This window comes from Nonomuraea sp. NPDC050556 (assembly GCF_044457355.1).
Taxonomy (GTDB): domain Bacteria; phylum Actinomycetota; class Actinomycetes; order Streptosporangiales; family Streptosporangiaceae; genus Nonomuraea.
In genome coordinates this window covers 2596691-2652654 of the sequence record NZ_JBITGU010000001.1, presented here as the reverse complement: position 1 = coordinate 2652654, position 55964 = coordinate 2596691, and the positions used below count along the sequence as shown (strand labels likewise).

53 protein-coding genes (2 of these 53 running past the window's edge) are annotated in these 55964 nt (G+C 70.7%); 21 read left to right on the top strand and 32 right to left on the bottom strand.

Features of this window, described 5'->3' with window-relative positions:
- The 3 genes from mdlC to ACIBG8_RS12845 all read right to left on the bottom strand — a co-directional run.
- Positions 1 to 1162, bottom strand: the 5' portion of a protein-coding gene (mdlC, locus tag ACIBG8_RS12855; RefSeq protein ID WP_397342853.1) for a benzoylformate decarboxylase. It extends 356 nt beyond the left edge of the window; 1162 of the gene's 1518 nt are visible here — the first part of the coding sequence; it begins with the start codon at positions 1160 to 1162; its stop codon lies beyond the left edge, outside the window.
- Positions 1159 to 2826, bottom strand: a complete 1668-nt coding sequence (locus ACIBG8_RS12850) for a peroxidase family protein (RefSeq protein WP_397342852.1) — start codon at positions 2824 to 2826, stop codon at positions 1159 to 1161. Before ACIBG8_RS12850 ends, mdlC begins: the two co-directional genes overlap by 4 nt.
- A 166-nt stretch (positions 2827 to 2992) precedes the next feature.
- On the bottom strand, positions 2993 to 3766 hold the full coding sequence (locus ACIBG8_RS12845; RefSeq protein ID WP_397342851.1) for an IclR family transcriptional regulator: 774 nt from the start codon (positions 3764 to 3766) through the stop codon (positions 2993 to 2995).
- 184 nt (positions 3767 to 3950) lie between these two features.
- Here ACIBG8_RS12845 and ACIBG8_RS12840 point away from each other — a divergent pair, with 184 nt between their 5' ends.
- Positions 3951 to 5153, top strand: a complete 1203-nt coding sequence (locus tag ACIBG8_RS12840) for a sensor histidine kinase (RefSeq protein WP_397342850.1) — start codon at positions 3951 to 3953, stop codon at positions 5151 to 5153.
- On the opposite strand, the gene ACIBG8_RS12835 is transcribed toward ACIBG8_RS12840, so the two are convergent.
- Positions 5128 to 5754 (bottom strand): response regulator, encoded by a 627-nt coding sequence (locus ACIBG8_RS12835; protein WP_397342848.1) that lies wholly within the window; start codon positions 5752 to 5754, stop codon positions 5128 to 5130. The two genes, ACIBG8_RS12840 and ACIBG8_RS12835, sit on opposite strands and share 26 nt — an antisense overlap.
- Positions 5755 to 5864: 110 nt before the next feature.
- Between ACIBG8_RS12835 and ACIBG8_RS12830 the strand changes: the two genes are divergently transcribed.
- Genes ACIBG8_RS12830 through ACIBG8_RS12815 form a run of 4 tightly spaced genes read left to right on the top strand, consistent with a single transcriptional unit; the run spans position 5865 to position 12060 of the window.
- Complete coding sequence (locus tag ACIBG8_RS12830) at positions 5865 to 6053, top strand: DUF6229 family protein (protein ID WP_397342847.1); 189 nt, start codon at positions 5865 to 5867, stop codon at positions 6051 to 6053.
- Complete coding sequence (locus tag ACIBG8_RS12825) at positions 6008 to 8893, top strand: type 2 lanthipeptide synthetase LanM family protein (protein ID WP_397342846.1); 2886 nt, start codon at positions 6008 to 6010, stop codon at positions 8891 to 8893. The genes ACIBG8_RS12830 and ACIBG8_RS12825 overlap by 46 nt, the downstream gene beginning before the upstream one ends.
- 6 nt (positions 8894 to 8899) lie before the next feature.
- Positions 8900 to 10738: an ABC transporter ATP-binding protein gene (locus ACIBG8_RS12820; protein ID WP_397342845.1), complete on the top strand. Its 1839-nt coding sequence runs from the start codon at positions 8900 to 8902 to the stop codon at positions 10736 to 10738.
- Positions 10735 to 12060, top strand: a complete 1326-nt coding sequence (locus tag ACIBG8_RS12815; protein ID WP_397342844.1) for an FAD-binding oxidoreductase — start codon at positions 10735 to 10737, stop codon at positions 12058 to 12060. Before ACIBG8_RS12820 ends, ACIBG8_RS12815 begins: the two co-directional genes overlap by 4 nt.
- Before the next feature lie 87 nt (positions 12061 to 12147).
- Here the strand turns inward: ACIBG8_RS12815 and ACIBG8_RS12810 are convergent, their stop codons facing one another.
- The 5 genes from ACIBG8_RS12810 to zwf all read right to left on the bottom strand — a co-directional run bounded on the left by ACIBG8_RS12810 (position 12148) and on the right by zwf (position 20264).
- Positions 12148 to 15222, bottom strand: coding sequence for a S8 family serine peptidase (locus ACIBG8_RS12810; protein ID WP_397342843.1), 3075 nt, complete (start codon positions 15220 to 15222; stop codon positions 12148 to 12150).
- A gap of 101 nt (positions 15223 to 15323) precedes the next feature.
- The gene (eda, locus tag ACIBG8_RS12805) at positions 15324 to 15938 is read right to left on the bottom strand and encodes a bifunctional 4-hydroxy-2-oxoglutarate aldolase/2-dehydro-3-deoxy-phosphogluconate aldolase (protein ID WP_397342842.1); all 615 of its coding nucleotides are present in this window, start codon (positions 15936 to 15938) and stop codon (positions 15324 to 15326) included.
- On the bottom strand, positions 15935 to 16888 hold the full coding sequence (gene glk / locus ACIBG8_RS12800) for a glucokinase (RefSeq protein WP_397342841.1): 954 nt from the start codon (positions 16886 to 16888) through the stop codon (positions 15935 to 15937). The genes eda and glk overlap by 4 nt, the downstream gene beginning before the upstream one ends.
- Complete coding sequence (gene edd, locus ACIBG8_RS12795) at positions 16885 to 18786, bottom strand: phosphogluconate dehydratase (RefSeq protein WP_397342840.1); 1902 nt, start codon at positions 18784 to 18786, stop codon at positions 16885 to 16887. The genes glk and edd overlap by 4 nt, the downstream gene beginning before the upstream one ends.
- Positions 18783 to 20264 (bottom strand): glucose-6-phosphate dehydrogenase, encoded by a 1482-nt coding sequence (gene zwf / locus ACIBG8_RS12790; RefSeq protein WP_397342839.1) that lies wholly within the window; start codon positions 20262 to 20264, stop codon positions 18783 to 18785. The genes edd and zwf overlap by 4 nt, the downstream gene beginning before the upstream one ends.
- A 135-nt stretch (positions 20265 to 20399) precedes the next feature.
- Here zwf and ACIBG8_RS12785 point away from each other — a divergent pair, with 135 nt between their 5' ends.
- Positions 20400 to 21566, top strand: a complete 1167-nt coding sequence (locus ACIBG8_RS12785) for an ROK family transcriptional regulator (RefSeq protein WP_397342838.1) — start codon at positions 20400 to 20402, stop codon at positions 21564 to 21566.
- Here the strand turns inward: ACIBG8_RS12785 and ACIBG8_RS12780 are convergent.
- From ACIBG8_RS12780 to ACIBG8_RS12745, 8 genes are all read right to left on the bottom strand, one after another.
- A complete protein-coding gene (locus ACIBG8_RS12780) occupies positions 21537 to 21956 on the bottom strand; it encodes a S26 family signal peptidase (RefSeq protein ID WP_397342837.1) in 420 nt (139 codons plus the stop codon). The genes ACIBG8_RS12785 and ACIBG8_RS12780 overlap by 30 nt on opposite strands.
- On the bottom strand, positions 21953 to 23737 hold the full coding sequence (locus ACIBG8_RS12775) for an ABC transporter ATP-binding protein (protein ID WP_397342836.1): 1785 nt from the start codon (positions 23735 to 23737) through the stop codon (positions 21953 to 21955). Before ACIBG8_RS12775 ends, ACIBG8_RS12780 begins: the two co-directional genes overlap by 4 nt.
- Complete coding sequence (locus ACIBG8_RS12770; protein ID WP_397342835.1) at positions 23734 to 24270, bottom strand: TlpA family protein disulfide reductase; 537 nt, start codon at positions 24268 to 24270, stop codon at positions 23734 to 23736. The genes ACIBG8_RS12775 and ACIBG8_RS12770 overlap by 4 nt, the downstream gene beginning before the upstream one ends.
- A gap of 12 nt (positions 24271 to 24282) precedes the next feature.
- Positions 24283 to 24807 carry a MauE/DoxX family redox-associated membrane protein gene (locus tag ACIBG8_RS12765; RefSeq protein WP_397342834.1) on the bottom strand — a complete coding sequence of 175 codons (525 nt, stop codon included), beginning with the start codon at positions 24805 to 24807 and terminating at the stop codon, positions 24283 to 24285.
- A 310-nt stretch (positions 24808 to 25117) separates the two neighbouring features.
- Entirely contained in the window at positions 25118 to 25999 is an 882-nt protein-coding gene (locus ACIBG8_RS12760; protein WP_397342833.1) for an NAD-dependent epimerase/dehydratase family protein, read from the bottom strand.
- A gap of 8 nt (positions 26000 to 26007) precedes the next feature.
- On the bottom strand, positions 26008 to 26919 hold the full coding sequence (locus ACIBG8_RS12755) for a carbohydrate ABC transporter permease (RefSeq protein ID WP_397342832.1): 912 nt from the start codon (positions 26917 to 26919) through the stop codon (positions 26008 to 26010).
- On the bottom strand, positions 26916 to 27767 hold the full coding sequence (locus ACIBG8_RS12750; protein ID WP_397342831.1) for a carbohydrate ABC transporter permease: 852 nt from the start codon (positions 27765 to 27767) through the stop codon (positions 26916 to 26918). Before ACIBG8_RS12750 ends, ACIBG8_RS12755 begins: the two co-directional genes overlap by 4 nt.
- Positions 27764 to 28909 carry an ABC transporter substrate-binding protein gene (locus ACIBG8_RS12745; RefSeq protein WP_397342830.1) on the bottom strand — a complete coding sequence of 382 codons (1146 nt, stop codon included), beginning with the start codon at positions 28907 to 28909 and terminating at the stop codon, positions 27764 to 27766. Before ACIBG8_RS12745 ends, ACIBG8_RS12750 begins: the two co-directional genes overlap by 4 nt.
- A 252-nt stretch (positions 28910 to 29161) precedes the next feature.
- On the opposite strand from ACIBG8_RS12745, the gene ACIBG8_RS12740 reads away from it, so the two are divergent.
- Complete coding sequence (locus ACIBG8_RS12740) at positions 29162 to 29923, top strand: DeoR/GlpR family DNA-binding transcription regulator (protein ID WP_397342829.1); 762 nt, start codon at positions 29162 to 29164, stop codon at positions 29921 to 29923.
- Here ACIBG8_RS12740 and ACIBG8_RS12735 read toward each other — a convergent pair.
- From ACIBG8_RS12735 to ACIBG8_RS12715, 5 genes are read right to left on the bottom strand one after another with little or no spacing between them, the layout of a single operon-like run.
- Positions 29920 to 30999, bottom strand: coding sequence for a Dyp-type peroxidase (locus tag ACIBG8_RS12735; RefSeq protein WP_397342828.1), 1080 nt, complete (start codon positions 30997 to 30999; stop codon positions 29920 to 29922). The two genes, ACIBG8_RS12740 and ACIBG8_RS12735, sit on opposite strands and share 4 nt — an antisense overlap.
- A complete protein-coding gene (locus ACIBG8_RS12730; RefSeq protein ID WP_397342827.1) occupies positions 30992 to 31498 on the bottom strand; it encodes a copper chaperone PCu(A)C in 507 nt (168 codons plus the stop codon). Before ACIBG8_RS12730 ends, ACIBG8_RS12735 begins: the two co-directional genes overlap by 8 nt.
- A gap of 56 nt (positions 31499 to 31554) precedes the next feature.
- Entirely contained in the window at positions 31555 to 32097 is a 543-nt protein-coding gene (locus tag ACIBG8_RS12725; protein ID WP_397342825.1) for an MFS transporter, read from the bottom strand.
- Positions 32098 to 32126: 29 nt separating this feature from the next.
- On the bottom strand, positions 32127 to 32312 hold the full coding sequence (locus ACIBG8_RS12720) for a hypothetical protein (protein WP_397342824.1): 186 nt from the start codon (positions 32310 to 32312) through the stop codon (positions 32127 to 32129).
- Positions 32309 to 32791 carry a hypothetical protein gene (locus ACIBG8_RS12715; RefSeq protein WP_397342822.1) on the bottom strand — a complete coding sequence of 161 codons (483 nt, stop codon included), beginning with the start codon at positions 32789 to 32791 and terminating at the stop codon, positions 32309 to 32311. Before ACIBG8_RS12715 ends, ACIBG8_RS12720 begins: the two co-directional genes overlap by 4 nt.
- Before the next feature lie 146 nt (positions 32792 to 32937).
- On the opposite strand from ACIBG8_RS12715, the gene ACIBG8_RS12710 reads away from it, so the two are divergent.
- On the top strand, positions 32938 to 33882 hold the full coding sequence (locus ACIBG8_RS12710; RefSeq protein WP_397342821.1) for a rhomboid family intramembrane serine protease: 945 nt from the start codon (positions 32938 to 32940) through the stop codon (positions 33880 to 33882).
- A gap of 1 nt (position 33883) precedes the next feature.
- On the opposite strand, the gene ACIBG8_RS12705 is transcribed toward ACIBG8_RS12710, so the two are convergent.
- On the bottom strand, positions 33884 to 34519 hold the full coding sequence (locus ACIBG8_RS12705; protein WP_397342819.1) for a maleylpyruvate isomerase family mycothiol-dependent enzyme: 636 nt from the start codon (positions 34517 to 34519) through the stop codon (positions 33884 to 33886).
- Positions 34520 to 34579: 60 nt separating this feature from the next.
- On the opposite strand from ACIBG8_RS12705, the gene ACIBG8_RS12700 reads away from it, so the two are divergent.
- A complete protein-coding gene (locus ACIBG8_RS12700; protein WP_397342818.1) occupies positions 34580 to 35005 on the top strand; it encodes a MarR family winged helix-turn-helix transcriptional regulator in 426 nt (141 codons plus the stop codon).
- Here the strand turns inward: ACIBG8_RS12700 and ACIBG8_RS12695 are convergent.
- The gene (locus tag ACIBG8_RS12695) at positions 35002 to 37254 is read right to left on the bottom strand and encodes an alpha-L-fucosidase (protein ID WP_397342817.1); all 2253 of its coding nucleotides are present in this window, start codon (positions 37252 to 37254) and stop codon (positions 35002 to 35004) included. The genes ACIBG8_RS12700 and ACIBG8_RS12695 overlap by 4 nt on opposite strands.
- Positions 37255 to 37389: 135 nt before the next feature.
- On the opposite strand from ACIBG8_RS12695, the gene ACIBG8_RS12690 reads away from it, so the two are divergent.
- On the top strand, positions 37390 to 40461 hold the full coding sequence (locus tag ACIBG8_RS12690; protein WP_397342816.1) for a M14 family zinc carboxypeptidase: 3072 nt from the start codon (positions 37390 to 37392) through the stop codon (positions 40459 to 40461).
- Here ACIBG8_RS12690 and ACIBG8_RS12685 read toward each other — a convergent pair.
- Positions 40439 to 42013, bottom strand: coding sequence for a long-chain fatty acid--CoA ligase (locus tag ACIBG8_RS12685; protein ID WP_397342815.1), 1575 nt, complete (start codon positions 42011 to 42013; stop codon positions 40439 to 40441). The two genes, ACIBG8_RS12690 and ACIBG8_RS12685, sit on opposite strands and share 23 nt — an antisense overlap.
- 40 nt (positions 42014 to 42053) lie before the next feature.
- A complete protein-coding gene (locus tag ACIBG8_RS12680) occupies positions 42054 to 42767 on the bottom strand; it encodes a DUF2470 domain-containing protein (protein WP_397342814.1) in 714 nt (237 codons plus the stop codon).
- A gap of 65 nt (positions 42768 to 42832) precedes the next feature.
- On the opposite strand from ACIBG8_RS12680, the gene rpsD reads away from it, so the two are divergent.
- Both rpsD and ACIBG8_RS12670 read left to right on the top strand, forming a co-directional pair.
- Positions 42833 to 43447, top strand: coding sequence for a 30S ribosomal protein S4 (gene rpsD / locus ACIBG8_RS12675; protein ID WP_397343931.1), 615 nt, complete (start codon positions 42833 to 42835; stop codon positions 43445 to 43447).
- 2 nt (positions 43448 to 43449) lie between these two features.
- Positions 43450 to 44673: a low temperature requirement protein A gene (locus ACIBG8_RS12670; RefSeq protein WP_397342813.1), complete on the top strand. Its 1224-nt coding sequence runs from the start codon at positions 43450 to 43452 to the stop codon at positions 44671 to 44673.
- Here the strand turns inward: ACIBG8_RS12670 and ACIBG8_RS12665 are convergent.
- Positions 44657 to 45457: an ion transporter gene (locus ACIBG8_RS12665; RefSeq protein ID WP_397342812.1), complete on the bottom strand. Its 801-nt coding sequence runs from the start codon at positions 45455 to 45457 to the stop codon at positions 44657 to 44659. The genes ACIBG8_RS12670 and ACIBG8_RS12665 overlap by 17 nt on opposite strands.
- Before the next feature lie 253 nt (positions 45458 to 45710).
- Here ACIBG8_RS12665 and ACIBG8_RS12660 point away from each other — a divergent pair, with 253 nt between their 5' ends.
- Complete coding sequence (locus tag ACIBG8_RS12660; protein WP_397342811.1) at positions 45711 to 46061, top strand: response regulator transcription factor; 351 nt, start codon at positions 45711 to 45713, stop codon at positions 46059 to 46061.
- A gap of 54 nt (positions 46062 to 46115) precedes the next feature.
- On the opposite strand, the gene ACIBG8_RS12655 is transcribed toward ACIBG8_RS12660, so the two are convergent.
- Complete coding sequence (locus ACIBG8_RS12655) at positions 46116 to 46586, bottom strand: nitroreductase family deazaflavin-dependent oxidoreductase (protein ID WP_397343930.1); 471 nt, start codon at positions 46584 to 46586, stop codon at positions 46116 to 46118.
- A gap of 65 nt (positions 46587 to 46651) precedes the next feature.
- Between ACIBG8_RS12655 and ACIBG8_RS12650 the strand changes: the two genes are divergently transcribed.
- Together ACIBG8_RS12650 and ACIBG8_RS12645 are read left to right on the top strand one after the other, a co-directional pair.
- Complete coding sequence (locus ACIBG8_RS12650) at positions 46652 to 46960, top strand: DUF4190 domain-containing protein (RefSeq protein ID WP_397342810.1); 309 nt, start codon at positions 46652 to 46654, stop codon at positions 46958 to 46960.
- Between the two features lie 18 nt (positions 46961 to 46978).
- Positions 46979 to 47272, top strand: coding sequence for a DUF4190 domain-containing protein (locus ACIBG8_RS12645; protein ID WP_397342809.1), 294 nt, complete (start codon positions 46979 to 46981; stop codon positions 47270 to 47272).
- Here ACIBG8_RS12645 and ACIBG8_RS12640 read toward each other — a convergent pair.
- The gene (locus ACIBG8_RS12640) at positions 47256 to 47897 is read right to left on the bottom strand and encodes a TetR/AcrR family transcriptional regulator (protein ID WP_397342808.1); all 642 of its coding nucleotides are present in this window, start codon (positions 47895 to 47897) and stop codon (positions 47256 to 47258) included. The two genes, ACIBG8_RS12645 and ACIBG8_RS12640, sit on opposite strands and share 17 nt — an antisense overlap.
- Before the next feature lie 54 nt (positions 47898 to 47951).
- On the opposite strand from ACIBG8_RS12640, the gene ACIBG8_RS12635 reads away from it, so the two are divergent.
- Positions 47952 to 48662: an ABC transporter ATP-binding protein gene (locus ACIBG8_RS12635; RefSeq protein ID WP_397342807.1), complete on the top strand. Its 711-nt coding sequence runs from the start codon at positions 47952 to 47954 to the stop codon at positions 48660 to 48662.
- Positions 48659 to 49384 carry an ABC transporter permease gene (locus tag ACIBG8_RS12630; protein WP_397342806.1) on the top strand — a complete coding sequence of 242 codons (726 nt, stop codon included), beginning with the start codon at positions 48659 to 48661 and terminating at the stop codon, positions 49382 to 49384. The genes ACIBG8_RS12635 and ACIBG8_RS12630 overlap by 4 nt, the downstream gene beginning before the upstream one ends.
- Here the strand turns inward: ACIBG8_RS12630 and ACIBG8_RS12625 are convergent.
- Together ACIBG8_RS12625 and ACIBG8_RS12620 are read right to left on the bottom strand one after the other, a co-directional pair.
- Positions 49365 to 49580, bottom strand: a complete 216-nt coding sequence (locus ACIBG8_RS12625; protein WP_397342805.1) for a hypothetical protein — start codon at positions 49578 to 49580, stop codon at positions 49365 to 49367. The two genes, ACIBG8_RS12630 and ACIBG8_RS12625, sit on opposite strands and share 20 nt — an antisense overlap.
- A 392-nt stretch (positions 49581 to 49972) precedes the next feature.
- On the bottom strand, positions 49973 to 51331 hold the full coding sequence (locus tag ACIBG8_RS12620; protein WP_397342804.1) for a S8 family peptidase: 1359 nt from the start codon (positions 51329 to 51331) through the stop codon (positions 49973 to 49975).
- Positions 51332 to 51503: 172 nt separating this feature from the next.
- Between ACIBG8_RS12620 and ACIBG8_RS12615 the strand changes: the two genes are divergently transcribed.
- Positions 51504 to 53540: a spermidine synthase gene (locus tag ACIBG8_RS12615; protein WP_397342803.1), complete on the top strand. Its 2037-nt coding sequence runs from the start codon at positions 51504 to 51506 to the stop codon at positions 53538 to 53540.
- Here the strand turns inward: ACIBG8_RS12615 and ACIBG8_RS12610 are convergent.
- A complete protein-coding gene (locus ACIBG8_RS12610; RefSeq protein WP_397342802.1) occupies positions 53480 to 54643 on the bottom strand; it encodes an FAD-dependent oxidoreductase in 1164 nt (387 codons plus the stop codon). The genes ACIBG8_RS12615 and ACIBG8_RS12610 overlap by 61 nt on opposite strands.
- A 64-nt stretch (positions 54644 to 54707) precedes the next feature.
- Between ACIBG8_RS12610 and ACIBG8_RS12605 the strand changes: the two genes are divergently transcribed.
- The 3 genes in view from ACIBG8_RS12605 to ACIBG8_RS12595 are tightly spaced (at most 30 nt apart) and all read left to right on the top strand, a layout consistent with a single transcriptional unit that may run on beyond the window.
- The gene (locus ACIBG8_RS12605) at positions 54708 to 55292 is read left to right on the top strand and encodes a PadR family transcriptional regulator (RefSeq protein ID WP_397342801.1); all 585 of its coding nucleotides are present in this window, start codon (positions 54708 to 54710) and stop codon (positions 55290 to 55292) included.
- Positions 55293 to 55295: 3 nt separating this feature from the next.
- Positions 55296 to 55565, top strand: a complete 270-nt coding sequence (locus ACIBG8_RS12600; RefSeq protein ID WP_397342800.1) for a hypothetical protein — start codon at positions 55296 to 55298, stop codon at positions 55563 to 55565.
- A 30-nt stretch (positions 55566 to 55595) separates the two neighbouring features.
- Positions 55596 to 55964 carry the 5' portion of a maleylpyruvate isomerase family mycothiol-dependent enzyme gene (locus ACIBG8_RS12595; protein ID WP_397342799.1) on the top strand. Its footprint extends 330 nt past the window's final position, so only the first 369 of its 699 coding nucleotides appear in the window; its start codon is at positions 55596 to 55598; its stop codon lies beyond the right edge, outside the window.

The following is a 55964-nucleotide window of genomic DNA, read 5'->3' as shown; positions in this document are numbered from 1 at the left end:
GGCCGCCGCTGGCGGTGAAGGCGAAGGAGTCCGGGCGGCCGATCCTGATCTGGTCGTGGAACTCGGGACGGTTGGAGGGCGACTCGTTGACCCACACCGTGTCCGCAGGAGCTCCCTGGGCGAGCGCCGCCATCACCGACGCGGCGGCGCTCGCCGGGGCTGCGGGACCCGGCCGTGGTTCCGGAGGCAGCCTGGAGCTGACCTTGGTGCGCTCGGCCAGCTCACGCAGCGCCAGCCGTACGTCACCGATGATCGCGTCCCCGCAGGGGGCGCGCGCCGCCTCGGCCGGGTCGCAGGTCAGGTGCACGAGGCGGGCGCCGTCCGGCAGCAGCGGGCCCGGCAGGTAGGGGTAGTAGCGGAACACCGGCGCACCGGCCACGACGATGAGGTCGTGCCCGGCGAGTTGCGCCGAGATCGAGGACATGCCGGGGAAGAGCTGGCCGCGGAAGAGGGAGTGGTCGTGCGGGAAGGCGATCCTGCCCTCCAGCGGCGCCTCCCACACCGGCAGCGCGCACCGCTCGGCCAGCTCGACGGCCGCCTCCCAGCCCGCGTCCGCCCCGACCACCAGCACCGGATTCACCGCCGCGTCGAGCGCCTCAGCCAGGGTTTCCAAGCCCAGGGCAGCGGAAGAAGGGGTGACCTTTCTGAGGGGTACGGCTTCGCCTGGCTCGTCGAAGTCGTCCATCGGGAGCGAGACGAACACCGGACCCCGCGGAGCCGTACAGGCCACGTGGTAGGCCCGCTCCAGCGCGGCGGGCACGTCCTGCGGCCGGGGCGGCTCGAACGCCCACTTGACCGCGGGCTGCGGCAGCGCGGTCGCCGACACGTTGGTCAGCAGCGCCTCCATGGTCAGCATCGCCCTGGTCTGCTGGCCCGCCGTCACGATCAGCGGCGTGCGGTTGGCCGCCGCGTTGAGCAGCGCGCCCATCGCGTTGCCCACCCCGGGACCGGTGTGCAGGTTGACCAGGGCGGGCCTGCCCGACGCCCAGGCGTAGCCGTCCGCCATCCCGGCCACGACCGCCTCCTGCAGCCCCAGGACGTAGCGGAAGTCGGCGGGGAAGTCCTTGAGCATCGGCAGCTCCGTCGAGCCGGGATTGCCGAACACCGTGGTCAGCTCGCGCGCCCGCATCCACTCGACGACCACCTCGCGCACCGTCGTCATGCCAGCCTCCTCCAGGGTGAGAACGCGCCGTCCACCCCGGCCAGGGCGGGGGCGAGTTCGGGGTGGTGACGCAGCAGGACGCCGGTCATCGTGGCCTTCTCCACCCACCGCATCCCCTCGGGGGTGTAGATCTCCGGCGTGTACAGCTCGGTGAAGAACGGGTCGCTCTTCAGCCGCCGCGACGCCATGAGGATGAACAGGCGGAACGCCGTGTCGGAGAACGCGAACCCCTGCGGCGGCCGCTCGGCGTACATGCCGACCATCGCGTCCACCCGGTCCACGTCGCCGTCGTGGACCTCCTTCAGCTCGGCCGCCGTCTTCGGGTCGTCGGAGATGTCGGCGAAGTCGCGCACCGGCGAGCGGTGCAGCGCCGCCCGCAGCCGCGTGTAGCGCGGCACGCCCCGCTCGCGGTCGCGCAGCACGTCCACGGCGCCCAGGTCGAGGTGCTCGCCGAACATGCCGCGCAGGTTCCGCAGGGCGTTCGGGTGGTTGTGCAGGGTGATCGCGCCCGGGTGGGCGACGCCGAAGGAGTAGAGCAGGTCGCTCAGCCCGTACTCGTCCACGGCGGCCCGCGTCCCGTGCCCCTGCAGGGGCGTGAAGTCCGTGGTCGCGCGGAGCTCGCCCCGCTTGTGGGAGCGGATCTCCCAGTCGTCGGGGATCAGCGGGTGCATCCGGTAGCAGGTGACGAACTCCTCGGTGATCGAGTACGGCACGCCGTGGTGCTTCCTGCGCGAGCCGCGGATGCTCTTCCAGTTGATCCGCATCCCGATCCGCACCGCCGGGGTGTCCAGCAGCGCGGGCGTCCACTCCACGGTGTGGATCTTGGCCATGACCGCGGCGTTGACCAGCCTGGCCGTGTGGAACAGCCGCTCGTCGCCCCAGGCCGGGTACGCCCTGCGGAGCCGTGCGCAGATCGCGTTGTGCTCCTTGACGAACAGCGTGTGCAGCAGGCTCAGGCCGACCCAGTAGTTGTCGGAGAACCCGGTCAGGTCCAGCCCGCCGTCCGCGGGAAGGCGGCCCTGCTCGACGGTCATCCTGCCGCCCTCGCCGGTCCTGAGCCTCCGGCAGGTCTCCTCGTCGCTGCCGTAGATCTGCGAGCCGTCCCACCAGTGGGTGACCGTGTTCTCGAACGTCGGCGGCCTGGTCGAGTCGGTGTGCGAGACGGGGTCCGGCTTCGTCCTGCGGACCAGCATCGACCGCGACGGCCACGGGTCGCCGTCCTCGATCGGGATCTCCATCGGCTCGGCCGCCGGGTTCCTGCCGTGGCTGAACCAGTCGTGGTTCTGGAAGTGGATCCAGGCGGCCGCCAGGACGTTGAGGCTGGTCGCCGGCTTGAACGCGGTCCGCGCCAGGAGCCTGTTGCTCACCTCGCGCGGGCTCGGCTCCATCAGCTCGGCCTGGGTCTCGGGGAACGTCAGGTGCAGGGGGACGTTCCTGTCGAATCTGGTGTGCGCGGCGCCCATGTCCACGTCGTCCGGGTCGTAGCCGGTGCCGTCGTAGGACCTGAACACCATGCGGCGGTTGGAGGGACGCCGCGGGCGCTCGCCGCCGGCGCCGTAGGTGTCGTGCAGGTTGCTCGAACGCAGTTGCTCGCGCATCTCCACCAGCTTGAACAGTTGGAGGGGCACCGGGAGCCGGTGCCATTCGCGCAGTCGTCGCTTCACGTGATCGATGACAACGCTGCGTGATCGGGTGGGTCAATCAGGCGTCCCAGTCAGTGGAACGTTTCGGCTCATGTGGCGGGATCTGTTCCGCTGGCTGAGATCATCCGGACGCCGCTGACGGGTCGCTCCGCCCACCCCCGGAGGGCGGGGGTGGGCCTGGGAGTGCCTAGTCGGCCGCGGCGGCCAGGGCGGAGGTGATCGCCTGGGCGGCGCCGCGCACGGCGATGCCGACGCGGCCCAGCCGCAGCGACGAGGCGTCACCGGCCACGCCCACCGCCATGCACACCCCGCCCCCCGGGCCGAACACGGGAGCGGCGACGCACGCCAGCCCTGGTGCGTACTCCTCCTGGGAGTAGGCCAGGGCGTGCCTCCTGACCAGCCCGAGCTCGCGTTCGAGCGCGGCGACGCCGGTGATGGTGCGCCTGGTCATCCTGGGCATGCTGCCGCCCTCGATGAGCTGCTTGCGCAGGTCGTCGTCGAAGGCCAGCAGCACCTTGCCGGTCGCGGTGCAGTGCAGCGGCGCCCGGTCGAGCTCGTCGGAGGGCGACCTGACCCGGTCGCCGCCGTACAACCGCTCGACGTAAACGGCCTCCAGGGACGACGGGACGGCCAGGTTGACGGTCTGCCTGGTCGTTTCGTACAGGTACAGCAGGAAAGGGAGCACCGCCCGGCGGGTGCCCGGGATGCGCTCGCGGTTCATCCGGCTCAGGAGGTCGCCGAGCAGGTAGTCGGTGCCCGCACGCTTGGCCAGGCCGCGCGAGCACAGCACGCCGAGCAGGCGGTAGGCGGTGGATTTGGGCAGGCCCGTGTCGCGGCACAGTTGTGCCAGGCTGAGCGGGCGGGGGTCGGAACTCAGGCAGGTCAGTATGTCGATCCCCCTCTCCAGACTGCCCGGTCCCGATCCCTGTCGCTGGAGGATGGAGGAGCTGGTCCTCGGCATGTTCGTGTCACACCCTTGATCGCCGAGGAGAAGAAGGAGGGTCTTCCCCGAACTTCGTGTTGCCATTTCTTGACTACCCGTAATGGTGATCAGCGACACCCGCCTGCCGCATGATCATGTGATGGCTCGCCCTGAGGAGGGAATCCTCTGGGTACACCCGGTAGACCGAAGGGCGTCACCCCCCATGAAGGCACCTTTCGCGGCTTCGCCCGGCTGGCGCGATCCGCTGCTCCTGGCCTTCCGGCCCAGCGGCGAGCGGGTGCGGAGCTTCGTGGTGGCGTTGCTGATGTTGCAGCGGCTCAGCTATCTGTTGCCCGCGTGCGCGAGCCTGTTCGCCGGGGACGTGGTCTTCGCCGACCGTGGCCGCAACGCCGTGCTGCTCGCGCTGGCCCTGCTTTGGAACGTTACGTTGTTCCGCTGGGTAGCGCGGAGGGGGTGGTTCGTCACCTCGGCCGTGGCGATCGACACACTGGCCACCTGCGTCTTCATGGTCGGGGTTACCGACGCCTGCCTGCCCAGGTCGGAGGCGTGCGTGACCAACTGGTCCACCCACGCCCTCCTGGCGACCGGGGCGATGATCGGCGCGGTCAGCGTGCGGGCGATCCAGTTCAGCGCCCTGCTGGTGCCGATCGCCGTGTACGCGTACGCGCACGCCGGCGACCTCGGTCAGCGGCTCCCGCCCGCGCTGGAACTGGCCGTACGGGTCAACAGCTACGTCTGGTTCGCGATCATCGTCTTCTTCATCAGGTCCTATCTGGCCGCCCAGGCCAGGAGGCTGGACGCGCTTGCCGAGCAGCGGCTGGTGGCGGAGGCGGAGCGGGTGGTGGAGCAGACACGGCTGGCGCACTACCGCCAGTTGCACGACACGGTCCTCGCCACGCTGGTCGCGATCGCCAGGGGCGGGCTGGACCACCACACGGTGGAGGTGCGGCGCAGGTGCGCCGCGGACGCCGCCTACGTGCGCGCCCTGATCAGGCAGGACGCCGCGGGCCCGGCGACCGGGCTGAGCAACGGCCTGGCCCGCGCGGTGGCGGGCGCGGCCGGGCTCGGGTTGTGCGTGCGCTACGCGGCCGAGTCGTTGCCCGACGACCTGCCCGCCGATGTCGGCGTGGCGATGGCCGAGGCCAGTACGGAGGCGCTCAACAACGTGGCCAGGCACTCCGGGGAACGAGACGCCTGGCTCACCGCGTTCGCGGACGGCGGTGTGGTCACCGTACGCGTGGTCGACCGCGGCAGGGGGTTCGAACCCGCACGGACCGAGCCGGGACACGGGCTGCGCTCCTCGGTGGTCGGGCGCATGCGGGAGGTGGGCGGCAGCGTGGAGATCATCACCGCCGCCGGCGAGGGCGTGTGCGTGGAGCTCAGGTGGCCAGGCCGTCCTCCCTGACGCGGGTGGCCAGCTCCAGCTTGGTGTAGGCGGGGCGCCCGGCCTTGCGGTATTTGTCCTTGACCCGTTCCAGATAGTTCTTGGCGGTCCCCGGCTGCACGCCCACGCTGCGGGCCGCCGCGGTGAGCGTCATGCCGGAGGCGTAGGCGAGCAGCACCGCGCGCTCCTGCGGCGACAGGACGGGCCGGTCGGCGTCATGGTCGGCCAGCCAGCCGAGGGCCACTTCCGGGGAGATGACGACATCCTCCTTCGCGACCTCCCTGATCTTCGCCACCAGGGCCGCGAGGTCGTGGTCCTTGGTGAGGTAGCCGCCCGCGCCGGCGTCGACCATCTGCCTGGCCACGCCGCCCGAGGTCACCACGCTGACCACGAGCACCCGCCGGTGCAGCCGGCGCAGGGCGCGCACGTTCTCGACAGGCTCGGAGCGGTCGGCCAGCAGCAGATCGAGGAGTACCACGTCGGCGGGAGCAGGCTCCGTTCTGAGCAGTTCCGCCACGGTCGCGGCCGACGCGATCAGCCGCAGGTCGTCCACTCCGGCGAGGTAGGAAGCCAGCCCGTCGATGAGCATGCGGTCGTCGTCGACTACGGAAACTGTGATCACCACCTTCTTTCCCATATCCGGATATGTCGTGTCAAGTGAGCAGTTATGGCGGCTACCGGTCATGAGCTGGGCGACGCAGGATGGCGCCAAAGTCCGAGAAGGGAGCAAACATGACTGTCACCCTCGAGAGGGTCGAGGAGATCATCGCCGCCTGGAGGTCGGGCGACGAGCCGGACAGCCCGGTCGGCCCGCTGCTGCCCGGCATGTACGTGGAGTCCGAGATCACCATGACCGGTCCTGGCCAGTCCGGCAGATGCGGGACCGCCTGCTCGGGCTCCTACACCCGCTACTGCTGCTAGCGGGGTCGGAGCAGATGGCCGGTGAGTTCGACCCGCCGCTGGACCCACTGATCGGACCCGATCTGGCCGACTTGGAGGCCCGGCTGGGGTCCCTCACCGGCCTCACCCACGCCGAGCGCGGCGTCATCCTGGCCGCCTCTGCGCGGTCCGTCGAGGAGGAGGTCCGCCGCAAGATCACCAGGGTGCTCGTGCTGGAGCTGAACGCGGCGCGGATCTCCGGGCGCCTGACCGCGGCGGACCCCGCCGGGCGCTGGGAGCAGTGGCGCGACAGCGTGGCCGAGCCGGCGTTCTGGCAGGGCCTGGCCGGGCCGTACCCCGGCATGGCGGCGCGACTGGCGGCGGTGATCGGCAACCGGTGCGCGGCCTCCTACCGGTTCGCCGAGCGGTTCGCCCGCGACCGCGCGGCGCTGGCCGCCCTCCCCGGGGGACCGGTAGGCGTGCTGGAACGGGTCGAGTTCGGCGCGGGAGACAGCCATCGTGGCGGGCAGACCGTCGTCGTGCTGCACGGCGAGGACGGCCGGGTGGTCTACAAGCCGCGCTCGCTGGCCGTGGACGCGGCGCTCGCCGAGCTGCTCACGCATCTCGGCGTCTCCACGATGCGCGTGCCGGCCGTCATCACCCGAGGCGGGTACGGCTGGGCCGAGCACGTCGAGCACCGCTACTGCGCCGGCGCGGAGCAGCTGCGCGCCTTCTACCGGGGCATGGGCCACTGGCTGGCCCTCATGCGCCTGCTCGGCGGCAGCGACCTGCACGCGGAGAACCTCATCGCGGCAGGACCGCAGCCCGTGGTCGTCGACTGCGAGACGCTGTTCACCCCGCACGCCAAGGCCCGCCCCTCCGGGTACGGCGGCGCCGTCGACCTGGCCGTCGAGCTGATCGACACGTCGGTGATGCGCACCGGCCTGCTTCCGGGGCGAGGGGTCGCGCTGGGCTGGCGTGGGGTCGACGTGTCGGCGGCCGGCGCGCTGCCGGGCCAGCAGCCGATGATCGAGCTCCCCGTGGTGCTCGGCGCCGGCACCGACAGCCCGCGCATGGGCACCGAGCGGGTGGAGCTGCCGCCGTCGGCCAACCACCCCAGCGCCGAGCCGGTGCTCGGTGACCACTGGGACGCGATCATCGCCGGATTCGACGAGTTCGATGACCGGCTGGCCGAGCTGGACGCGTCGGGGAAGCTGGAGCCGCTGCTCGCCGGGTTCGCCGACTGCCCCGTCCGCGCTGTGCTGCGTTCCACCGAGTCCTACGCCGAGCTGGGCCGCATGCTCTGGCATCCGGCGGCCCTGCACGACGAGGCGCACGCCCGTGCCAAGGCGGCCGCGCTGCTGGCCAAGATGTCGGAGAACGTGCCCGGCGCGCCGGGATCGGCCGAGATCATCGCCGCAGAGGTGGACGAGCTGTGCCACGGCGACATCCCGATGTTCGACACCACGCCACGCACCGGCGTACTGCGCGGGCCGGCGGGCACCAGGTGCGGTCCGGAACTCGACCTGGTGGCCGACGCCGTGTCCCGGTGGCGTTCGCGCGACCACGACTTGGACCGCCGGGTGGCGCGGGCCGCGCTGGTGAGCGCGTACCTCAACGAGGGCTGGATGCCGGGGGAGAGCGCGCTCTCCCCCGGCCTGGTCCGCGCCGACGACCTGGACGCCCGCCGCCGCGCCGCGGCCGCCGGCATCGTGCGCGGCGTGCTCGACGGGGCGGTGCGCGGTGCCGACGGCACGGTCACGTGGATCACGCCCCTGCTCAGCCCCACCGGCTGGGCCGTCCAGCCCCTCTCCGCCGACCTGTACGGCGGCGCGCACGGCGTGGCGATCCTGCTCACCGCCTACCTGCGTGAGGTGGCGGACGGCAGGGCCGAGCCGGTGGAGGGGCTGCACGACCTCCTGCGATCGGTCATGCGCACCATCCGCCTCGCGGAGGAGCGCGACGCGGCCAAACGCCTGGAGGACATCCGGATGCGGCCCGAGCCCCCCGGCGCCTATCTGGGTACGGCCTCGCAGATCTGGGGGTGGCTGCTGCTGCGCTCGCTCGGCGCGGCCGGCGACGAGGCGCTGGTCCGGGCGTGCGCGCTCGCCGAGCTGCTGCCCGAGGCGATCGAGGCCGACGACGCCTACGACCTGCTGTCCGGGATGGCCGGGGCGATCGTCCCCCTGCTGCGGCTGAGCTCTTCCACGGGGGAGGAGCGGTGGGCCGGACTTGCCGGGTCGATCGGCGCGCGGCTGGCCGGGCTGGCGGAGCGGCGGGGCGCGGGCGTCTGCTGGCCCAGTACCCGGTTCCCGCAGGGGCTCGGCGGTCTCGCCCACGGCGCGACCGGCATCGGCTGGGCGTTGTCCCGGCTGGGCTCGCCCGAGTTCGACGGCCTGGCCGAGGCGGCGTTCCGCTACGAGGACACCCTCTACGACCCGGACCAGCGCGGCTGGGTGGACCTGCGCGGCGACGGCTTCACCGCCGCCGCGTGGTGTCACGGGGCGGGCGGCGTCGGCATCGTCGCCGCCGACCAGCTGGCCCGCTCGGGTGACCGTACGCTGTGGCTCGACCGGCTGCGGCGGGCCGCGGCCTCCTGCTGGGCGGACGGCACCGGCTGGAACCACACGCTCTGCCACGGCGACCTCGGTTCCTGGGAGGTGATCGAGCTGGCCCGCGCGTCCGGGGTCGCACCGGTGGACCGCGACCGGCTGAGCGCCCACATCCTCGGCAGTCTGGAGACCAACGGCCCGATCTCCGGTCTGGCCAGGGACGCCTTCGCGCCCGGCCTGTTGCCAGGGCTGGGCGGGGTGGCCTACCAGCTGCTGCGCATGCACCCTGACTGCGCGCTGCCTTCCGTCCTGCTTCCGGATCTGGAGTGAAAGCGCGTGGAGGATGAACTCGTCAGCCCCTACTGGCACCTGGACCGGACGGCAGGCGCCCGGCGCACGCTGCGCGAGCTGCCCGCGGTCACCGCACCGGTGCTGCGGCTCATCTGGGCCTGCGGCCGCGGGCCCGCGCTCACGATCGTCGTCCTGCAACTGGCCACCGGCGTAGCCACCGCGAGCGGGCTCCTGGCGACCGCGTCGGTGCTGGACGGTCTGGTGACCGCCCCCGACCGGCTGGCGGCCGCTCTGCCCGGCCTGGTGCTGGTGGCCGCGATCGTGGCGCTGCGCGGAGCGGCGGAAGCGGCCGTCGAGCTGGCCAGAGCGCGGCTGGAACCGGCGCTGCGGCGAGAGGCCGAGGAACGCCTGTTCGCCGCCGCGCTCGGGGTGCGGCTGGCCGACTTCGACGACGTCGAGTTCTATGACGGCCTGCACCGGGCCCGCGACCGCGGGCTGTTCCACCTCGACCGGGCCGTCTCCAACGCCATCGACCTGCTCGGCGCCGCCTGCGCGGTGAGCGCGGCGGCGGTCGGGCTGGCCGTCCTGCACCCGGTGCTGGTTCCGCTGATCGTGGTCAGCGTGCTCCCCGAGGCATGGGCCGTGCTGAGGTCTGCGCAGCTCGGCTACGCGGGCATGCGTGAGATGGTGACGCTGAACCGCCGCGTGGAGTTGCTCGCCGAGCTGGCCACCGAGCGCGAGGCGGCCGGAGAGGTGCGGGCCTGCCAGGCCCAGCCGTACGTGCTGGGGGAGTACCGCCAGGTGGCCGACGTCCTGATGGAGCGTGAGACGGCGGTCGGGCTGTCCATGGCGAGGGTGCGGGCCGCGGGCAGGGCGGCAGGCGGTCTCGCCATGGCCGGGGTGCTGGCCGTACTCGCCCTGATGCTGCAGTCCGGCTGGATCGCGCTGGCGGGGGCGGGCACCGCGGTGATCGCCGTCAGGATGGCGGCGACGGCGCTGAAGCAGCTCGCGCAGGCCGCCAACCAGCTCTTCGAGCAGTTCATGTACGTGGCCGACTACCACGACTTCCTCGCCGATGCCGCGGCGCGCCGCCCGCCCCCCGGCGGTACGGCGGCGCCGCGCTCACCCGAGCACATCACGCTGCGCGGCGTCGGTTTCACCTACCCGGGCAGCGACCGGCCGGCGCTGCGCGAGCTCGACCTGACCATTCACGCCGGCCAGACGGTGGCGCTCGTGGGCGAGAACGGCTCGGGCAAGACCACGCTGGCCAGGCTGCTGGCCGGGTTGTACACGCCGACCTGCGGCACCCTGCGATGGGACGGGCTCGACGTCCTGGAACTGGACCAGGACTCCATGGCCGACCGGGTCGTGCTGGTGCCGCAGCACCCGGTCCGCTGGCCACATGATGCCAGGACCAATGTCCGCATGGGACGCCACGACCGCCACGACCCGGGAGACCTCGCCCTGCGCGCCGCCGCCGAGCTCGCGGCGGCCGACGACATGGTCGCCGCCCTGCCCGCCGGCTGGGACACTCTGCTGTCCAAACACTTCCGCGGCGGACACGAGCTGTCGGCGGGCCAGTGGCAACGGCTTGCCGTGGCGCGCGGGCTGTTCCGCGACGGGCCGCTCCTGATCTGGGACGAGCCGACCGCGCCGCTCGACGCCAAGGCCGAGTACGCCGTCTACGAGACGCTCCGCGGGATCGCGGGTGAGCGCACCGTCCTGCTCATCACCCACCGGCTGACCAGCGTGCGGCACGCCGACCGTATCTACCTGCTGCACCAGGGACGCCTCGCCGAGGAAGGCACACACGACGAGCTGCTCGCACTGCGCGGACACTACGCGGAGCTGTACGCGCTGCAGACAGGAAAGGCGCGCCGGTGAGGCTGATCCAGCCGGGCGAGCCCGGCTACCAGTCCAGGCGCAAGGCCTTCCTCGGCACGCTGGACGAAGCCCTGCCCGCCGTCGTGGCCTGCTGCTCGTCAGAGGAGGACGTGCTGCGCGCGCTGGAGCTCGCCGACGCCCGCGGCCTGCCGTTCGCCGTTCGCGGGGGCGGCCACAGCTTCGCGGAACACTCCTCCACCACGGGGCTGCTCATCGACCTCGGCGGCATGAAGGCGACGGAGGCCGGCGCGGACACCGTCACGGTCGGTCCCGGCGTGCTGGTCGGCGAGCTGGCCGCCTTCCTGGCCGCGCGCGGGCGCCTGGTGCCCTGCGGCTGGTGCCCCACGGTCGGCGTCACCGGAGCGGTGCTCGGCGGCGGTTACGGCGTGTTCAGCCGCATGTACGGGCTCGGCGCCGACCACCTCCTCGCCGCCCGCGTGGTCCTGGGCGACGGGCGGATCGTCGAGGCGGACGAGGACCTGCTGTGGGCGCTTCGCGGGGCGGGCGGTGGCACCTTCGGCGTGGTCACGCGGCTGACCCTGCGCACCCGCCCCGCCGTACCGGCCACCGCCGTTCAGCTGGCCGTCGACTTCGCCGGGACGGCGGGCCTGGTCGACGACTGGCAACACTGGGCGCCCGGCGCGCCGGACGAGGTCAACCTGGAGATCGCTGTCATCGCCGGCGACGAGCCGGAGGAGCCGCCCTCCGCCGTGCTCTTCGGCGTCGTCGCTGGGCCGCCGGAGCAGGCGCGCAAGCTGATCGCCGACCTGGTGCCCGCCGGGCGCGCCCGGCTCGTCCCGCTCGACGCCGCCGGTGCCGCCTGCCACCACGCGTACGCCGACGGCTCGGGTGGGGCCGTCACCACCCTGCCGGACGGCGAGCGGCCCGGACTGCGGCTGAACAAGTCGGGCTTCTTTACCGGTCACCTGCCGCGCCAGGCCATCGAGGACCTGCTCGGACGGCTGGCCGCGGACCGGGTGTACGGGGAGATCAGGGACCTGGAGTTCGTCCCCTGGGCGGGCGCCATCGGGCGGGTCGCGCCCGGTGCGACCGCGTTCGCCCATCGGGGGCCGCGGTTCCTGCTCAAGCAGTCGGTGCAGGTGGGATTCCGGGCGTCGGAAGCGCGCCGGGCGGACGCGCACGGGTGGTTGTGCCGCTCGTGGGCGCACCTTGCCCCGCTGACGTCCGGCGTCTACCCCAACTACCCGGACGCGGACCTGGAGGACTGGGGGCGGGCGTACTACGGGGACAACCTCGCGCGGCTGCGGGGCCTCAAGGCGCTCTACGATCCGGGCGACCGGTTCCGCGCGGTGACGAGCTGACGGCGCGTCGTCTTCCATGGGCTCGCGAAAAACAGGAGGACGGCCGCGTGGGGGGTCGCGCGGCCGTCCTCGGTCGAAGGGAAAGAACTACGGCAGGCGGGGCAACGGGATCTCGTCGGCTTCGCGGCGTCCTGACTTGTTGTTCAGGGTCACCGCCAGCCACCCCTTCACCGGCGCGGCGGCCAGCCCCGCACGGCTGGCCGTCAGCGGCACCGTGGCGGAAGCCCCGGGAGCCACGACGGCCGACGCCCCGGTGGAGACGGCGGGAGTGAACGCGTCGAAGACCGCCGCGTCCGTGGTGTCCGAGATCTCGTCCGGGTTCCCGGTCTGCGCCAGCACCGTGTAGCTGAACTTCGGCGCAGCCGCGGTAACCCCGACCTCCGAGGCCAGCGCGGGCAGGAGCATGGTGCCGGAGTTCATCGGCGCCACAGCCGCCCGAGCCGCGACCACCGTCCCGTCGAGCTTCTCCACGAACACCGCGAAGCGCCCGTCCCGATCGCCCGTCGTCACCCGGCCGTAGTCGTCGGCCACCAGCACCGCGTCGAACGTCCCGTCGGCGTTGGCGTCGACGGCGACCTCGTACCGGTTGGCCGCCGCGTTCGACCACTTGCCGTACACGTTCAACGCGAACAGCAACGTACGGTCCGCGCCGGGCCCGGCCTCGGACTGCACTCCGACCGACCTGACGTCCACCTGGTCCTCGGCGCCGGACACGTCGTCGGCGTCGCTGATGCCCCAGGCGAACAGCTCGGCCGTCCCGGCGTGCGTCCCGGAGTTCTGTACGGTCACCGACGTGCTCAACGCGTCCTCAACCCCGGTGAACCGGGAAGCCCGCGACGCCGTCACCGACGACAGCGCGTCGGGCACCATGAGGAACGCGCTGCGCAGCGGATAGACGCCCTCGGAGACAGCCGTCGGCGTGGCGGTGACCGCGCCCTGGATGTGGGTCAGCGCCCCGAAGTTGGACTTCTCCGACTCGGGCAGCGCCGCCACCTTGTCCTTGGCGAGGCTCAGCGTGACGTCCACCTCGCGGCTGTCACCGGGCCAGATGGTCACCCGCGACGGCGACACCCGCACCTGCGCGCCGTACGCCTCGCCGTTGAACGACGCGGCCAGGTCGTAGACGACCTTCGACGACCCGGTGTTGCGCAGCACCAGCGTCTTGGTGCGCTCGTAGGCGCCGTCCAGCGCGCCGTACCCGAACGACAGGTTGCTCATCCCGACCACGGACGCGCTCACGGCCTGCCGCGCGGCGACCACGCCGGAGCCCGCGATGCGCGCCGTGTAGCCGACGATCTTGGTGGTCGCGTCGGCCGTACTGACGATGGCCGCCTTGACCAGGTTGGGCTTCCACTTGGGGTGCGCCTCGCGGACCAGGGCGGCCACACCGGCGACCATCGGGGTCGCCATCGAGGTGCCCGACTTGGTTGACGGGCCGGAACCCGTTCCCACGCCCGCCGAGACCACCGAGACGCCCGGCGCGGTCACGTCCGGCTTGAGCGCGCTGGTCACGTTGGCGGGACCGGCCGAGCTGGAGGAGGCCAGCTTGGCGTAGGACGGGTTGGGGATCTGCACCGGCGTCAGCGTCGTGCTCTGCCCGTCCAGGGCGGAGGCGGCGGCGCGGTCGGCGCCGTTGATGCCGAGGAACGGGATCGTCACGTTGACCGGCGCGCCCGTGTCGGGGTCTGCGGTGATCGGCCCCTCCAGCGGCGGGTAGGCGAGCGAGGTGTCGATCATCGCGACCGCCGCGGCGCCCGCCGCCTGGCCGACGATCGCCCGCTTGACCCTGGCGCAGGTGCCGCGCAGCGTGATGACGAGCTTGCCCGCCACCCCGCCTGGATAGGCGGCGTAGTCGGCGGGCGCGCAGCCCAGCGACAGCGGGCCCGACGGGTAGCTGGTGCGCAGCACGGCGACTGGCAGCGCCCCTGCGGGGATGGCCGGCTCGCCGTTCGAGACCTGCGCGTTGAGCGCGCCGATCTTCACCCCGGGGAGGACGGCCATGGCCGCGTCGACCGAGGCGACCGCGATCGCCTCGGGGGCGACGGCCGCCGCGCCGACGAGGTAGGCGCTGGCGCCTGAGTTGCCCGCCGAGTTGACGACGGACACGCCGGCCCTGGTCAGCGTGGAGACGGCCTGCACGGTCGGGTAGTCGGGACGGCCGAACGACGAGCCGAGCGACATGTTGACGACCTGCGCGCCGTCCTTCATCGCCTGGTCCAGCGCGGCGATGATGACCGAGGTGTCCGCTGAGCCCGCGCAGCCGAAGATGCGGTACGCCAGGATCGAGGCGTTCGGCGCCACACCGGGGCCGACCTTGAACGCCTGGTTGTGCGTCGTGGTGTCGTAGACGCCGCGGTAGGTGGTGCCGTCGGCGTTGACGCCGAACCCGGCGGCCGAGCCCGCCACGTGCGAGCCGTGCCCGTTGCAGTCGAGCGGGTCGGGGTCGGGCTGCGGCACCTCGTGCGCCGGGTTGCTCGCGTCGTAGGCGTCGCCCACGAAGTCGTACCCGGCGACGACCTTGGCCGTCGGGAAGGTGCCCGGCTCGATCACGGTGCCGTTGTTGGCGGTGTAGTCGGCGGGGTTGCCCGAGCCGCCGAAGGTGGAGTGGGTGTAGTCGACGCCCGTGTCCACCACCGCGACCTTGATGCCCTTGCCGGTGCGGCCCAGGTCCTGCCACGCCTGGGGCGCGCCGATGTACGGCACGGCCTTGGCGTTGTCCGGCTTGACCTGCTGCACCGCGTGGACCGCCACGACGCCCTGCGCCTTGGAGACGGTGTCCAGGTTCTTGGCGGGCAGCCGGGCCGCGATGCCGTTGAAGCTGTCGGTGTAGCTGTTGAGCACCGTGCCGCCGGCGTCCTTGACGGCCTGCTTCACCTGCGCCTGAGCGTCCTTGACCTCGGCGCGCACGTCGGTGGCGCTGACCGACTTGCCCTGCTCCTCCGCGGTCGCCCTGGCCTCGCCGACCGGGGCGCCGGCGACCTGGATGATCACCTTGACGGTACGGTCACCGTCCAGGATGGCGGGCTTTTCATGCGTGTAGTTAAACGCGTCGTCGAGCCGCGGGAAACGCGGAGACGGGTCGGCGGCCGCCGGGTGGGCGGCCGCCACGAGGGATGCGGCCACGCTCGTCGCGAGCGCGGCGCGGACTAACTGACGCCTCAACGTGTCACCTCATGAGTCGGGAGGTAAACCAGTGATCTGAGGCTCCAGGTTGGACATGTGGGGTTGAAACCGATTTGTTAACGAATGGGTCACATGATCTGTCAGGACCGCAGGCCGGCGGCGTCGGCCGCGAGCCGCTCGATCCGCGCCCAGTCGCCCGTGGCCAGGGCGTCGGCGGGGGTGAGCCAGCTGCCGCCGACGCAGCCGACGTTGGGCAGCGCGAGGTAGGCGGGCGCGGTGGCGGGCGTGATGCCGCCCGTGGGGCAGAACCGGATGTCGGGGATCGGCCCGGCCAGCGACTTCAGGTACGGCAGGCCGCCCGCCGCCTCGGCCGGGAAGAACTTCAGCTCCTTGATCCCGCGCTCGGCCAGCGCCATCACCTCGGACGCCGTGGCGGCGCCGGGCAGGAACGGCACGCCGCTGGCCAGAAGGGCGTCGACCAGCGAGGGGGTCGTCCCGGGCGAGACCAGGAAGGTGGCCCCCGCCTTCACCGATGCCGAAATATCGTCGGAAGTGCGGATCGTTCCGGCACCCACCACGGCTCCCGGCACCTCCGCCGCGATCGCCGCGATGGCCTCCAGCGCGCAGGCCGTGCGCAGGGTGACCTCGATGACCGGCAGGCCGCCCGCCACCAGGGCGCGCGCCATCGGCACCGCCGTGCCGACGTCCTCGATCACGACGACGGGGACGACGGGGGCCAGGTCGAGCAGGCTCATGAGGACAGCTCCTGAGTCGAGTGGATGTGCTGGGCGAGGTGGGCGGCCGCGCCGGTGAGCGCGGGCTGCTCCGCCACGATGAGCGTGGTCGAGATGGCGGCCAGGTAGTCGGCCATGCCCGGACTGGCCTCGAAGCGGGCGCGGAAGTCGCTGGCGCGCACCCGCCCCACGATACGGGGCAGCACCCCGCCGCCCAGATAGACCCCGCCACGCGCACCCAGGGTCAGGGCCACGTTGGAGGCGAAGCTGCCGAGCATCGCGCAGAACAGCTCGACCGTCTCGGCGCACAGCGAGTCGTCGACGCGCTCCACGATGTCGGCCGAGGTCAGGTCGGGCGCGGAGACGCCGTTGACCTGGGCGAGCGCGCGGTGCAGGCGGACGAGCCCGGGGCCGGACAGCAGGTCCTCGGCCTCGACCCTGGTCATGCCCTGGGCGCGCAGCGCCCGTACGACCTCCAGGTCGCGGTCGTCGAGGATCGGCACGGTCACGTGCCCGCCCTCGCCCGGCACCGGCACCCAGCCCTGGCCGGACGGCACGAGCCCGGCCACGCCGAGCCCGGTGCCTGGCCCCAGGACGGCCTTCACGCCGCGGCTGGGGGAGGGGCCGCCGAGCGAGACGAGGTCGTCGCCCGCCAGGTGCGGCAGCGAGGCGGCCAGCGCCTCGAAGTCGTTGATCAGGGCGGCGTACGGCACGCCGAGGTCGTGGATCGAGCCTGACCAGTGCGCGTTGGTCAGGTCGTAGCGGTCGCCGTCCACGGGCCCGGCGACCGCCACGCAGGCGGCCGTGGGCCGTGCCGCGCCGACCAGGTCGAGGTAGGCGGCGGCTGCGTCCCGCAGGCTCGCGTGCTCGGCGACCGGCAGGACGTGGATGTGCGACGGCTGGTTGCCCGGCGCGGTGACCAGGCCGAAGCGCGCGTTGGTGCCGCCGATGTCGGCGACGAGCCAGCTCACTGCACGGCCTCGGTGTGCGCCGTGCCCGCAGGGGCCGCGAAGCCGTGGCCGGGCCCGTGTGAGGGGGACTCGGCGCCGTTGACGCCGAACAGGCTGCCGCCGTGCTGGGCGTGGCCGGTCATCCTGCGGAAGGCGCTGAACAGCTCGCGCCCGGTCCCCACCCACTCCGCGTCGCTCTGCGCGCGCCCCTCGGGGGTACGCGCGGACAGGTCGGCCAGCACCTCCAGCGTCCCGGCCGACGAGTCGAGCCTGATGAGGTCGCCGTCGCGCACCAGCGCGATCGGCCCGCCGTCCGCCGCCTCCGGCGACAGGTGGATCGCCGCGGGAACCTTGCCCGACGCGCCCGACATCCGGCCGTCGGTGACGATCGCCACCCGCTGGCCCCTGTCGAGCAGCACCGCCATTGGCGGCGTCAGCTTGTGCAGCTCGGGCATGCCGTTCGCGGACGGCCCCTGGTAGCGGATGACCGCCACGAAGTCCTGCCCGTCCAGCTCGCCGCGCTCGAAGGCGGCGAGGAGTTCGAGCTGGTCGTCGAACACGCGGGCGGGCGCCTCGATGACGAGGTGCTCCGGCTTGACGGCCGACACCTTGCTGACCGCGCAGCCGAGGTTGCCGTCGAGCATGTGGATCCCGCCGTCCGCCGAGAACGGCGCGGACACCGGGCGCAGCACGTCGAGGTCGGTGGAGCCCTGGACGACCTCCTCCCACACCAGGCCCTCCTCCTTCAGCGAAGGGGCGGAGCGGTAGTGGTCGAGGCCGCGACCGGCCACGGTGAGCACGTCGCCGTGCAGCAGTCCGGCGTCGAGCAGGTCGCCGATGAGCACCTGCATGCCGCCCGCGTCGCGGAAGTGGTTCACGTCCGCCTGGCCGTTCGGGTACATCTTCGTCAGCGACGGCACGACCTTCGACAGGTCGGCCAGGTCATCCCAGGTCAGCACGATCCCGGCGGCCGCCGCGATGGCCACCAGGTGCAGCGTGTGGTTGGTGGAGCCGCCGGTGGCCAGCAGCGCGACGCAGGCGTTGACGATCGCCTTCTCGTCGACGACCTCGCCGATCGGCGTGTACTCCTGCCCGTGCACGGTGATCTCGGTGGCCCGCCTGCCCGCCGCCTCGGTGAGGGCGCGGCGCAGCTCGGTGTGCGGGTTGACGAACGTCGAGCCGGGCAGGTGCAGGCCCATGACCTCGACGAGCACCTGGTTGGAGTTGGCCGTGCCGTAGAAGGTGCAGGTGCCGGGGGAATGGTACGACTTCGACTCGGCGTCCAGCAGGTCGTCCTTGCCGACCTTGCCCTCGGCGAACAGCTGCCTGGTGCGCGCCTTGACCTTGTTGGGCAGGCCAGACGTCATCGGCCCGGCGGGCACGAACAGCGCGGGCAGGTGGCCGAAGTGCAACGCGCCGATCAGCAGGCCGGGCACGATCTTGTCGCAGACGCCGAGCAGCAGCGAGGAGTCGAACATGTCGTGCGACAGCGCGATCGCGGTCGCCATGGCGATGACGTCGCGGCTGTAGAGGGACAGCTCCATCCCGGCGCGCCCCTGCGTGATGCCGTCGCACATCGCGGGCACGCCGCCGGCGACCTGGGCGACGCCGCCCGCCTTGCGCACGGCCGCCTTCAGCTCCGGCGGGTACGTCTCGTACGGCTGGTGCGCGGAGAGCATGTCGTTGTAGCTGGTCACGATGGCGACGCCGGGCTTGGCCGTACCCCTCAGGGCCAGCTTGTCCTCGGCGGGCGCGGCCGCGAAGCCGTGCGCGAGGTTGGCGCACCCCAGGTGGGCGCGGGCCGGTCCCTTGGCACGCGCGGCGGCAGCCTCGGCGCGGATCCTGGACAGATAGACGGTACGGCTGGCGCTGCTGCGCTCGGCGATCCGAGCGGTCACCTGCTCGATGACGGGGTTCACGGCTGGTCCTCCTCGTGCCAGGTGCGACCGCTGCGGCCGACGAGTTCGTGTGCTCCCGCGGGACCGGTGGTCCCGGCGGGGTAGGGCTCGGGGAGTTCGGCCGACGCCTCCCAGGCGGCGAGGATCGGGTCGATCCACCGCCAGGCCGCCTCCACCTCGTCGCGGCGCATGAAGAGCGTTGGGTTGCCCGCGAGCACGTCGGTGAGCAGCCGCTCGTACGCCTCGGGCACCCGGGTGGTGAAGGTCTCGCCGAAGCTCAGGCGGAGCGGCACCGGCTTGAGCGTGACCTCGCCCGCGCCGGGCTCCTTGGCCATGATGTGCAGCTCGATGCCCTCCTCGGGCTGGAGCCGCAGCACCAGGCGGTTGGGCGTGCCGCCGGGGAAGATGGAGTGCGGGACGTCCTTGAACTGCACCACGATCTCGGACCTGCGGTACGGCAGGCGCTTGCCGGTGCGCAGGTAGAACGGCACGCCCGCCCAGCGCCAGTTCTTGATCTCGGCGCGGATCGCGGTGAACGTCTCCACCCGCTTGGACGCCTCGTTGGGCGGGGTCGAGGCGGGCTCGTCCAGGTAGGACGGCATGTCACCAGAGGCCGTGTACTGGCCGCGCACGGTGAAGCGGTCCACCTCGCTGGCCTCCACGATGGGGCGCAGCGACTGCAGCACCTTCACCTTCTCGTCGCGGATCGACTCGCGGTCGTTGCGCGCCGGGGGCTCCATGGCGACCAGGGTGAGGAGCTGCAGAAGGTGGTTCTGCACCATGTCGCGCAGCGCGCCGGCGTGGTCGTAGTAGCCGCGCCTGCCCGGCGTGCCGACGGTCTCGGCGGCGGTGATCTGCACGTGGTCGATCCAGAGGGAGTTCCAGATCGGCTCCAGGAAGGCGTTGGCGAAGCGCAGCACCAGGAGGTTCTGTACCGTCTCCTTACCCAGGTAGTGGTCGATGCGGAAGATCTGGTGCTCGTCGAAGTACAGGCCCACCTGCGCGTTGATGCCCTGCGAGCTGGCCAGGTCGCGGCCGAGCGGCTTCTCCAGCACCACGCGCGACTGCGGCGTGATCAGCCCTGCCTCGTGCAGCTCGGCGCAGAACGGGCCGAACGTCATCGGCGGGCTGGCCAGGTAGAAGATGCGGTCCCGCTGCTCGTGCCCGCCCAGCAGCTTGGTCAAGGCGCTCCAGCCGCTGCGGTCGTCGGAGCCCACGTCGAGCGAGACGTGGTGCAACCGGCCCAGGAAACGCTGCCACATCGCCGGGTCGTCGACCGGCACCTGCGCGCGTACCTCTGCGTCCACCTTGCCGCGGAAGTCGGCGTCGGTCAGCCCGCCACGGGACATCGCGATGACGCGCGTCTCGGGGGAGAGACGGCCGTCGCGGTCGGCGTGGTACAGCGCCGGGATGAGCTTGCGCATGGACAGGTCACCGGTGCCACCGAAGACGACGAGGTCGGCGGTGTGCGCGGTGGAGGGCGGCGAGAGGGGGGACACGGCTGCAAACTCCGATCAAGTGAGGACAGAACGGACAGTAGCGAGAGTTCGGTGTTGATTCAAGCGGAGTTTTGCTATCTGAGATGAGAAAGTCATGACTTTTCATTACCGAACCCCTTGTGGTTCACTTGGCCGATGCCCCGACGTACCGCAGCGACCCTCGCCACGACCGGCGAGGTGCTCCGCCTCATCCGCACGGGTGAGGCCGTCACGCGGGCCGACATCGGCCGGGTCACCGGCCTGTCGCGCCCCGCGGTGTCGCTGCGCGTCGGCGAGCTGCTGGAACGCGGCCTCGTCGTGGAACGCACCGACGCCCCCTCGACCGGCGGGCGGCCGCCGGTCCGTCTGGAGTTCAACGCCGGGGGCGGCGTGGTGCTGGTGGCGGCGCTCGGCGCCAGCCGTACCCGGGTGGCCGTCTGCGACCTGGCCGGGAACGAGCTGGACGGCAGGCGCTTCCACATCGACGTCGAGCAGGGGCCGGACGTCGTGCTGCCGCTGCTCATGGACACCTGGGACGAGCTGCTCGGCGACCGCCCGCGCTCGATGATCAGGGGCGTCGGGATGGGCGTGCCCGCGACCGTCGAGTTCGCCATGGGACGCACCGAGTCCGCGCGGGTCATGGCGTCGTGGACCGGCGTGGTGATCCCGCCGATCATCCGCGACCGGTTCCCTGTGCCCGTGCTTGTGGACAACGACGTGAACGTGCTGGCCATCGGCGAGCACCACGGCGTCTACCCCGAGCTGGACGACGTCATGTTCGTGAAGGTCTCCACCAGGATCGGCGCCGGTGTCATCGCCGGGGGCGAGATCCTGCGCGGGGCGCTCGGCGCGGCGGGCGAGATCGGGCACATCCCGGTGCGCGACGGCGGCGGGGTGCTGTGCAGGTGCGGCAACATCGACTGCGTCGACTCCGTGGCCAGCGGTACGGCGTTGCTGCGCGAGCTGCGGGGCGCCGGGAAGGACGTCAAGGACATCGCGGACATCACCGCGCTCGTGCGGGCGGGGGACGCCGAGACGATGGCCATGGTCCGCGAGGCGGGGCGGCACATCGGCGAGGTGATCGCGGGGGCGGTCAACATCCTCAACCCGGCGGTGGTGGTGCTGGGCGGCGACGTGGCGGAGGCGTTCGGGCCGCTGGTGTCGAGCATCAGGGAGGTCGTCTACCGGCGCTCCACGGCGCTGGCGACGCGGCGGCTGCGCATCGAGACGAGCCGGTTGGGCGCGGCGGCCGGTATTTCCGGGTGTGCGGTCATGGTGCTGGACCACGTGCTGTCACCCGAGGCCGTGGACAGCTCCCTTTAGCGTACGGACGACCGTGCCGAGGAAGTGCTCGGCGGTGACGTACCCGAAGACCCGCGAGTCCAGCGACCCCTCGGGGTTGTCGCCCAGCACGACCAGGCAACCCTCGGGAACGACGACGCCCTCGTGCGCGTCCCCGGCCACTGCCACGACCCGCTTGACCAGCAACCCGGAGCCGTCGGTCAAGGCGATGTGCGGGCCTGGTGCGAAGACCGCCACCTGCCTCCTCGCGACCCGGTCCACCCGCCCTCTGCGCACGAGCACCCGGTCTCCTGGCCGATATGCGGGCAGCATGCTGCTTCCAGCGACCGTCACCACGACGTAGGTCCGCCGCAACCACGCCACCACCCCCACGGCCCCGCCGACGGCTGCCAGCACCACCACAATGATCATCGGGACGCGTAACCCTCCGCCTGGAGGTGGAACATCCGGGCGTAGACCCCGTCCAGCGCGATGAGCTCGTCGTGCGCGCCGAGCTCCACCACCACCCCCTCCTCCAGCACCGCGATCACGTCCGCGTCGCGGATCGCGCCCAGCCGGTGCGACACCAGCACGCTCGTCCGCCCGCCCCTGAGCCGGCGCAACCCCGTGTGGATCCCGTGCTCCGACTCCGGGTCCAGCCCAGCGCTCGGCTCGTCGAGGATCATCAGGTCGCACCCCATCCGCAGAAACGCCCGCGCCAGCGCCAGCCGCTGCCACTGCCCACCCGACAGCACCACCCCCTGCGAATCACCCTCACCGACGAACATCCTGGTCAGCGGCGTCTCATACCCATGAGGAAGCGCCGTGACCACCGAGTGCACCCCCGCCTGCACAGCGGCGGCGGAGATCCTGGCGTGGTCGCCCACGGCCGTCAGATCCCCGACCGCGATGTTGTCGGCCGCCGTGAAGTCGTAGGACACGAAGTCCTGGAAGACCGCCCCCACCCGCGCCCGCAGCTCCGTGACGGACATCTCCCGCAGGTCCACCCCGTCCCACAGGATCGCCCCGCGAGCCGGGTCGTAGAACCGGCACAGCAGCTTGACCAGCGTGCTCTTGCCGCTCCCGTTGCGCCCGACGACCGCGACGGCCGCGCCGTACGGGATGGTCAGGTTGAGCCCGCGCAACACCCACGGATGCTCCTCCCCGTAGCGGAACCACACGTCGCGGAACTCCACGCAGCCACCCAGCGGCCCGACCGGCCGCGGCGACGACGGCTCGGGCAGGTCGGGGCCTGCCTCGACCACGGCCAGGTAGTGGCAGAAGAGCTGCACCTGCTGGCTCGCCGCGGAAGCGCCCTGGACGAGCCCGTCGGCCGCCCCGCGCACCCCGGCCACGGCCGCGACGAACATCGACACGTCACCCACCGACAGCGCGCCCCCGGCCGCGCTCGCGATCACCCACACCAGCCCCGCCCCGGCGATCACCGCGGACACCAGCAGCAGCGCCCCCTGGACGAGCAGCTCGCGCCGGTCCATGCTCCTGCGCGCCGCGTTCGAGACCCGCAGCTCGGCCAGCATCCTGCCGCGCAGGAACGGCCCCAGCCCGAAGAGCCTGATCTCCTTGGCCGCCTCCTGCCGGGTGAGCAGCTCCCCGTAGAACATCTCGCGCCGCTCCACCGGCGACAGCCGCCACGCCATGACCGCCCGCTGCCTGGCCAGCCGCAGCTCCAGCAGCAGCGCGGGCACGGCTGAGGCCAGCACGACGAGGTTGTAGGCGGGACTGATGACCGCCAGCGCCCCCACGAAGCCCACCAGCGTCACCGCGCTCTGCGCCAGCCCGGTCGCCGAGTCGACGAGCTGGGCCGGGGCGGAGGCGCTCTCCTGGGCCATGCGCAGCCGGTCGAGGAACGCCGGGTCCTCCAGCCTGGACAGTCCGGTGAACCGGTCGACGGCGCTGAACAGCTCGTCCTTGGCGCGCAGCCGTACCCGGCGGTCGAGCTCGGCCCGCAGGTAGCGGCCCGCCTGCGGGCCCAGCGACCCGGCCACCCCGGCGGCGGCGAGCCCGGCGGCCAGCCCGGCCACCACCCCGAGCGGGGACGGCACGACCAGGCGGTCGAGGGTGAGCTTGGTCAGCCAGGCGACGGCGACGGGCACCACGGCGCCGGACAGGCTCAGCGCGACGAACCCCGCCAGGTGGAACGGCGCGGCCGCCCACACCAGGCGGCCCACGTGCCAGGCGGTCCGCCGTATCACGCGACCGCTCTGAGCCTGCGCGGTTCCACCTCGCCCAGCACGATCCGCCCGTCAGCACCGACCACGCAGTAGGAGGGGAACGCCGACACCCCGAACGTGGCGCTGAGCGTGCCGACGTCCTTCTCCACGACGATCCTGGCCACCCCGCTGAGCCCGGCGACGAGCTCGTCGGTGTGCGGCCCGCCCCCGGCGAGTACGGCCAGCACCTGCTCGCGCGGCTGCCCGCCGGCCCACGCCACGAAGTCGGGCAGCTGGATCAGGCATTCCGTGCAGTCGGAGGTGAAGAAGGCCACCCCGGTCTCCCGGGTGAACGCCACCGGCTCGCCGTCCGTCGTGGTGAGCGCCGCCTTCGTCAGGACCGCGCCGGGCTGGGGGAGGGCGAAGGCGAGCGGGTCGGCGGTCGCCGCGGTGCGCAGCAGCTTCTCCAGCGTGGTGGTGTGCTCGCGCAGGCGGCGGATCACGCCGAACGTGAGCAGCAGGTCCACCAGGCACACCAGCCCCACCAGAACGACCGCTGCGACGAGGAAGGCCATGGGAGTTTCTCCTTACCTGACGGGTGCGAAGAGCGCGAGCAGATCGTCGAGCCTGGCCACCAGCACGGCGGCGACGGCCGCTGCCGCCGCGGTGATCACCCACCCGGCGGGCTCGATCGGCGCGCCCGTCCCCAGCGCGAGGCCGAGCGCCGAGACCAGGAACAGCAGGGTGTTGCGCACGACGTGCGCGCGGCCGAGCGGGGCCGACGACGCGCCGAAGCAGCGGCAACTGGCGCTGACCTTGCGCCGCAGCGCCGCCACGATGGCCACCGTGAAAGCGGCCAGCAAAAGGCACGCCACCGAGAAACCGAGCCTGACCGAGACGGGTACGGCGAGCAGAACGGGAACGGCGAGTTCCGCACCTGCCGCAGTGCCCGCCGCGATTCCCGTGGGAATACGCGGAGTAGCCAACAATTGACGGGTGGACACGGTGAATTCGAGAAAGGCCGCGCGGCTTCGCAGCTTGCTCAGCGCGGAAAGCAGAAACAGCAGCCCGATGAAACAGCGGAATGCCAGGGCGGCGTAATCCATGAACATCAGGCACAGCGTGGCACGCCGGAAAATCCACGTCAATGGGCCTTTTCGCCCGTGCGGCCGGGTGTTACGCTCCGGACGATCACCCGGCTTCAGGAGGCGCCTATGGTCCGCGTCGTCGAATCTCTGGCCGACAAATTACTGGCACGAATTGTGCCCGACAAGGTCGCCCAAGCGGCGTGCCTGTGGTGTAACACGCCCACTCCGTGCCGTTATCCGTGCTGTATGGCAGGAGCGAGGTACACCCGCTGGCAGTGTTGTTACGACTCGCTCAGAGACGTGTGCAACTGCTATCCGAAGTACGACTGCTGATTTACAGCAGCCGGCGTCCGTCGGCGCCGAGGTAGTCGCGCCACGACCGCTTCGGCGTCCAGCCGAGCAGCCGCCGCGCCTTGGCGCACGAGATGCCCGAGCAGTCCTGCCTGGGCAGCTCGCGCAGCTCGATCGCGTCCCCGTGCGCGGCGCGCACCATCGCCGCGAAGTCGTGCCCGCCCGCGTTGTCCGGCGCGGCGATGTAGAAGACCTCGTGTCCTGGCAGTTCGGACGCGCAGGCCAGGACGATCGCGTCGGCCAGGTCGTCCACGTCGACGTAGCTGCCCAGCCCCGCCCCCAGCTCCGCCGGGTCGCGCACCACGGGGCCGAGGTTGCGCTCGTAGTTGCCCTCGTGCTGGACCCACGACGGCCGGATCGAGATGCACCTGATCGCCGAGCGGCGCACCGCGGCGTCCATGAGCTGCTCGCCGAAGTGCTTGGCCAGCGCGTACGGGTCCTGCGGCGCGATCGGGTGCGCCTCGTCCACGGGGGCGTACGCGGGCAGGAACGGCCGCTCGGCGAAGAAGAACCCGGGCACCGTCTCGCTGGAGACGTTGACGAACCGCCGCACGCCCGCCGCGATGGCCGCCTCCAGCACGTTGAACACGCCCATGAGGTTGTTGCCGAAGACGACCTGCGGCGGGTTGGACACCGGGTCGGGGATCGCCGCCGCGTGCACGACCGCCTCGGCGTGCCGTACGGCGAAGAAGGCCTGGCCCGCGTCGGTGAGGTCGGCCTGCAGGTAGTCGGGGTCGCCGGGCAGCGGGCGCTCGTGGACCGGGGGCGTGAGGTCCACGGCCGTCACGTGGTGCCCCTCGCGCAGCAGAGCCCGTACGGTGGCCCGCCCGACCTTGCCGTGCGCCCCGGTGACGACCACCCGCATGCGACCCCCTACCCCTTCGTCGCGCCGAGGGTGAGCCCGGCCACGAACTGCTTGTGCAGCATCTGGAAGATGATCAGCGTGGGCAGCGCGACCAGCACCGACCCGGCGGCCAGCAGGTTGTAGTCGGTGAAGAACTGCCCGCGCAGGTTGTTCAGCGCGCTGGTGACCGGCAGCTTGTCGCCCGACGACATCAGCACCAGCGCCCACAGGAAGTCGTTGTACATCCAGGTGAACTGCAGCGTCGCCAGCGCCGCCAGCACCGGGCGGCACAGCGGCAGGATGAGCTGCCGGTAGCGCCGCCACGCCGAGGCCCCGTCGACCAGCGCCGCCTCGTCGATCTCCACGGGGATGGTCCCCATGAAGTTGGCCATCACGAACACGCAGAAACCGAACTGGAAGCCCACGTGGATGAGGATCAGCCCGAGGTAGGAGTCGTAGAGCGACTGCGAGTCTGAGATCCAGCCGGGCAGCTCGATCCAGGTGTACATCGTGTACAGGGGGGTGATGAGCACCTGCGGCGGCAGCAGGTTGCCCGCGGTGAAGACGATGAGCAGCACCTTGCGCCCTGGGATGCGCAGCCGGGAGATGCAGAACGCGACGAACGACGCCAGCAGCAGCGTGATGATCACGCCGGGGATCACCACGATCAGCGTGTTCAGGTAGTACTTCGGCAGCTCCGCCTGCGTCCACGCCTCGGTGTAGTAGTCGATCGTCAGGTGCTCGGGCAGCGAGAAGTAGCCGAGCCTGGCCGTCTCCTCGTACGGGCGCAGCGAGGCGTACACGGCCAGCGCGAGCGGCGCCAGCCAGCCGAGCCCGATCACGGTGAGGAAGGCGTAGAGCAGCCAGCGCAGCGGGTGGCGCGGCTTCTTGGCCGGTACGGCCTGCCGTACCTGTGCGGGTTTCTCCACGGCGAGGGTCATCGCTCCTCCCGGAAGAGCTGGGACAGGTACGTCACGATGAAGCCCAGCGAGATCACCAGCAGCACGGTCGCGATGGCCGAGCCGAACCCGATGCGGCTGGCCTCGCCGACGATGTTCTCGGTCACGAGCACCGACAGCAGTTCGAGCCCGTTGCGCCCCTTGTTGATGGCGTAGACGATGTCGAACGCGCGCAGCGCCTCGATCACCGTGATCACCAGCACGATGACGTTGACCGGGCGCAGCGCGGGGAACACGACGCGGAAGAAGGTCTGCGCCTCGTTGGCTCCGTCGATGGCGGCAGCCTCCTTGAGCGAGCCGTCCACGGCCTTGAGCCCGGCCAAGTAGATGATCATCACGTAGCCGACGTGCCGCCAGCCCGCCGCCACCATGACCACCCAGATGTTGAGCGACGGGTCGCCCAGCCAGTCCGCGCTGAGCCCGGTGACGGCGTTGAGCACGCCGTAGTCGGAGGAGTAGACGAGCTGCGCGATGAAGCCCACCACGGCCAGCGACAGCACGACCGGCGTGTAGAGGGCGCTCTGGTAGACGCGCGAGAAGCGCAGCTTGCGGTCCAGCAGCACCGCGCAGAACAGCCCGAACGGCGTCGCGATCAGGCCGAGGAACAGCAGCCAGAGCACGTTGTTGGTGACGGCCGACCAGAACGGCGGGTACTCGGCGGCGAGGTCGTGGTAGTTCTCGCCGCCGACCACGTTGATGGCCGAGATGCCGTCCCAGTCGGTGAGCGACAGGCCGACGGAGGCGAGCGTGGGCCCCCAGATGAGGGCGAGGTTGACCACGATGGCCAACCCCACCCCACCGAGGACGAGAATCCGGTCCCGTGTGGTCATGACTTGAAGATGTTCACCTTCTGCTGCTCGATGCTCTTGAGCAGGCTGTCGATCTCGTCCGGCTTGCCGACGAACGACTGCAGCGAGGGGATCATCACGGTCGAGGCGAAGTCGGGCCTGGTGTCGCGGTCGAGGAACTGGGCGATGTGCGTGGCCTGCGAGACCAGCTCGGCGCCGCGCTTCTGCAGCGCGCTGTAGCCGGAGGTGTCGGCCGTGGAGCTGGCCGCCAGGGTGCCCGGGTCCAGCTTGGTGGCGATGTTCTGCGACGAGGCCTGCGCGAAGTGCTTCAGCAGCTCCTTGGCCCCGGCCAGGTTCTTGGCCTTGGAGGAGATCATGTAGCCGTCGATCGGCGCGTCGATGGAGTCGGTGCCGAACTGCGGGTTGATCTCGGGGAAGGTGAAGAAGTCGATGTCGTCGCGGTCGGCCTCGGGGAACTGCTGCGCGACGAACATGCCCAGCAGGTACATGCCGGTCTTCTTCTGCGCGAGCGACTGGCCGGCCTCCTGCCAGGTACGGCCGAGCGCGGCAGGCTGGTGGTACTCCATGAGCCCGCGCCAGGTGTCGAAGACCTGCTTGACCTTCGGGTCGGTCCACGACTCCTTGCCCGCCATGAGCGAGATGTGGAAGTCGTAGCCGTTCGTGCGCATGTTGAGGATGTCGAACGTGCCCATCGCCGGCCAGCCGTCCTTGTCGGCGAACGCGATGGGGATCAGCCCGTCCGCCTTCATCTTCTTGGCCAGCGCGGTGAACTCGTCCAGCGTCTTGGGCGGCTGGTAGCGCTTCTCCTGCCACAGCGACTTGCGGTAGAAGACGGCCCACGGGTAGTAGGTGAACGGCACGAAGTACTGCTTGCCGTCGGCGCCGGTCGAGGCCGACTTGAAGGCCGGGGTGTAGTCGCCGCCGATCTCCGTCCAGATGTCGGAGATGTCGGCAGCCAGGCCCTGCGAGGCGAAGAACTGCATGCGGTAACCGGCGAACCAGGTGAACACGTCGTCGGGAGTGCCGCGCAGGTAGCGGTTGATGTTCTCCTGGAACGTGTTGTGATCGACCGTGTTGATTTTGATGTCCTGCGAGGTGAACGCCTTGGTCACCTCTTCGAGGGACTTTTTCGGGATTTCATCGGAGGCGTTGGAACCGATCACCACGGTGCCCCTCGCGGAGGCGGAGCCGGTGGCGGCAGGGGTGTTGTTACGCGTTGCGGGGTTTGAGCAGCCAGCGAGGAGTGCCGGGACCCCGAAGGCGGCGGCTGCGCCCAGGAGCATGTTGCGGCGCGAAATTTGACGATCCATCGGACCTCCAGCGAAAGGGTCCCCCCGATATCGCTCACGTTTCATCACATCGAAGAGTGAATATCACGCAATGTCAACATCTAGTCGCATCACAAATGTTGATTTATGGTGGCTCTCGTGAAGCTCGCCAGGCAACGCCAGGCGGCGATGCTCGACCTGATCAGGCACCGGCGTGCCGTACGGATAGGTGAGCTTGTCAACGAGTTCGGAGTCTCCGACCTCACCGTGCGGCGCGACCTGGCGGCTCTGGCCGGCCTCGGCCTGGTGGCCAAGGTGCACGGCGGGGCCACCGTGCCCGACTACGAGCCGGGATTCGCCGCCAAGGCCACCCGCAGGCAGGCAGAGAAGGAGGCCATCTGTGCTCTCGCCGCCACCCTGATCCGTCCGGGCGCCGCCGTCGCGCTGTCCGCGGGCAGCACCACGGCCGTGCTGGCCCAGCACCTGGCCGCCCTCCCCGGGCTGACCGTCGTGACCAACTCGCTGCCCGTGGCGGCCGCGCTGCAGTCGGCTGACCAGACGGTCATCCTCACCGGCGGCACCCGCACCCCGTCGGACGCGCTGGTCGGGCCGGTCGCGGTGGCCGCGATCGGGCAGCTCCACGTGGACCTGCTCTTCCTCGGCGTGCACGGCATGAGCGAGCGCACCGGGTTCACCACGCCCAACCTGCTGGAGGCAGACACCGACCGGGCGCTGATCCGCAGCGCCCGCCGCCTGGTCGTGCTGGCCGACCACACCAAGTGGGGCATGGTCGGCATCTCCACGATCGCCGAGCTGGCCGAGGCCGACCTGCTCATCACCGACGCGGGCCTGCCGGAGCAGGCCCGCAGGGTGCTGGTCTCCCAGGTGGGGGAGCTGCGCATCGTCTAGGTCAGCAGCGACTCCCCGATCCAGCCGCCCTCGGCGCACCCCGGCGGGATGGCGAAGACGGCCGAGCCGATCGGCCTGGTCCACTCGTTGAGCAGGTCCGCCTTGGCCAGGCGGCGCTGGACCGCGGTGAACTGGCGCTCCACGTCCGCGACGTAGGCGGCGAACAGCAGCCCCTCGTCGTAGTTGTAGACGCGCCTGAGCATCCGCAGGCCGGGGTCGGCGACGTGCGCCCGCCTGATGTGGGCGTACTCGGCGATCACCGGGAACCCGATCGGGTTGAGCTTGGCGAAGTCGGGCTCGCCCGGCCCGGTGAGCGGCGCGCCGTCGGACAGGCGGCGGCCCACGGTGAACTCCCTGGCCACCCGGTCGACCGCGTCCCAGGTGTCCATGAGGATCTCGATCCTGCGCAGGACCAGCATGGTGCCGCCCTTGAGCGGGCCGTCCTGGATCCAGACGGCCCGGTCGAGGTCGGCCGGGTTGACCGTGCCGTCGATCTGGCCCATCAGGTTGCGCTGGACGGTTCCCTCGGGCTGCCTGAACCCGCGCTGGGTCCATCTGACGGTGGCGAAGGACCTCGTGTCCTTGACCGTCATCCGCAGCGCGTGGGCGAGGGTCACCTGGTCGTCGCAGCAGAGCTGGACGAGCAGGTCGCCGCCGCTCCAGCGGTCCTGCAGCCGGTCCACCCCGAACGCGGGCAGCTGCTCGTGGCCCTTCAGCCCGGCCGCCTCGAACAGGCCGGGCCCGAAGCCGAAGGTGAACGTCAGCCGCGCGGGCGTCGCCGCAAGCTCCGGCTCGGAGTCCGCCAGCGCGCCGCGCCCCTGGGTGAGGCGCACGGCGTCGTCGCTGAGCAGCCGCATCAGCCGCACGACGTCGTCCCTGCCGGTGCCTTTGCGCAGGTCGAGCCCGAGGAACACGGCGTGCGTCTGCGGCGGGGTCGCCACCCCCGCCTGGTGCGTGCCGTGGAAGGCCTCGACCTTCGGTGCCGGGGTGCGCGCGGCAGCGGCGGGGGTGAACGCGGTGGCGGCCAGCGCGCCACCGCCCGCGAGCAGGCCGCGTCTGGTGAGACGATCAGCCATGGCCCGGCTGGTACTTCTCGTTGGCCCCGGCGAAGTCCTTGCCGACGGCGGTGAACTCCATCGTGGCGCCGTCGGCGAACTTCAGCGTGAACTCCAGCTGCGACCCCGGCAGCACGGGCTTGGCGACGCCCATGAGCATGATGTGGTTGCCGCCGGGCTTCAGCTCCAGAGACCCGTTGGCCGGGATCACGAACCCGCCCTCCTTGGGCCGCATCTTCATCTGCCCGTCGATCTCGACGGTCTCGTGCAGCTCCACCATCGGCGAGGCCACCGTGGCGGCCGACACGACGGTGATCGGCGCGGCGGTGTGGTTGACGAGCGTGCCGAACGCGGCGCTCATCCCCTTCTTCGCCGTCTTCACCCAGGGGTCGGTGACGGTGAGCGGCCGGGCGGGCTTGGCGGCCGGCGCGGCGGCGACGGCGGCCGGCTGCTGGGAGCCGCAGGCGGTGAGGCAGCTCGCGGCGACGGCCACGGCGATCAGGGCATGACGGACGTGCATGGGTGGGACTCTCCTGTCGAAGGCATGGCTGTGAAGCGCCCCTGCGGGCGCTGGACTCAGGCGATCGACAGGGAAGGGGGAGCGCGTCCCGACAGGCAGTGCCGGAGTACGGCGGAGCGGAGCAGCACGGGCTCCCGGTGCGGGGCCGCGTGGAAGGGCACCTCGACCGGCGCGGGCCAGACCAGGCTGAGCCGTACGGCGAGCCTGCGCAGCAGCGCCCACAGCAGACCCTCGCCCCTGGCCAGCCACAACGCGGTGAGCGCGACGGCCCACGCGTGCACCACCAGCATGCCGAGCCCCGGCACCAGCCCGGAGTGCCCGTGCCCCATGGGCTCCGCCATCGAGGGCGCGTCGTGCGCGAACGTGAACATCAGGTGCAGGAGCACCTGGAGCACGGACAGCAGGGCCAGGACGGCCCCGATCCCGCGCTCGCGCCCCGACACCGCCGCGGCGGCGCAGAAGGCCAGCGCGAAGGCGGCCGCCGCCCAGGGCGCCGCGACCACACCACCGCCGAAGACGTGCGCCAGCACGCCCAGCCCGGCGCACACCGCGGCGAAGGCCGTGGCACGCAGGAGTCTGAACGGGAGGCTGGCAGGCATGGTGCCCGAATCATCCCACGCCGCACCCGTCACGGCGACGCGAAGGTCCCCTCCCGGCGGATCGTCTGCCAGGGCAGCCGTACGCCGAGGAGCGCCGTCGCCACCGACTGGATGACGACCAGGTACATCAGCTGCCGGTAGACGAACTGCTGCAGGCGAACAGCGGCAGGATCACCTGGAACAGCAGCAGGTAGCCGAGCCCGCGCCGTGCTCACTGCTTGGGGCCGTGGGTCTTGTCCGGGTCGAGGCCGGGCGGCTCCTTCGTCTTGCCGGGCGGCGTGTGGCCCGGCTCCTGGGTCGTCGGGGAGTCGCTCGGCGTGCCGGACGCCGACGGGCTCGGGCTCGGGGACGGCTTGGCCGTGCTGGCCGGGGTGGTCGTCCGCGTGCGGGACGGCGTCGGTGTGGCCGTACGGCTGGCCGTCGGTGAGGCGCCGGGCGTACGGCTGGGCCGCGGGCTCGCGGTGCGGCTGGGCGTCGGCGTGCGTACGGACTCGAGCCCCGTGGGCAGCGGGTCGGCCGTCTGCTCCGAGCCCGGCCAGCCGATCACGCTGAACGACGTCGAGGTGAACGCGCCACCGATGAGGATCGCCACGCACGCCACAGCGAGCGTGCCGGTCAGAACACCGACGATCATCAGAATCCGCCTGCGCCGCCCGCTCTGGTCGACGAACACGGCGGTACGCGTGTCGTTCACAGCCGGACATGCTATTGACTCGCGGTGCCAGATCACCCCGGAGTGGAGGAAGTCCAGAAATTCACAGCAAATCGTGACCGATCTTCAGGGTTGGGATGTGTCATCCTGGCCGACTGCCCGGCCGTGATCATCCAAGGAACCCCTCCATGAGCGACACGAGCGTCACCACCTGCTATCGGCACCCCCAGCGGGAGACCTACGTCCGCTGCACCAGGTGCGACCGGTACATCTGCGCCGACTGCATGCGCGAGGCCGCCGTCGGCCACCAGTGCGTGGAGTGCGTGCGCGAGGGCAACAGGACCGTCCGCCAGGCGCGCACGGTGTTCGGGGCCAGTGTGTCCCAGCCGCCCGTGCTCACCTTCGTGCTGATCGGGGTGAACCTGCTGGCCTACCTGGCCGAGATCGCCATGCCGTCCGCCCTCGACCGGTTCGACATGATCGGCCTGACGCTCATCGGCCCGGACGGCGCGCAGTACGTGTACGAGGGCTTCGAGGGCGACGGCTACCGGCTGGCCGGGGTGGCGGCGGGGGAGTGGTACCGGCTGTTCACCGGCGCCTTCCTGCACCTGCCGCCCTCGACCGGGTTCGGCCTCCTGCACATCGGCTTCAACATGATGTGGTTGTGGACCCTGGGCCGCCAGGTGGAGCAGCAGCTCGGCTGGGCCCGCTACTTGGCGCTCTACCTGCTGTCCGCGCTGGGCGCCTCGGTGCTGGTCCTCCTCCTCGACCCGCTGAGCAGCGTCGTCGGGGCGTCGGGGGCGGTCTTCGGGCTCGCCGTCGCCGCCTACGTGATCGGCCGCAGGGTGGGGCACGGCGCGGTCGACAACCGGCTGATGATCTTCTTCCTCGTCTGGCTGGTCGCCACGGCCGGGTTCGCCTCGTGGCAGGGCCACCTGGGCGGCCTCCTGGCGGGCGGCGCGCTGGCCCTGGCCTACGCCTACACGCCCGCTGAGCGGCGGCTCGTCCTCCACGCAGCGGCCGTGGCCGGGCTGGCGCTCGTCCTGACCGGGCTGGTGGTGGCCAAGAGCGTGGAACTGCGCGACCCGGCGGCCGCCGTGGAGCGCGTGGTCGGCCACGGCTTCGACGACTAGGTCACGGCATGCGGGCGTTCAGCGCCGCCGTACCGGCTCCGGTCAGGTCGGGCAGGGCGGCGGGACGGCCGCTGAGGATGAGCAGCAGCGACTGCATCGGCCCCTCCACGACCTCGCCCTCGCCGATCGACCAGTCGGTGTCGGTGGCCACGAACCGCAGCCCGCGCAGCCGCCGGCTCGGCCGGTAGGACGGCAGGCCGCGGTCCCAGACGTACTCGGCCGAGGACCGTGCCAGATCCATCGGGATCACCCGCGCGATCCCCAGCGGCACCGCGACGTCCTGCCCGTGCACGATGTTGTCGAACAGCGGGTCGAGGGGCTTGGTCATCGGCGGACGCACCCGCCCGATCGCCGAGGCGCGGATCTGCTCGAGGATCACCTCGAACGGCTGCGCCGCGTGCGCGACCGCGGTGTCGCTGATCATGCGGTTGATGTCGCCCCTGGCCCTGACGAGCGCGGTCACCGCCTGCCCCACGTTCATGGTGACGACCACCGCCAGGTGGGCGGCCACGTCGCGGACCCGCCACCCGTCGCACAGCGACGGCCGCTCCAGGTCCTTCTCCGGCAGCGAGGCGAGCAGGTCGGCCAGGTCGAGGCGCTGCGTCTCGATGGCCGCCCAGATCTCTTCCTGGTTCATTCCGAACCTCCTCATCAGGTACCCTTAATATAAGGCAACCTTAGTAAAAGGGGAACGGTTTTGGCTGCGACGCATCCGCCCCACATCGTCGCGCTGCTCTACGAGGCGCACCTGCGGCTCCAGGACGTGGTCGCCGAACGCGGCCGCTCCTTCGACGCCCGCGTCAGGCCCGCGCACTCCGCGGTCTTCTTCCACATGGAGCACGAGGGCATCCGCCTGGGCAGGCTCGCCGAGAAGGCGCAGATGACGCCGCAGGCGATGGGCGAGCTGGTCGACGACCTGGAGGAGCTCGGCTACCTGCGCAGGGTGCCCGACCCGGCGGACCGCCGGGCCAAGCTCATCGTCTTCACCGAGCAGGGCGACGCCGCGCTCAGGGTCGGCTACAGCGCGATCGACGAGGTGGAGCGCCGCCTCGCCGAGATGCTCGGCCAGGACGGGCTCGACCACCTGAACGCCACCCTGATGCGCGTCATCGCCGACTTCTAGGCCTTCTCCGCCGAGATCGCGAAGATGTGGCTCCTGGTGTTGGAGCTCGGCCCGGACGGCTTGCCGACGGTCACCGCGACCAGTTGCCTGGCGGGGTCGACCGGCAGCTCGTAGCGGTACATCTTCGTCACGGCGTCGACCTTGGCGCCGAAGGCGAACCGGTGCGTGGTGCTGAACACCGCCGGGTCGCCGCCGGTCATCCAGTCGGCCACGGTCAGCTTCGCCGTACCCGTGCCGCCGTCCGCGTAGGACAGGGTGACCTCGCTCATCCCCGGGCCGTAACCGGCCGCGGCCAGGAGCTGCAGGCTCGTGTAGGAGCCCTGCGGGATCGGCACCCGCTGGCCGTCCGCCTGGAGGTTGTTGAGCGCGCCCGTCGCGCCTGACGGCCAGGTGAAGCGCATCTTGTCGTAGACCACCTCGCCCGCGGACGGGACCTCGGTCACCGGGTAGGCCACGGGCGCGTTGCCGAACGTGCCGTCGTTCGGCGCGTCGTCGGAGGCGATCGAGTCGTGGTCGTACGGCAGCGCCACCGGCACCGTCTCGCCCGCCACCTTGAGCGCGGCCGCCGAGGTGAACGTGCCCTGCCCGCTCGGGGTGGCCTCCAGGCTCAGGTCGTAGGAACCGGGCCTGGTGCCGGCGGGGACGGGCAGGTCGAAGGTGAGCGTCGTGCGCGTGTGCGGGGAAAGGCGCGGGAAGGCGGCGTTGCGCTGGCCGAAGGGGGCGCGCAGGACCAGCTGCCCGGCGTTGACGAGCTTGTCGCCGCGGTTGGCCAGCTCGACCGTCACCTTGGCCGTCTCGCCCACCTTGGCGGGCGCCGCGCTCGCCGTCACGCCGAGCAGCCGCTCCACGGACGGGCTGTAGCCGGGCTTGGCGATGCGGAAGGTGTAGGCGTAGGCGCCGCGCGGCTTCGGCATGGTGATGTCCAGCGTGCCGTCCGCGTTCTTGGTCCACTTCAGCGCGGTGCCGTCGCCCAGCAGCTTGACCTCGTCGCCCGCCTCGATCGGCACCGGCGCGGTGAGCGTCAGCCGGTCGCCCGGCCACTGCAGCGCCGTGGCGTAGAACGCCTTGGGCTGGGTGGTGAAGCGGACAGGGACCGTGGCGCCCTTGTCGTCGGCCTGCGTCCAGTACCGCGAGCCGTACACGGCCTCGCCGTTGGTGGCCAGCCACTGGCCCAGCGCGCGCACCCGGGAGGCCTGCAGCTCGGGGATGGTGCCGTCGGCCCGCGGGCCGAGGTTGAGCAGCAGGTTGCCGTTCTTGGCCACGATGTCGACGAAGCTGTCGACCAGCTCGTCCGGGCCGAGCGTGTCGGCCATGCCCTCCTCGGCGTTGTAGCCGTAGGACTGGCCCAGGCCGCGCGAGGCCTCCCACTTGGCCTTCTTGATGTCGGGCTCGACGGAGTACTCGGGGGTGGTGAAGTCGGCCACGCCGTTGCCGCACCTGTTGTTGATCGTGACGTCCTTGGTGGCCTTGTTGAACCAGTACGCCATGAACTCGTTGGAGGCGTTGACGCCGCCGATGTCACACCAGATCAGGTCGGGGTCGAACTTGTCGACCAGCTCCTTCATCTGCGGGAGCTGGAAGTCCTTGACGTAGTCGGCGACCGGTTTGTAGCCGGTGTAGGGCACGGGCTGGCCGGTGAACGGGTTCTTCGGCGCGCCGCGGCCGAACCAGCCGCCCCACTGCACCGGCGAGCTGGGGTTGTACCACTCCGGCATGGAGAAGTAGATGCCGTCCTTCAGCCCGTACCCGCCCGCCCTGTTGGCCTCGACCAGCTCCTTGGTGAAGTCGCGGTGCGGGCCCTGCTTGACGGTGTTGCGGTCGGAGTAGGCGCTGTCCCACAGGGCGATGCCGTCGTGGTGCTTGGCGACGAGCACGTAGTACTTGCCGCCGCCGTTCTTGAACAGGTCGAGCCAGACCTTCGGGTCCCACTTCTCGGCCTTCCACTGCGCCAGGAAGTCGTCGTAGCCGACGTTCGCGCCGTACTTGGCCAGGTGGTGCTTCTGGGTGGGGGAGTCCTTGGTGTTCATCTTCGACCAGTACCACTCGGCGTACTTGCTCTCCGAGCCGTCCAGCGGGGCGTACGCCGGGACCGAGTAGGCGCCCCAGGTGATGAAGAAGCCGAGCTTGGCGTCCTCGAACCACTGCGGGGCCGTGTGCCTGGCGAGCGACTCGGGGGTCGGCTCGTAGGGAGGGGTGGGCGTGAGGGCCGCTGTCGCCGTCAGCGCCAGGGCTAAGAGACTTCGCTTCATGACCCCCGAGTATCAAAGGTCCGATCAATCTTGGGAAGATCTCGATTTTCTATGGAACCTATGAGAGTGTCAGCGCTTACACATCGGGCCAATGAGATCATTGACAGGCCGATCACCAACGCTCAGGTTGTCTTTATGAAGCGCTTATCCATCATCGCGGCGTTATGCCTGTTAAGCGGCTTGCTCACCGCGGTTCCCGCCCAGGCGGAACCCGCCATCGGACCGAAGATCTACGCCGCCGACCTCACCCTCGAACAGCTCGACGCCCTGCGCCAGGAGGCCGTCGACCGTGAGGACTTCCGCGCCTCCCCGGCCTCGGGCGGCAAGATCCGCGTCGAGATCGTGCTGAACCCGGTCATCGCCGAGAAGCTGCGCGGCCAGGGCATGGACTTCCAGGAACAGGCGGCGCCCACCGCCAGGGCCAGGTCGCTGGCCGCCGGGGTGTTCCGCCCCTACAGCGGCGCCGGCAACATCCGCGAGGAGCTGCTCCAGGCGGCCAAGGACCACCCGCTGATCGCCAAGGCCGTCGACATCGGCACGACCGTCCAGGGCAAGCCGATCACCGCCGTGCGCGTCACCCTCGGCGCCCGCGTGCTGCCCGACCGGGTCAAGCCGGCCGTGGTCTACCAGGCCGCCCAGCACGCCCGCGAGTGGATCACGCCGGAGATGGTGCGCCGCCTCATGCACCACTACCTGGACAACTATGGCAAGGACCGCGAGATCACCAAGCTGGTGAACACGGTCGACCTGTGGTTCGTCCCCGTCGTCAACGTCGACGGCTACGACCACACCTTCACCGAGGGCAACCGGCTGTGGCGCAAGAACCTGCACGACAACGACGGCGACGGCGTCGTCGAGACCGGTGAGGGCGTCGACCTCAACCGGAACTTCCCCCACAAGTGGGGCTACGACAACGAGGGCTCCTCGCCTGTCCCCGCCTCGGAGACCTTCAGGGGTACGGCTGCCGCGTCGGAGCCGGAGACCCAGGCGCAGATCGCGTTCATGAACCGGGTCAGGCCCAAGTTCGTCGTCAACTGGCACTCGGCGGCCGAACTGCTGCTGCACGGCGTCGGCTGGCAGGTCTACACCCCGACGCCGGACGACCTGATCCACAACGCCATCCTCGGCGACACCGCGACGCCGGCCGTACCCAACTACGTGCCGGAGATCGGCGCCCAGCTCTACACGACCAACGGCGAGACCGACGGCTACTACGAGAACACCTACGGCGCGCTGACCCACACGCCGGAGATGTCCACCTGCCAGCGCGCTGCGGCCGTCGACCCGAACGACGAGTGGACCGACGAGGACTGCGACCCGACCGGCTTCGAGTTCCCCGACGACGAGAAGCTGATCTCCGGCGAGGTCGCCAAGAACCTCCCGTACGCCCTGGGCCTGGCCAAGTCCGCCTACACGCCGGACCGCCCGGTCTCCGTGGTCGGCAGGACCGTGCCCGACCTGCAGGCCGACCCCTTCACCGTGTCGTACGGCACCAGCCAGGACGTGGCGGCCACGATGCGCCGGTCGCTGCCGGTCAAGCTGCTGCACTACCGGATCAACGGCGGCCGCGAGCAGGTCGCCCCGGTCACCGAGTGGAAGGGCGGCGAGCGCTACGGCGGCGAGAACGACACCTACTTCGCCGAGTACCGCGGCCGGGTCACCGGCCAGAAGCCCGGCGACAAGGTCGAGGCCTGGTTCACCGCGCTCACCTCGAAGAGCGAGAAGTTCACCTACACCGTCCGCGACCAGGCGGGCGCCGAGGTGCTCGTGGTGGCCGACGAGGACTACAAGGGCGTCAACCCGACCTACCCGAGCACGGTGACCGCACCCAAGTACGCCCAGCAGTACGTCGACGCGCTCAAGGCGGCCGGGCGCAAGGCGCTGGTCTGGGACATCGACGCCGACGGCGTGCCGCACCACCTGGGCGCGCTCGGCCACTTCAAGGGGGTCGTCTGGTACCTCGGCGACAACCGGCTCACCCAGGACGCCGCCGACGAGACGATCACCGTGTTCGGCAACCCGCGCAAGGACGCCCAGGTCGCCGACCGCGCGTTCGCGCTGACGCTGTCCATGCGCGACTACCTCAACGAGGGCGGCAAGCTCGTCTACAGCGGCGAGACGGCCGCCTACTTCGGCTCCGTCCTCAGCTCCGGCATCTTCTACGGGCTCAAGGGCTACCCGGACAAGCCGTGCGTGGTCACGACCAGCACCCGCGACGACTGCGAGACGCTGGCCAACGACTTCGTGCAGTACTGGCTGGGCGTCTCAGGGCGCACCGCGCTCAACTCGCCCACCGGCGTCGACGGCTCGGGCCCGCTGGACGGCGTGGGAGCGGCGTTCGCCACGGGCGGCGCCAACCCGCTGAACGAGGCGGGCAACTTCACGGTGACCAGCGCGCTGCTGAACGAGCGGGACTTCCCGCTGTTCAAGAGCTCGCCGATCGCCCTCTACCGGGGCAGGACCGGGCCGTTCGAGCCGGTCGAGGGCAAGTGGTACGCGGCCGCCAGGCACGTCAACTACGGCTACAGCCGCCTGGTCCGCACCATCGACCTGACCAGCGTCACCGCCGCTCAGGCACCGAAGCTGGAGGCGCAGCTGTCCTACAACACCGAGGCCAGGTTCGACTTCGTGCTGGCCGAGGCGCACACGGTCGGCGTCGACGACTGGGTGACCCTGCCCGACCTCAACGGCGCGACGGTCACCGCCGTGCCCGACGAGTGCGAGCAGGGCTACCTGCTGGCCGCCCACCCGTGGCTCAAGCACTACCTGACGCCGGGCAACCCGTGCACGGCGACGAACTGGAACGCCTTCACCGGCAACTCGGGCGGCTGGAAGAAGACCGCGTTCGACCTGTCCGCCTACGCGGGCAAGAAGGTCGAGGTCTCCTTCAGCTACGTGGCCGACCCCGGCACCGGGTTCCAGGGCGCGTTCGTGGACGACACCAAGGTGACGACCACGTCGGGCACGGTGGACGCGGAGGGCTTCGAGACGGGACTCAGCCCCTGGACGGTCCCAGGACCGCCCGCGGGCAGCGTCAACGTCGGAGCCGACTTCGCCAGGGCCAACTCCCTGGGCGCACCGGCCGTCGCCACGGCGGACTCGGTGACCCTCGGGTTCGGCCTGGAGCAGGTGTCCACCACGGCGGAGCGGGACGCGCTGATGAAGCGGGTCACCGACTACCTGCTCAGTCCTTCGGCAACTCCGTGACGTCCAGCTCGCCGTCGGCGTACTGACGGCGCAGCACCTTCTTGTCGAACTTGCCGACCGAGGTCTTGGGAACGGTCTCGATGACCGTCCACCGCTCGGGCAGCTGCCAGCGGGCGACCCGGTCGGCGAGGAAGGCGCGCAGCGTGCCGTACTCGACGGGGGCGGACAGGACGACGGCGGCCAGCGGCCGCTCGCCCCACCTCTCGTCGGGTACGGCGACCACGGCCGCCTCGACCACGTCGGGGTGGGCCATCAGGTGGTTCTCCAGCTCCATCGAGGAGATCCACTCGCCGCCCGACTTGATCACGTCCTTCGCCCGGTCGGTCAGGGTGAGGTAGCCGTCGGGGGTGATCGTGCCGACGTCGCCGGTGCGCAGCCAGCCGTCCTTGCTGAACCTGTCGGCCGGGCGCTCGGGCTCCGCGCCGGTGCCGCCGTAGTAGGAGCCGGTGATCCACGGCCCGCGCACCTCCAGCTCGCCGACGCTGGACCCGTCCCAGGGCAGGATCTCGCCGTCGGGACCGGCCAGCCTGGCCTGGACGCCGGGGCGGAAGCTGCCCTGCGTCACGCGCAGGTTCACGTCGTCGTCGGGCGGGTTGGCGACGCTGCCCAGGGGCGACATCTCGGTCATGCCCCACGCGTGGTTGATCCGTACGCCGAGGGCGTCGTAGGCGGCCATCAGCGCGGGCGGGCAGGCCGAACCGCCGACCACGAGCGACTCCAGGCAGGAGACGTCGCGCGGCCTGGCCTTGAGCTCGCCGAGCAGGCCCTGCCAGATGGTCGGCACCCCGGCTGCGTGGGTCGGGCGGATCGTCGCGATCATCTCGGCGAGCGGTTCTGGCTGCAGGAAGCGGTCGGGCATGAGGAGGCTGACGCCGCTCATGAACGAGGCGTGCGGGATGCCCCAGGCGTTGACGTGGAACATCGGCACGACCGGGAGCGTCAGGTGTTCCGGGCCCGAGCCCATCACCCTGGCCATGGCGACCTGCATGGCGTGCAGGAACACCGAGCGGTGGCTGTAGACGACGCCCTTGGGGTCTCCGGTGGTGCCCGAGGTGTAGCACATCCCGGCGGCGGTGCGCTCGTCGAGCTCGGGCCAGGGGTAGTCGGTGGGGTTGCCGTCGAGGAGCTGCTCGTAGGGGGTGCCTGTCACGATCACGTGCTCGATGTTGGGGAGGTCGGGGACGAGGTGGAGGAGCGTCTCGTCGACGATGATCACCCGGTCGTCGGCGTGGGCGACGATGTAGGCGAGCTGGGCGGGCGGGAGGCGCAGGTTGAGCGGGTGCAGCACGGCGCCCATGGAGGGGACGGCGAGGTAGGCCTCCAGGTGCTCGGCGTTGTTCCACATGAGCGTGGCCACCCGCTGGTCACCGTCGATCCCCAGCCCTCTGAGCGCATGCGCGAGCTGCGCCGCCCTGGCGCCTACCTCGGCGAAGGTTCTCTCTTTCGGGCCGCTCTCGGTCCAGGTGATCACTCTGGAGCTTCCGTTGACGACCATGCCGTGCCGCAGGATCTGCGACACGTTCAGCGGGACGTCCTGCATCGTCGACCACACATCTGCCTCCCGACCAAGCGTTAGGCCGATGGTAGGACAGTCAGCAGGCGCAGAGGAGGGTTCTGAGCGCGGTCTCCAAGCAGGTGTCGGTCTCCGCCCTGACCTGCCACGGGAAGCGGATCAGCGAGTCGTCCGCGCGCACGGTCACGCCGTACCGGTCGAGTTCCCACACCCACGCCTCGTCCACCGGCACCCCCAGCTGCCTCGTCACCCCGAGGGCGAGCTGCGCGCGGTGCGTGCCGTTCACGTGGGCGAGCACCCGCTCCGCCGTCTCCGCGAGCGGGTCGGGGGAGGCCTCCAGGTAGTCGTCGGCGTCCAGAACCCCGGACTCCTGGCCGGTCAGGTAGACGACCTGGCCCACGTCCAGGCGGAGCAGCCGGGGCGCGTCCGGCGCGCCGTACCGCTCCAGGGCGTCGAAAAGGCCCTCGTCCGCCGTCCTGGCCGCGACCGCCACGGCCGCCTCCCTGGCCTCGTCGGCCGGTACGGCCAGCGCCCAGCCCTGCACCTCCAGCAACGCCCGCGGGTGCTCGGTGTCGCCGAGCTCGCGCATCGCGGTCAGGTTCACCGACACCACGGCGTCCGCCCGCAGACCGTGCAGCTGCTCGCCCGGACGGACCAGCAACACCGGGCGGCCCCTGCCGTCCACGCCGCCGCGCGCCGGGGTGGACAGCCCGTCGACGGAGAGCTGGGCGGCGCTCGCCGTGGCGGCGATGGTGCGGATCCGCTCGGGGAGCGGGGGAGCGACCTGCTGCATGACATCCCCTTCAAAGTAGGTTAGGCTTACCTTAGTAAGGATTACCTAATCATGTCGAGGTGAACGTGCGCTACACCGGCCCCAAGGTGCGACTGTCCCGCCGAGCGGGCGTGCCGCTGACGCGGAAAGCCGTCCGCTACTTCGAGCAGCGGCCCTACCCGCCAGGCGAGCACGGGCGCAAGACCAACAGGCGCACCACGGGCGACTACGGCCTGCGGCTCATGGAGAAGCAGAAGCTGCGCTGGTACTACGACGTCTCAGAGCGCCAGCTGCGCCGCTACTGGGACCTCGCCGTGCGCCGTCCCGGCTCCTCCGGCGCCGAGCTGGTCGCCATCCTGGAGACCCGGCTGGCCTCGCTGGTGCTGCGCGCGGGCCTGGCGCCGTCGATCTACGCGGCCAGGCAGTACGTCACGCACGGCCACATCACCGTGGACGGCCGCAAGGTGGACATCCCCAGCTACCTGGTCAAGCCAGGACAGGTCATCGCGGTGCGCCAGAAGTCGCGCACGATGCAGCCGTTCGTCGCCGCTTCAGAGGGGGTCTACGCGGACGAGCGCATCGCGCCCTACCTGGTCGTCGACCACGCGCAGCTGACGTTCACGCTGGCCGCCGCGCCCGTCAGGGAGAACATCACGGTCCCCGTGGACGAGCAGCTCGTGGTGGAGTTCTATTCTCGTTAGCCGTGAGTGACACGGGGGAACGGCACGCGAGCTGGCTTGAGCTCTTCTTCGACCTGGTCGTCGTGGTGGCGGTCGCGCAGCTCGCGCACCGGCTGACGCATCCGACCTGGGTGGACGTCGGGCTGTTCGTGGCGCTCTACTACGCGGTGTGGAGCGTGTGGACCTCGCTCACGCTCTACTCCAACGTCAGGGGCGACAGGACCCAGCTGCGCAGCATGCTGTTCGGCATGTTCGGCATCGCCGTCATGGCGGCCGCCGCCCCCGAGGTCGCCAACCACCTTCCTGGCGGGCTCGGCGAGCGTGACCAGTGGTTCGCCGCCGCCTACATCTTCTGCAGGCTCAGCGCCTCCCGCTCGCTCCAGCAGGGCGGGACGGTCATCACCGGCTGGCCCGCCGCGCAGCTCGGCGCCGGGATCGGGCCGTGGCTGGCCTCCCTGTGGATCGACGACCCGTTCTGGCGCTACGCCCTGTGGGGCTTCGGCGTCTTCGTCGACATCTTCATCACCGTCATGCAGGGCCGCCACCCCGAGCATCTGATGGCGGAGATGCGCAAGCAGGCGGAGCGGATGCGCAAGCGCCTCGCCAAGCGCGGCAGGCAGGAGGAGTTCCCCATGCCCGCGCCCGCCATCCTGCACAACGCGCACCTGGGCGAACGGCTCGGCCTCTTCGTGATCATCGTGCTGGGCGAGGCGGTCATGCAGGTCGTGATCGTCGCCTCCGAGGACAACGTCTGGGACTGGCAGCTCGGCGTCGCCGCGCTTGCCGGGTTCGGGCTCGTGGTCAGCCTGTGGTGGCTGACCCTGCAGTACGGCCTCAGCGCGGTGCCGAACGCCCCCGAGATCGGGCTCAAGCCCGTCCTCATCCTTCCCGCCCACTTCCTCATGACCGCAGCCATCACCGCTGCGGCAGCCGGGCTCGGCGTGGTGGCCCACGACGCGGCGCACACCATGCCCGCGGGCGTCCGCTGGCTGCTCTGCGGCGGCCTGGGCCTCTACTTCGCCGTCTCTGCCGTGCTCGGCATCGCGGGCAGGGCGTCCACGCGCTGGATCTTCATCTGGGGGCTCCCGACCGTGGTCGCGCCGGTGCTGATCGGGCTGCTCGGCGCGCGGCTGGCCGGGTGGGGGCTCGTCGCGCTGCTGCTGGCGGTCGCGCTGTGGCGGGTGCTCTACCGCGCGCCGTTCCTCAGCCGGGTCAGCCGGGTCGGTGAGGTCAGTCCGTCGACCTGACGCTCATGTGCTCGCGCAGCTCGGCCAGCTCGGTGCGCAGCGCCTTCAGCTCGAACATGATCATCTCTGTCGACGCCTCCGTGGTCTCCTCCAGCTCGGCCAGCTCGGCGGCCGACTCCTCGTCCATGGCGCTCACCACGACCGCCATGAACAGGTTCAGCACCACGAAGCTGCAGACCAGGATGAAGATGACGAAGAAGATCCAGGCCGACGGGTGGACCGCCATGACCTCGCGGGCGATGTCCGGCCACGCCTCGCCCGTCATGGTCTGGAAGAGCGTGAACAGCGACGTCGGCAGGGATCCGAAGTAGTCCGGGGCGGACTCTCCGTACAGCTTGGTGCTCATGACGGCGGCGACGTACAGCACCAGGGAGAGCAGGACGATGATCGAGCTCATTCCCGGCATGGCGCGCAGCAGCGCCGAGACCACCTTGCGCAGGCTCGGCACCACCGACAGCAGGCGCAGCGCGCGCAGGATGCGCAGCGCGCGGAGGACCGACAGGCCGCCGGACGCGGGGGCCAGGGCGATGCCGACGATGATCGCGTCGAAGATGTTCCACGGGTCGCGCAGGAAGCGCCAGCGGTAGACGTAGACCTTGGCGAGCAGCTCGGCGACGAAGATGTACAGCGCTGCGTGGTCGACCACGTGCAGGACGGTGCCCCAGCGGTCGATCATCGCCGGGAAGGTCTCCATGCCGAGGGTGGCGGCGTTGATCAGGATGACCACGACGATGAACTGCTGGAAGCGCTGGTTCTCGATGACAGAGCGGGTGCGCTCACGCACAGGGGGACTCCAGGGGATGGACGAACGAATGCTGTCGAGCCAACGTGTTGGGCGTATAGATCCCATCAATGTTCGATAAACACGGTTCGTGATCTTAGTTCTTCTGGAGGCGCTCTCTTCACGCTCGCTTCATGCCCTCTTCAGCTGCGTTTCCGACAGTGAGGGATGAGAGTGTTGTTGATCGAGGGGTCACCGAGGGCGGCGTCGCACGTCCGGCGGGGGTGGCGGCGTACGGGATCAGCGTGGACTTCGGGTGGCGTCTTCCGGGTCCTTCGACGCGATCGTGCTGGATCTGCTGCTGCCGGGGGTCAACGGGTACGACGTCGTGCGGGCGCTGCGTGAGCGGCGGGTGTGGACGCCTGTGGTGGTGCTCACCGGCAAGGCGGGGGAGTGCGACGAGGCGGACGCGCTCGATCTGGGGGCGGACGATTTTCTGACGAAGCCGTTCTCGATGGTGGCGTTGGTATGGGGCGCCTGCGTGTGCGCAGGGCCGTACGTGGCTGCACCCCCTCCCGCCGGGTCGGCGAGAAGGGGTACGGCGGAGCTCGGCGGCCTCGCGCGGCGCTCAGCTCATGGGGACGCGGAGTCTCACGGTTCCCCCTGAAGGACATCCCGGTGACCCCACAGGGCCCGCGCAGCCGTACGCTTTCAGCGCCCCTTAAGCCGGCGCCAACCGAAAGACCCGCAGCTCCCGCCCCGACTTCTCCGTGTACCTGTCGTACGTGGGCCACATCTCGATCAGCCCCGCCCACGCCTCGGCCCGCTCGGCCCCCTCCAGCAACCGCGCCGACACGTCGAACGTGCGCCCGCGGAAGCTCACCACCCCCCGAGGCGTCTTGAGCAGGTTCCCGCTCCACGCCGGGTGCTGCGGCCGTCCGTAATTGCTGCCCACCACGACGAAACTCCCGCCGGGCTCCGGCATGCACGCCAGCGGCGACGTGCGCGGCTCCCCGCTGACGCTGCCCGTCGTGGTCAGGATCAGCGTCGGGATCATCTTGTCGCTGGCCACGCCCCTGCCGCGGGTGAGCCAGTACACGGCGCGGTCCATCCTGGGCACGATCTTGGGCCCGACGCGCATGAACCAGTCGGTCGTCGCCAGCCACTGGAAGAACGGCTTGAGAGCCTTCATCACACCGCACACGCTAGGGCTTGAGCAAGCGCTAGGTCAACGATCACTATGGTATAAAACCGGGAATGTCATACCCGTACTACGGCCCGCCCGGCTACCCCCCGGTCGAGCATCCCAAAGGCACGACGATCCTGGTGCTCGGCATCCTCAGCCTGGTCGTCTGCGGACTCATCGGCCCCTTCGCCTGGGTGATGGGCAACAGGACGATCCGCGAGATCGACCAGAGCGGCTACGTCTACTCCAACAGGGGCATGGTCCAGGCGGGCCGCATCTGCGGCATCGTCAGCAGCTGCATCATGATCGTCGTGGTCGGCATCTACGGCATCATGTTCGCCGTCATGGCCGTCGGATTCGCCACGGGTGTGGGTAGCTGAGCGGGGTATAACCGCGCCATGTCCTATCCCCAGTACGGTGGCCAGGCCCAGCACCCCAACGGCACCACGATCCTGGTCCTCGGCATCCTCAGCCTGGTCGTCTGCGGATTCCTCGGCCCGTTCGCCTGGGTCATGGGCAACCGGGCCCTCGCCGAGATGGACGAGAGCGGCTACACCTACGAGAACCGCGGCATGGTCACGGCCGGCCGCATCTGCGGCATGATCGCGACCATTCTCATGCTGATCGGGATCGGCCTCTTCGTGATCCTCGCGGTCGTCGGCGGGCTGGGCGCCGTCATGTCGACGTCGTAGCACCGTAGGACCCGATCCCCTTCTCCAGCAGCGCGAAGGCCGCCTCCGCCTGCTCGCGCAGCCACGGCAGGATCTCCGCCCAGCTCTCCCCGGCCATCAGCCGCCGCACCGAGCGCCTGGACAGCACGGTGAGCGTGGTGAGGACCTGCATGGCGACCACGGTCGGCGTCATGTCGTCCGGATCGGCGTCGAACTCCTCGGCCAGCGTCGCCGCCAGCGTGTTCATCCTGGCCACCTCCAGCTCACGCATGCGCGCCGTCAGCGTCGGGCTCTCGCCCACCATGCGGCCGAACACGTCCGACCCCTCGTTGAGCCCGTAGCGCCAGTCGCGCGCCTCCATGGACTCGAGGTAGTCGCGGTGGAAGGCCTCCAGGACGCTCTCGCCGGGACGCCGCTCGCGCACGACCCTGCTCGGCAGGTCCTCCGCCTCGTCGGCCCGGTCGTAGAACAGGTCCTCCTTCGTGCCGAAGTAGTTGAACACGGTGTTGACCGACACGTCGGCCACCCGCGCCACCTCGGCCACCGTCACCTTCTCGAACCCGTGCGTCATGAACAGCCCCATCGCCATGTCCGCGATGCGCTGCTTGGTCTCGCGCTTCTTCCGCTCCCGCAGTCCCTCTTCCACGTGGACATCATACAACTTTGCATCGACACCAAAATTTAAGCTACTCTAACTTTCGTGATCGAAACCCATGGCCTGACCAAGACCTTCAAAGGCGGCGCGGAAGCCGTCAGGGGTGTGGACCTCACCGTCGCGCCCGGCGAGATCGTGGGCTTCCTCGGCCCCAACGGCGCCGGCAAGACGACGACGATGCGCATGCTCACCACCCTGCTCACCCCCACCTCCGGCCGCGCGACCGTGGCCGGGCACGACCTGCTGGCCGAGCCGGGAGAGGTACGGCGGCGCGTCGGCTACGTGTCGCAGTCCGGCGGGATCAACCCGGTCAACCCGGTCGGCGACGAGCTCCAGCTGCACGCCATGCTGTACGGCCTGAGCCGTACGGAAGCCAGAAAACGCCTCGGCAGGGTCCTCGACATGCTGGAGCTGGACGGCATGGAGGCCATGCCGGGCGGCGCGCTGTCCGGCGGGCAGCGGCGGCGGTTCGACATCGCCTTCGGCCTCATGCACGACCCCGTGCTGCTCTTCCTCGACGAGCCCACCACCGGCCTCGACCCGCAGAGCCGTGCGCACCTGTGGGACCACGTCAGGAAGTTGCGCGCCGACCACGGCATGACGGTCTTCCTGACCACCCACTACCTCGACGAGGCCGACGCGCTGTGCGACCGGCTGCTGATCATCGACGGCGGGCGCATCGTGGCCGAGGGCACGCCGTCCGAGGTCAAGGGCGGCCGCACGCTGGACGAGGCGTTCCTGGCGGTGCTGTCATGATGCGCGACACCTGGGTGCTGTTCTCGCACAACGCCAAGATTACGCTGCGCGCCAAGTACGGCATCCTGTTCGGGGCCGCGCAGCCGCTGCTCTACCTGGTGCTGTTCGGGCCGCTGTTCGTGTCCATCGGCACGTGGGAGACGCTGGTTCCCGGGCTGATCGTGCAGCTCGCGCTGTTCAGCGCCGGGCTGGCGGGGTTCGGCATCGTCTTCGACTTCCGGTCGGGGGTGCTGGAGCGGATGCGGGTCACTCCGGCGAGCCGGGTCGCGCTGCTGCTGGGGCGGGTGCTCAGCAACGCGCTGACGCTGGTGGTGCAGACCGTGCTGCTGGTCGTGGTCGGTTACGCGATGGGCTTGCGGGCTCCGGTGGCCGGGGTGCTGGCGGGGCTGGTGCTGGTGGTCGTCATGGGGGTGAGCCTGGCGGCGCTGTCCTATGCGGCGGCGCTGACGATGAACGAGCATCTGTTCGCGCCGGTCATGTCGACGATCGTGGTGCCGCTGACGCTGCTGTCGGGGGCGTTCCTGCCGATGTCGATGGCGCCTGGGTGGTTGAACGCGCTGTCGTATGTCAGCCCGTTCCGCTACGTGGTTGAGGCGATGCGGCGGCTGTTCGCGGGCGACTACCTGAACGCGACGGTGGGTGTGGGTGTGGGCGTGATCGGCGTGTTCGCTCTGGTCAGCCTGGTGGTGGGGACACGGGTGTTCAATCGGGAGAACGCTTAGGCGGGCCGTAGGGCTCGATCTTGGGGTCGGCGAAGGTGCCTGCGTCGTCGCTGACCCGGAGGGCGTAGAGGTGCTGGTCGGGGTCGATCAGCACCAGGCCGTAGGCGGTGTCGACGTCGCGCTCGTCGAGGCCTAGCCGTTCGATCGCGCGCGCCAGGGTGGCGTCCCGCTCCAGCCGTACGGTGATAAGGGCCATCCCCCCACGCTACGCCCCCACCCACTCCACCCGCCCGGGTCCGCCACCGCCTCACATGGCCGGGCGCATCACAGCCCCTGCTCGCTTCACCCGATCAGCCGCGCCACCACCGCGCGTCTGGTTGCTCCACGTGGTCTGGCGCGCCACACGGCCTCCCTGCACGCTCCATGCGGTCGGGCGCGCCACCACCGCGGCTCTCCGCGCGTGGAGGCGGTCTCGTGAAAGGACGGCAACCCGCACCCCTCTCCGCCGCGTCGGCGAGGAGGGGTACGGCGGAGCCCGGCGGCCTGCCACGGCGGCCAACCCCTCAGGGCGGGAGGGGGTCGCGGTCCTTCTGCGGGACCGTGCGCTCTCCTCCCGAGAGAAGTTTCTGCGGGAAGGCGTGCGGTGGGTCAGGAGACGCGCTTGGTCCTGCGCTGGAGGGCGGCGATGATGTTGGCCGTGTCCACCGTGCCGTAACCGTAGTCGTAGTCGAACCCCACCTCACTACGATCCTCCGCGGTACGGCGCAGCAGTGCGCGCAACTGCGCCGGAGACAGCCGCGTCGTAGGCCACTGCGTCCTGATCGCCGCCACCAGCCCCGCCGCCACCGGCGTGGCGGCCGAGGTGCCCGAGTCCGGCTCCTCGTCCCCGAACGCCTTGGACCCCGAGAAGTGCGTATACGCGCAAACATCAGGCTTACGCGCCGTCAACCGCCCAGGCCCCTGCGACGAGTACCCCACCCGCTCCCCGTTGGTGTCCACGCCGCCGATCGACAGCGCCCTGGGGTGGGAGTTGGCCCCCACGATCGGCCGGTTCGGATAAGCGCACCGCCCGTCCTTGCACTCCACCCCGCAGTTGCCCGCCGCGAACAGCACGTCGGCCCCCGCCCGGTCGAGCGAGGCGACGATGAGGTTGAACGGGTGCGCCGCGTTGTCGGAGTAGTTGCCCGGATGCCCGACAGGGAAGTCCCACTCGGGGGAGAAGGACCCCCACGAGTTGCTGATCACCAGCGCCCTGCTGGAGGCGGGCTGCGCGTCCAGGACGGTACGCAGGTGCGCGAAGGCCGCCACCGCGTCCGACAGCAGCCCGTCCAGCGCCGACCCGCCGGGCCGCGTGGACAGCAGCACCGGGATGTCGATCAGCGAAGCCTGCGGCGCGCCGATCATCGTGTCGAACGCGCACATCGTGCCGTGGTCGACCGGGAACTGGCCGGGCCGCCCGTCGACCCCGGCCGGGTTCCAGCTGCGCTCGGCGTCGAGCGTGACGCCCCTGCCCAGGTGCCTGGCGACGTGCGCGGCGTTGATCCCGGTGTCGAGTACGGCCAGCGCCACCCCCGCGCCGTCGAGACCCTCGGCGTTCAGCGCCGCGACGTTGAGCAGCCGCTCGACGTCGTGCCAGTCGCCGACGGGCGCGTCGCCGCCGCAGGTGAGCGTGGAGGAGATGACCGGGTCGGCGTAGATGCCGACGATGTCGGGGCGCATGGACGGCAGCAGGGTCACGCGGGTGGCCAGCTCGTCGTCGGAGATGGTGCCGCGGACCAGGACGGAGGCGTCCTCGGCGGCGAGGGAGAAGTCGAGCTCCTGGTTGAGTGAGAGTGGATCGCCGCCTGCCCGGGGAACCGGGCGGGGCACCGCGACCGGGACGAAGGAGGCGTCGAGCTCGACTCCGGGGAGGCCGTCCGCGACGTCCGCCGTGGTGGCGACCCGATCGGGGTCGGCGACGGCCGCGACGAGATCGGGTGAGGGGCGTAGCTGGATGATGACCCGCATGAAGCACCACCGTTTTTTTGGAGGGAACGAACCAACCAACATTCCTTCATCTGCGGGGGCGCGTCCAGCGCATCTCTAGTGTTGTGACCTGCTGGAATACGGCAAAACCGTGCGAACTGGACGTCGTAGCCGGGCTTCCCTGTTTTTGGTCCAGCCACTACCTTCAGTCGTCATGACCGTGGAGGCGAAACCCGTCGATTCGAAGCCCGCTCTGCTCGGGGTGCGGCCCCGGCTGGTCCTCGCCAGCGGATTCATGCTCTTCCTGGAACTGGCGCTGATCAGGTGGACCGGATCGAACATCGTCCACCTCAGCTACTTCACCAACTTCGTGCTGCTCGGCTCGTTCCTGGGCATCGGGCTCGGCTTCCTGCGGGTGGGCAGGTCGCGGCGCCAGCCGTACTACTCGCCCGTCGTGCTGTTCGCGCTGGTGCTCGTGGTGACGCTGTTCCCGGTGACGGTGGACCGCGAGACGGAGGGCGTCCTCTACTGGACGAGCCTGTCGACCTCCGGGCCGCCCGCCTGGCTGATCCTGCCGGTGATCTTCTGCGCGGCCGCCGCCGTGCTGATGGGGCCCGCCGAGCTGGTCGGGCGGTGCTTTCCCGAGCTGCCCAGGCTCGAGGCCTATCGCTACGACCTGATCGGGTCGCTGAGCGGGATCGCGCTGTTCACGGCGCTGTCGTTCCTCAGCGCGCCGCCGGTGTTCTGGGGCGTCATCGTGGCGGCCGCCTATCTGGTGCTGCTGACCCCTCGCCCCCTGTCCGGATACATCGCCTTCGTGGCGGTGCCCGCGCTGGCGGTCGTGGCGCTGCTGCTGGGGGAGACGCTCACCGCGGGCGCCCTCTGGTCGCCCTACTACAAGGTGACCTACAAGCAGTTCGAGCAGCTCGGCCAGCCGGTGATGGACATCCAGGTCAACGGCATCCCGCACCAGCAGGCCGTACCGGCCAAGGCGCGGCTGGAGTGGGAGCGCCAGTACGCCCTGCCGTACGAGCGGGCCACGGCGGCGCCCGACGACGTGCTGATCGTCGGGGCGGGCAGCGGCACCGACGTCGCCATCGCGCTGACCAAGGGCGCCAAGCGCATCGACGCCGTCGAGATCGACCCCAAGCTTCGCGAACTGGGCGGCACCTACCATCCCGACCACCCCTACTCCGATCCGCGCGTGACCACCTACGTCACCGACGGCCGGGCGTATCTGGAGGGGACGTCCAAGAAGTACGACCTCATCCTGTTCGCCCTGCCCGACTCGCTCACGCTCGTGTCGGGGGCCAGCTCGCTGCGGCTGGAGAGCTACCTGTTCACCGAGCAGGCCATGCGCGCCGCCCGCGAGCACCTCAAACCGGGCGGGGCGTTCTCGATGTACAACTACTACCGTGAGACATGGCTGGTCGGACGGCTGGCGCAGACCATGAACAACGCCTTCGGCCACACCCCCTGCGTGGACATCGTCAGCGCGGCCGGGCAGCAGGCCGTGATCACCGCCGGGTTCACCCCGGCAGGGCAGCGATGCGCGTCGGCGTGGCAGCCGGTCGCCGGGACCCCCGCCCCCGCGATCGACGACCGTCCGTTCCTGTACATGAAGGACAGGACGATCCCGCCGCTCTACCTCATCACGCTGAGCCTGATCCTCATCGTCAGCCTGCTCGCCGTACGCGTCGTGGCCGGGCCGTTCCAGCGCATGCGCCCCTACGCGGACCTGTTCCTGCTCGGAGTGGCGTTCCTGCTGCTGGAGACCAAGAGCGTGACCGGGTTCGCGCTGCTGTTCGGCACCACGTGGGTGGTCAACGCGATCGTGTTCGCCGGAGTGCTGATCGCGGTGCTCGCCGCCGTCGAGGTGACCCGCCGCTTCCGCACTCCACCGCTGCCCGTGATGTACGGCGTGCTGCTCGGCGGCCTGGTGCTCGCCTGGCTCGTGCCCAACGCGTGGCTGCTGTCGCTGCCCGTGCCGGTGCGCGCGGTCGCCGCCGTGTTCGTGGCGTTCCTGCCGATCTTCGCGGCCAACGTGGTGTTCGCCAAACGTTTCACCGACACCGCCGACGCGACGTCGGCGTTCGGCGCGAACCTGCTCGGCGCTGTGCTCGGCGGGTGCCTGGAGTATCTGGCCCTGGTGATCGGCTACCAGGGCCTGCTCATCGTGGCCGGGCTCATCTACGTGGCGGCGTTCGCGCTGCTGCCGCGGGTGACCGGCGCGTCCCAGTCGATCGTGTAGCGCTGCTCGGGGCCGAGCTGGGTCTCCAGGTCGGTGTCCTCGCCCTTGCCCGACTTCTTGTCGTTGAGCGCGGCGGCCCTGGCCGCCACCATCTCCACGCGGGAACGGCGGAGCTCCTCGTAGGCGGCGAACGCCTCGCCGAGGTCGGGCAGGTCGCGCAGGCAGCGGGCGAGCTGGATCGCGCTCTCGACGGCCAGTGAGGCGCCCTGCCCAGAGCTCGACGACGGCGCGTGCGCCGAGTCGCCGACCAGCACCATGCGCCCGCTGAACCAGCGCGGCACCGACGGCAGCACCTCCATCGCGCCGATCGCGACGAGGTTCTCGGGGCTGGTGTGCGCGACGAGCTCGCGGCCGGGCACCTCGTCGCCGACGGTCTCGCGCAGCGTGTCCAGCCATTCCTCGCCCGGGATCGCGCGGGCCCGCTGGTAGCTCAGCGCCTCCGCGTGGGGCAGGTTCGTGAACCAGCCGGTCCTGCCGTCCGGCAGCGACCAGTAGCCGATGAACGCCTTGCCGAAGGCGAAGTGCATGGTCTCCGGTTTGGTGTCCGTCTTGACGTCGGCCGTGGCGCCGATGCCGATCAGGGGGATCCGCTCCAGGCCTGGCGCCTGCGGGTCGATCAGGCCGCGCACCGTGGAGTTGATGCCGTCCGCGCCGACCAGGAGGTCGCCGGTGGCGGTGGTGCCGTCCGCGAAGTGGGCGGTGACGCCGTCGGCCGTCTCCTCGGCGCTCACGAGGCGCTTGCCGTACACGATCGGGACGCCCGCGGCCAGCGCCCGGTCGCGCAGGGCGGCGAACAGGTCGGCGCGGCTGATCAGGCGGCTCGGCGGCAGGCCCTCCAGCCCGCCCACCTCGGCCAGCTGGAAGCCGGTGGCCGTCGAGGTGACCATGCCCCTGATGGGCAGGCCCTTCTCCTGGACGTCCTCGTCGGCGCCGATGATCTTCAAGGCCGCGAGCCCGTTGGGGGCGAGGGTCAGTGCGGCGCCGACGCCGTCGGACGCGCTGTCGTAGGCCTCGTGGACGGTCGCGTCGATGCCCGCCCTGCGCAGGGCCATCGCGGTGACGGGTCCGGCGATCCCGCCGCCGATGATCAATGCTGTTGTCATGGCTCAATAGTTGCACTGCAACTAGTTTGTCGTCAACTAGTCTCCTGGAGGGTATCCTCGGGACATGGTTTCCGGGACGCCGCTGGCGCTGACGGTCTTGTCGCTGCTGCAGTACAAACCGATGCATCCGTACGGCATGCAGCGGGTGATCAAACAGTGGGGCAAGGACCAGGTCGTCAACGTCGGGCAGCGATCGAGCCTCTACCGCACCATCGAGCGGCTGGCGGGCGGCGGCCTGATCGCGGTGCGGGAGACGGAGCGCGACCAGCAGTACCCGGAGCGGACCGTCTACGAGATCACCGCGTCGGGGCGGGCGGCGGCGCGTGAGTGGCTCCTGGAGATGCTGCGGACGCCGCGGCAGGAGTACCCGCAGTTTCCCGCCGCCCTGTCGCACCTGCTGATGCTGCCGGTGCCGGAGATCGTCTCCGCGCTGGGCGAGCGGTTGGAGACGGTCTCTGGAACGCTCCGGGACATGGACGCGAACCTGGCCGCTCAGGCGTCCGACGGGTTGCCGCGGATCAGCATGCTGGAGTTCGAGTACCTGCGCGAGATGACGGCGGCTGAGGTCGCGTGGTTGCGCGGCGTGGTGGGCGACCTGGAGGCCGGACGTCTGGCCTGGACGGCGGAAGAACTCGAACGCCATGCCTGACCGATGATCAGCCGCGCGCTCGTGATCTACCTGACGAGCACTCCCTGGCCGAGCAGGAACGGCGAGGCCGTGGCTCAGGCGCTAGGACCTGAGCTCCTGCCCGCCCTCGACGCGCTGGTCCAGGAGATGGTGGCCATCCCCGTGGACTGGGAGAACCACACCCTGGAGTCCGGGACCGCCTGGGCCCGGGAGGAGATGCGCCGCCGCCACCCCGACCTGACCGACGAGGCCGTCGCGGCGCTCGGCGGCTACTTCGCGTACCAGTGGAAGTGAACTGTCGGTGGGGTCTGGTTGGGTTGGCGGGTGGACTTTCTCCAGCACCTCGCCGACGACTTCGTCCTCTTCCGCGCCGCCGTGGCCGGTGCTGCGGGGGACGCGCCGGTTCCGAGCTGTCCTGACTGGACGGTCGGTGATCTGACCGAGCATGTCGCCCTGGTCTATCTCCACAAGGTGGAGACGCTCCGGCGGGGGGAGATGCCCGGCGACTGGCCGCCTGACCTGTCGGGTGAGGCGCCTCTGGACGTTCTCGACCGGGCGTACGGCGAGCTGGCCGGGGAGCTCACGGCCAGGGATCCGGAGGCGTGGGCGAAGACGTGGCACGCGCCCGACCAGACGGTGGGGTTCTGGATGCGGCGGATGGCTCAGGAGACGGTGATCCACCGGATCGACGCC

Bases quoted from the DNA above. Each gene is read 5' to 3' on its own strand.
- ACIBG8_RS12845 (WP_397342851.1), bottom strand. From the start codon at position 3,766: ATGCCGAGGACCAGCTCCTCCATCCTCCAGCGACAGGGATCGGGACCG.
- ACIBG8_RS12840 (WP_397342850.1), top strand. From the start codon at position 3,951: ATGAAGGCACCTTTCGCGGCTTCGCCCGGCTGGCGCGATCCGCTGCTC.
- ACIBG8_RS12830 (WP_397342847.1), top strand. From the start codon at position 5,865: ATGACTGTCACCCTCGAGAGGGTCGAGGAGATCATCGCCGCCTGGAGG.
- ACIBG8_RS12825 (WP_397342846.1), top strand. From the start codon at position 6,008: ATGCGGGACCGCCTGCTCGGGCTCCTACACCCGCTACTGCTGCTAGCG.
- eda (WP_397342842.1), bottom strand. From the start codon at position 15,938: ATGAGCCTGCTCGACCTGGCCCCCGTCGTCCCCGTCGTCGTGATCGAG.
- ACIBG8_RS12785 (WP_397342838.1), top strand. From the start codon at position 20,400: ATGCCCCGACGTACCGCAGCGACCCTCGCCACGACCGGCGAGGTGCTC.
- ACIBG8_RS12780 (WP_397342837.1), bottom strand. From the start codon at position 21,956: ATGATCATTGTGGTGGTGCTGGCAGCCGTCGGCGGGGCCGTGGGGGTG.
- ACIBG8_RS12770 (WP_397342835.1), bottom strand. From the start codon at position 24,270: ATGGCCTTCCTCGTCGCAGCGGTCGTTCTGGTGGGGCTGGTGTGCCTG.
- ACIBG8_RS12765 (WP_397342834.1), bottom strand. From the start codon at position 24,807: ATGTTCATGGATTACGCCGCCCTGGCATTCCGCTGTTTCATCGGGCTG.
- ACIBG8_RS12760 (WP_397342833.1), bottom strand. From the start codon at position 25,999: ATGCGGGTGGTCGTCACCGGGGCGCACGGCAAGGTCGGGCGGGCCACC.
- ACIBG8_RS12755 (WP_397342832.1), bottom strand. From the start codon at position 26,919: ATGACCCTCGCCGTGGAGAAACCCGCACAGGTACGGCAGGCCGTACCG.
- ACIBG8_RS12750 (WP_397342831.1), bottom strand. From the start codon at position 27,767: ATGACCACACGGGACCGGATTCTCGTCCTCGGTGGGGTGGGGTTGGCC.
- ACIBG8_RS12740 (WP_397342829.1), top strand. From the start codon at position 29,162: ATGGTGGCTCTCGTGAAGCTCGCCAGGCAACGCCAGGCGGCGATGCTC.
- ACIBG8_RS12735 (WP_397342828.1), bottom strand. From the start codon at position 30,999: ATGGCTGATCGTCTCACCAGACGCGGCCTGCTCGCGGGCGGTGGCGCG.
- ACIBG8_RS12730 (WP_397342827.1), bottom strand. From the start codon at position 31,498: ATGCACGTCCGTCATGCCCTGATCGCCGTGGCCGTCGCCGCGAGCTGC.
- ACIBG8_RS12725 (WP_397342825.1), bottom strand. From the start codon at position 32,097: ATGCCTGCCAGCCTCCCGTTCAGACTCCTGCGTGCCACGGCCTTCGCC.
- ACIBG8_RS12710 (WP_397342821.1), top strand. From the start codon at position 32,938: ATGAGCGACACGAGCGTCACCACCTGCTATCGGCACCCCCAGCGGGAG.
- ACIBG8_RS12705 (WP_397342819.1), bottom strand. From the start codon at position 34,519: ATGAACCAGGAAGAGATCTGGGCGGCCATCGAGACGCAGCGCCTCGAC.
- ACIBG8_RS12695 (WP_397342817.1), bottom strand. From the start codon at position 37,254: ATGAAGCGAAGTCTCTTAGCCCTGGCGCTGACGGCGACAGCGGCCCTC.
- ACIBG8_RS12690 (WP_397342816.1), top strand. From the start codon at position 37,390: ATGAAGCGCTTATCCATCATCGCGGCGTTATGCCTGTTAAGCGGCTTG.
- ACIBG8_RS12680 (WP_397342814.1), bottom strand. From the start codon at position 42,767: ATGCAGCAGGTCGCTCCCCCGCTCCCCGAGCGGATCCGCACCATCGCC.
- ACIBG8_RS12655 (WP_397343930.1), bottom strand. From the start codon at position 46,586: ATGAAGGCTCTCAAGCCGTTCTTCCAGTGGCTGGCGACGACCGACTGG.
- ACIBG8_RS12650 (WP_397342810.1), top strand. From the start codon at position 46,652: ATGTCATACCCGTACTACGGCCCGCCCGGCTACCCCCCGGTCGAGCAT.
- ACIBG8_RS12645 (WP_397342809.1), top strand. From the start codon at position 46,979: ATGTCCTATCCCCAGTACGGTGGCCAGGCCCAGCACCCCAACGGCACC.
- ACIBG8_RS12630 (WP_397342806.1), top strand. From the start codon at position 48,659: ATGATGCGCGACACCTGGGTGCTGTTCTCGCACAACGCCAAGATTACG.
- ACIBG8_RS12625 (WP_397342805.1), bottom strand. From the start codon at position 49,580: ATGGCCCTTATCACCGTACGGCTGGAGCGGGACGCCACCCTGGCGCGC.
- ACIBG8_RS12620 (WP_397342804.1), bottom strand. From the start codon at position 51,331: ATGCGGGTCATCATCCAGCTACGCCCCTCACCCGATCTCGTCGCGGCC.
- ACIBG8_RS12615 (WP_397342803.1), top strand. From the start codon at position 51,504: ATGACCGTGGAGGCGAAACCCGTCGATTCGAAGCCCGCTCTGCTCGGG.
- ACIBG8_RS12610 (WP_397342802.1), bottom strand. From the start codon at position 54,643: ATGACAACAGCATTGATCATCGGCGGCGGGATCGCCGGACCCGTCACC.
- ACIBG8_RS12605 (WP_397342801.1), top strand. From the start codon at position 54,708: ATGGTTTCCGGGACGCCGCTGGCGCTGACGGTCTTGTCGCTGCTGCAG.
- ACIBG8_RS12600 (WP_397342800.1), top strand. From the start codon at position 55,296: ATGATCAGCCGCGCGCTCGTGATCTACCTGACGAGCACTCCCTGGCCG.